The following is a 55931-nucleotide window of genomic DNA, read 5'->3' as shown; positions in this document are numbered from 1 at the left end:
CTGGGGCTGGCCGGGCTCGCGGTGCTCGTCCTGGGCATCGCCATGCTCGCCTCAGACTCAGGGACGGCCGGGCTCGCGCTGCTCGTCCTGGGCGTCCTCGCGACGCTGGCCGGGTTCTTCATGCTGTTCGGGCTCACCGCCGTGGCGCCCGGCGAGGCCAGGGTGGTGCAGCTCCTCGGCCGGTACGTCGGCACCCTGCGCACCCCCGGCTTCCAGTGGGTCAACCCGATCACCGTGCGCCGCCGGGTCTCCACCAGGATCCGCAACCACGAGACCGACGTCACCAAGGTCAACGACGCCGACGGCAACCCCATCCAGATCGCCACCGTCGTCGTCTGGCAGGTTCAGGACACCGCGCAGGCCGTGTTCGAGGTGGACGACTTCGTGGAGTTCGTCGCCATCCAGGCCGAGACGGCGGTGCGGCACATCGCCGGCACCTACCCGTACGACGCCCACGGCGAGCCGCGCCTGTCGCTGCGCGACAACGCCGACGAGATCAACGACCAGCTCTCCACGGAGATCGCCGCGCGCGTCGCCTCCGCCGGGGTGAAGGTCATCGAGTCGCGCATCATCCACCTGGCGTACGCGCCCGAGATCGCCCACGCGATGCTGCGCCGCCAGCAGGCCGGCGCGGTCGTGGCGGCCCGGCAGCGGATCGTCGAGGGCGCCGTCGGCATGGTCGAGATGGCGCTGGCCAAGCTCGCCGAGCACGACGTGGTCGAGCTGGACGAGGAGCGCAAGGCGGCCATGGTCAGCAACCTGCTCGTGGTGCTGGTGGGTGATCGCGACACCCAGCCCGTGGTGAACACGGGCACCCTCTACCAGTGATGAGCGAACGCAAGAAGATCCTGCTGCGGCTCGACCCGGTGGTCCACGACGCGCTGTCCAGATGGGCGTCCGACGAGCTGCGCAGCACCAACTCCCAGATCGAGTTCCTGCTGCGCAGGGCGCTGTCAGAGGCGGGGCGGCTGCCGGAGGGCGTGGGCCGGATCCGCCCGCGCGGCCGGCCCCGCAAGGAGTCAGAGGGGGAAGAAGCGGATGGAGACGCCGGTGAAACAGGATGAGAGCCTGCCGCGCGCGGCCTTCCTGCTGGCCTTCGACCTGCGCAAGGAGCGGCTGGCCAACCGCGGCGAGCTGGGCTACCTGCTGCGCGCCGCGGCCCTGGCCGAGCTGCTGCTGGAGGGGTGCCTGGCCGACGAGTCGGGCAAGGCGCGGGCGGTGCGGCCGCCCGCGGGCGCGCCGAAGGGCTCGCTGCGGGCGCTCGTGTGGGAGCAGGTCTCCGCCTCGCGGCCGCGTTCCTGGCGGCACTGGGTCGGCAAGGACCACGCGAAGACGGTCCGCCTCGTGCGTGACGAGCTGGCCCACGACCGGCTGATCAGGGTGGAGCGGCGCTGGGTGCTGTTCATCCCCGTGGAGCGGGTCGTGCCGCGCAAGGCGTACCTGACGCGCAGGCTCGCCGAGCGGGTCGGCCGGGCCATCCGCGGGGGCGGCTCGGCCGAGCGGCTGGAGCGGGACGTCCGCGTCCTGGCGGCGCTGGCCGCGGCGGCCCGCATGAAGGACGTCCTGGGCCGGCGCGAGGCGCACCTGCGGCGGCAGCGGATCGAGCAGCTCGCGACGCCCGTCGAGCCCGTCACCACGGCGCTGCGCAAGAGCATCGAGGCGGCCAGGAGCTCGGCCGCCGGCGGCTGACGCCCCTGTCCCGAGGAGGACACATGACCACCACGACGGTGGCGCCGGGCCCGCCGCGCGCCACCGAGGAGCGGGCCCTCGCCCCCGACCTGGCCCGCGGCGCGATGCTGCTGGCCATCGCGCTCGCGCACGCGCCCCTGTACGTGACCGACGTGCGGCGCGGCCCCGAGGCGCTCAACACGATCACCGACCTCTTCTGCTTCCTCTTCGTCAACAACCACGCGCGGCCGATGTTCGCCTTCCTGTTCGGCTACGCGCTGGTGCAGCTGCTCGGCCGCTCCGGCGCCGATGAGGTGGGCGGGCGCAGGCTGCTGCGGCGGCGCGGCCGGTGGCTCGTCGCCCTCGGCCTCGCGCACGTGGTGCTGCTGGTCCCGCTCGACATCCTCGCCGTCTACGGCCTGGCCTCCGTCGTGCTGGCCGGCCTGCCGCGACGGGGAGACCGGGCCCTGCTGTGGACGGCCGGGCTCACGCTCGTGCCCGCCACCGCCGTCGCCGGGGCCGGCCTGTGGTTCCCGATGTCGCAGGGCCTGCCCACCTACACGGCGGGCAGCGTCGCGGTCGCCGGCGAGGGCTTCTGGGCCCTGCTCGCCGACCGGCTCACGGCCTGGCCCTTCGGCCTGGTGGCCGGCGGTCTCGTGGTCGTGCCCGCCATCGTGCTGGGCATGTGGGCGGCCCGCCGCCGCTACCTGGAGGAGCCCGCCCGGCACCGCCGCCTCCTGCTGCGCGCCGCCGTCGCCACCACCGCCGTGTCCGTCGCCGGCTCCCTGCCCGCCGCCCTCGTCCAGACCGGGATGTGGGCCGAGCCGTCACCCGCGGCCCTGTCGGCGGCCGCGCTGGTCCAGCCCCTCACCGGGTACGCGGGCGGCATCGGCCTGGCGGCGCTCGTCGCCCTCGTCGCGATCCGGGCGCAGCGGCGGCGCAGCCGGCTCACCACCATGGTCGAGGCGCTCGGGCGGCGCTCGATGACCATGTACCTCTTCCAGTCCGTGGCGTTCGTCGCCGTCTTCTCCCCGTACGGGCTGGGCCTCCAGGACCACCTCGGCCTGGCCGGCGCCGCGCTGGTGGCGGCCATGACGTGGCTGGTCTCGCTGCGCCTGGCCGACCTGATGCGGCGCGTCGGCCACCGGGGCCCGGCCGAGATCCTGCTGCGGCGCCTCGCCTACCGCTCCTGAGTCGGTTCAGGGCCCAGGTAGGCCAGCACCGCCGCCACCCGCCGGTGCACGTCGCCGCTGTTCTCCAGGCCGAGCTTGGTGAAGATGGCGTTCACGTTCTTCTCCACCGAGGAGATCGACAGGTGCAGGGCCCGCGCGATGGCGGAGTTCGTCCGGCCGTGGGCCATCTCGCGCAGCACGTCCCGCTCCCGCGGGGTCAGGGCCTCCTGCTGGCCCCGCACGTCGCGCCGGGCCAGCAGGCCCTCCACCACCTTCGGGTCGATGACCGAGCCGCCCGAGGCCACCGCCCTGATCGCCCCCAGCAGCTCGTCGAGGTCGCCGACCCGGTCCTTGAGCAGGTACGCGAACCCCTCGGTGCCGTGCTTGAACAGCTCGAACGCGAACAACGCGTCCGAGAACTGCGACAGCACCACCACCCCCACCCGAGGGTGCGCGGAGCGGATGCGGTGGGCGGCGTCGATGCCCTCGAAGCCCTGCCGCCAGTCGCCCCCCGGCATCCGGATGTCGGTGATCACGACGTCGGGGCCGAGCCTGCGGACGGCGTCGAGCAGCTCGTCGGCATCGCCCACCGCGCCCACGACCGTCACCTCGCCCGACAGCTCCAGCAACTGCCGGGTGCCCTCGCGCACCAGGTAGTGGTCGTCCGCCACCACCGTACGGATCCGCTCACCCATCGACCGGCACCCACGCCTCCACTCGTGTCCCCTTCCCCGGCTCGCTGTGCACCGTCAGGCACCCGCCCAGCGCGTCCAGCCGGTCCTCCAGCGTGGCCAGCCCCCGGCGGGCCGGCGTGCGCGGGTCGAAGCCCTTGCCGTCGTCGGCCACGGTGGCGCGCAGCCGGCCGCCGTCCAGCGCCAGGCGGACCTCGACGGCGGACGCGCCCGCGTGCTTGAGCGCGTTCGCCACGGCCTCGCTCACCGTGAAGTACATCGCGCCCTCGATCTCGTCGGCGAAGCGCCTGGCCCGCAGCGACGGGGGAGAGGCCACCGTCGTCCGTACGGGCAGGCGCGAGCAGCGCTCCTCCACGGCCTCCACCAGGCCGCCCTGGCTGAGCGCGGACGGGTGGATGCCGGCGGCCAGCTCGCGCAGGTCGGCGAGGGTCTGGCGGGCCTGCTCGCGCAGGTTCGCCAGCATCTCGGGGCCCGCGCCGGTCGCCCTGGCCAGCTCCAGGCCGGCGATGAGGGCGACGAGCTGCTGCTGCACGCCGTCGTGGATGTTGCGCTCGATGCGGCGCCGCTCGGCCTCCTGGGCGTTGACCAGGCGGGTGACCAGCCCGGCGCTCTGGATGGCCAGCCCGGCGGGCACGGCCAGCGCCTCCAGGAGCCGCCGGTCCACGCGGGTCAGCGGGCCGGCGTCGCGGGGCCCGCACTCGATGCGGCCGCCGCGTACCGGCAGCTCCAGCACCGGCGGGCCCTCCTGCTCGCCGGAGACGACGCGCGTGCCGTCGGCCAGCGTCACCGCCGCCCACCGCAGGTCCAGCCCGGTCCGTACGGCCGCCGCCAGCCGGGCCAGCTGCTCGACCGGCTCGGGCGTCTGCTCCAGCGCCGTGCCGAGGTCGGACAGCACCTCGTCCACCGTGGGCCGCAGGTCGAACACCAGGTGCAGGCGCGAGCCGCGCAGCCCCACCCGGACGTCGAGCAGCCGGTGCCGCACCACCGCCACGGCGATGGCGGCCGGCAGCGAGCCCACCACGGCCAGCACCCCGACCAGCCCGACGGCCCCGTACCGCAGGCCGCCGAAGTGGAACAGCGACAGCAGCACCGCTCCGACCGCGGTCGCGGCCATGCCGCCGACCATCCAGGCGTACTGGCCGCGCTCCGCCCGTTCGCTGCGCCGCCACCGCACGACCAGGCCGCAGAGCACGACCACCGCCATGACCCACGTGGTGAGCTGCCCGGCCGCCGAGACGAGCGCGCCGGCCAGCCGCACGGGCGACAGCGGCCAGGCGGGCAGGTGGTACGGGTCGTAGCCGTAGGCCACGTTCCCGGCCGCGTGCAGGGCGATCGCGCCGCCCGAGAGCCACGCGACGGCCCGCCACCGGCGGGACGGCAGCCGCCCGTCGGGGAACAGCAGGGGCACGAAGATCCAGGTCAGCCCGTAGAACACGGCGCTGAGCGCGATGAGTGCGGTGAGCAGCACGTGCCCGTCGCCACGGGCCGACAGGCCGATGCCGAGCACGCTCAGGCCGAGCGCCAGGGCGGCGGCCAGCAGCAGCCAGCCGTAGCGCAGCTCGGGCCGCCTGACGGCCAGCAGCCAGCCCAGCGCGGGCAGCGGCAGGCAGAGCACGGCGAACACCCACTGCTGCGGCGGGGCGGGCAGCCCGCTCTCCAGCAGCGGCCCGGCCACGACTCCGGCGGCGGCGATCAACGCCAGCGGCCCGGCCACCAGCCTGGAACTCATAGGGCCCCATCGTGACGAGCTGTTCGGGGGAGCGTCTATGAGGTTATCCGCATATTTCCGGCGGCCTTCCGCACCGTCCCGAACGGCGGCTCGCACGGTGGCGGCGGGCGCGCCCGCGCGAGTTGGCTGGAGCCACGAAGCCGATCTCTGAAAGGGAGCCCTCGTCATGCACACTCCGTCGAAGCCCGTGCGGGTCCTCGCGGCGGCCGCGGCGGCGATCGCCCTGACGGCCTGCGCCGGCGGGCCCGTCCACGCCGGCACCACGGACGCGCCGATCGCCGCCACCCCCGAGATCCCCGGCACTCCGGCGGGACGCCAGCTCGGCTGGCTGCTCGACGCGGCCACCCGCGCGCCCGTCGCGGAGAGCGAGCTGTCCGGTCACTTCACCGCCGCCTTCCTCAAGAGCGTGCCGCCCGCGCAGATCAACCAGACCCTGGCCGGCCTCAAGGGCGTGCGGCTGGAGCGCGTGGTGTCCTCCAAGAACGCGTACCTGGTCGCGCAGGCCGCCGTGGGCGCCGAGTCGTTCAACATCGTGATCACCGTGGACGCCGCCGGCCTCATGGTCGGCCTGATGTTCACCCAGGCCGACCCGCGCACCTGGGCCGAGCTGGACGAGCGGCTGCGCGCCATCTCCCCGCAGGCCGGCTTCCTGGCGGCCGAGCTCGCCCCCGACGGCACCTGCCGCCCCGCCCACGCCGTCGCCGCCCGCGAGCGGCGCCCGCTCGGCTCCATGGTCAAGCTGTACGTGCTGGGCGCCGTGGCCGAACGCGTCAGAAGCGGCGCCCTCGGCTGGGACACCAAGCTCACGATCAAGCCCGAGCTGAAGAGCCTGCCGTCCGGCGAGCTGCAGAACCGCCCCGACGGCAGCCAGGTCACCGTGCTGGAGGCCGCCAAGCTGATGATCTCCATCAGCGACAACACCGCCACCGACCTGCTGATCCACAAGGTGGGCCGCAAGGCGGTCGAGCGCACCATGCGCGCGTGGGGCGTCCGCGACGAGCGCAACGTGCCGCTCCTGACCACGCGCGACATGTTCGTGCTCAAGGGCGCCGGTTACCCCGGCCACGCCAGGCGGTACCTTTCGCTCGGCGACGCGAAGCAGCGGGCCTACCTGGAGAAGGTCGTGGCCGCGGTGCCGCTGTCGAAGATCAAGATGTGGACCGAGCCGCGCGAGCTGGGCTCCCTGGAGTGGTACGCCTCCCCGGAGGAGGTCTGCCGGGCGTACGCGGGCCTGGTGAAGCTGGGCGACCGGCGGATCGGCGAGATCATGTCGATCAACGACGCCGGGGTCGGGCTGGACCCGGCGCGGTGGCCGGTCCGGTGGTTCAAGGGCGGGTCGGAGCCGGGGGTGTCGGACCTGAGCTTCCTCGCGCGTACCCCGGAGGGGAAGGCGTACGTCGTCACCACCATGGCCGCCGACCCCGGCAAGCCGCTCAAGCCGCAGACGACCGACGAGCAGCTCGGCGTGGTCCGCACCGCCTTCGGCCTGGTCAAGGGCTCATGATCACCTGGGCCTGATCACCCGCGCCTGATCACCCGCGCCTGATCACCCGGGCCTGGTCGCCTGGGCCTGGTCGCTTGGGCCTGGTCGCCTGGGGCTGATCGCCGACATTTGACCCACCGCTGGTCTGTTTCCGGGCAAAAGCCGGAAAGCAGACCAGCATGGGGGAACTCTCGCGGACATGGTGGCTGCTGCTCGTCAGGGGCCTGGCGGCCGTCATCTTCGGCATCCTGGCCCTCATCTGGCCGGGCATCACGCTGCTCGTCCTGGTGACCTTCTTCGGCGCGTACGCCCTCGTCAGCGGCATCTTCGCGCTGTTCGCCGGATTCCGGCACGGCACCCGGTCGCGCGCCTGGCTCCTCACCTCCGGCGTCCTCGGCATCCTGGCCGGCATCGTCGCGTTCGTCTGGCCCGGCATCACCTCTGTGGCCCTGCTCTACGTCGTGGCATTCTGGGCGATACTGACCGGCGTCTCCGAGATCGTGGCGGGCATCCACCTGCGCAAGCTCATCGACAACGAGTGGATGTTCATCGTCGGCGGCGCGCTATCGGTGATCTTCGGCGTGCTCCTGCTCATCTGGCCGGGCGCCGGCCTGCTCAGCCTCGTCTGGCTGATCGGCGCCTTCGCCGTCCTGTACGGCATCGCGATGATCGCGCTGTCGCTCCGGGTGAAGAACTTCACGCCGAAGGCAGGTGTGCCGTAAATTTTCTATATATAGCCGTGTTCCGCAAGAGGAATGCCAGGCTTCCACCCACTGTGGAGGTGCCATGGACGTACACGCTCGCCTTGCCCGCCACCTGCTCGTCGACGGCTACCGCCTCGTGCTCGACCTGGAGCTCAGCCACGGCTCCTGGCTGGTCGACGCCCGCGACGGCCGCCGCTACCTCGACTTCTACACCTTCTTCGCCTCGGCCCCCCTCGGGGTGAACCCGCCCTTCGACCCCGACCACGCCCGCCTGCTCGGCCAGGTGGCCCGCAACAAACCGGCCAACCCCGACATCTACACCGAGCACCTGGCGGACTTCGTCGACACCTTCGTCCGCGTCCTGGGCGACCCCGACCTGCCCCACCTGTTCTTCGTCGAGGGCGGCGCCCTGGCCGTCGAGAACGCGCTCAAGACCGCGTTCGACTGGAAGAGCCGCCGCAACGAGGCCGCCGGACGCTCCCGCGACCTCGGCACCAAGGTCATGCACCTGACCAAGGCGTTCCACGGCCGCAGCGGCTACACGCTGAGCCTCACCAACACCGAGCCGGGCAAGACCGACCGGTTCCCCAAGTTCGACTGGCCGCGCATCGACGTGCCCGCCATCCACTTCGGCGACGTCGAGGCCGCCGAGGAGCGGGCGCTGGCGCAGGCGCGCGCGGCGTTCGAACGGCATCCGCACGACATCGCCTGCTTCATCGCCGAGCCCATCCAGGGAGAGGGCGGCGACAACCACATGCGGCCCGAGTTCCTCCAGGCCATGCAGCGCCTGTGCCACGAGCACGACGCGTTGTTCGTCCTCGACGAGGTGCAGACCGGCGGCGGCACCACCGGCACGCCCTGGGCCTACCAGCAGCTCGGGCTGGCGCCCGACATCGTCGCGTTCGCCAAGAAGGTGCAGGTCGGCGGCATCATGGCCGGGCGCAGGGTGGACGAGGTGCCCGGGAACGTCTTCCAGCAGAGCGGCCGGATCAATTCCACGTGGGGCGGCGGCCTGGTCGACATGGTGCGCAGCCGCGGCCTCCTGGAGATCATCGAGCGTGACGGGCTGATCGCGCGCGCCGCCACCGTCGGCGGCGTCCTGCTCGAACGGCTGTCCAAGCTGGAGGCCGAGCGCCCGCAATCCCTGTCGAACGTGCGCGGCCGCGGCATGATGTGCGCCTTCGACCTGCCCGACCAGGCCACCCGCGACGCGCTGGTGACCCGGTTGCGGGAGGAGCACGGCGTGCTGGTGCTGCCCTGCGGCCCCACGTCCGTACGGCTGCGCCCCGCGCTCAACATCCCCGAGGCCGACCTCGACCTCGGCCTGGCCGCGCTGTCGGCCGCCCTGTAACGGTGTTTCTCACTGGGTGACGCTGGCCCGGCTGCGATGCGGGCCGGCGTACCTCCAGAAGAAGTTGAGCAGCACGCTCAGCCGGTTGCGCCCGCCCAGCAGGTACGCCACGTGAATGAAGATCCACGCCAGCCAGGCGGGCAGCCCGCGCACCGTCAGCCCGTTCTCCAGCTGCAGCACCGCCTCGGCCTTCCCGACCGTCGCCATGATCCCCGGATCCCGGTACGAGAACGGCCGCGGCTGCCCGCCCTTGGCCATCGCGGCGATCTGCTTGCCGATGTGCTTGCCCATCTGGATCGCCGGCTGCGCGAGCTGCGGCAGCGGATGCGGCGGCCCCGCCAGGTCGCCGGCCACGAAGATCTCCGGCCGCCCCGGCACGTTCAGCGCCTCGGTGACCGTGATCCGGCCGCCCTTGCCCTGCTCCAGCCCCCACGAGCCCACCTCGGGCGGCGCGGTGACGCCCAGCGCCCACACCGTCACGTCGCTGGCCAGCCGCGTGCCGTCCTCCAGCAGCACCGCGTCCGGCTCCACGCCCGCCACGGTGGAGCCCAGCCGCAGCCGCACGCCCCGCTTGCGCAGCGCCTGCGCCGCCGCGTCGCGCAGCCGCGGCTTGTACGGCGCCAGCACGTAGTCGAAGCGCTCCACCAGCGTCACGCTCGTCTGGTCCGGCCGCACCTCAGGATGCGTCAGCGGCAGCGTCTTGCGGCGCAGCTCCGCCAGCGTGCCCGCCGTCTCGACCCCGGTCGCGCCCGCCCCGACCACCACCACGTGCGTGCTCTCCCGCCGGCCCGCCGCGGTGTCCTCCAGGTAGTGCTGCAACCGCCGCCGCAGGGCCGCCGCGTCGCCGAGGGAGTAGATCGGCAGCGAGTTCTCCCGCGCGCCCGGCACGTTCAGCCAGTTCGTGGTCACGCCCGTGGCGAGCACCAGATAGTCGTAGTCGAGCGACCCGCCGTCGTCCAGCTCCACCCGCCGCTCGTCCGGCAGCAGCTTGCTCAACGCGGCCCGGCGGGCCCGCACATTCGGCCACTTCGCGGCGAACGTCCTGATCGGGTACGACACGTCGCCCGTGCCCATCCCGGCCGTCGCCACCTGGTAGAGGAGGGGTTGAAAGGTCGCATACGGGTTCCGGTCGACCAGCGTCACCAGCGCTCCCGCCCTGGCCAGCTCCCGCGTCGCGGCCAGCCCGGCGAAGCCGGCCCCCACGACGACGACCCGCGCTCTCTGCACCATGATCTCTCCTTCCCCCGCAACGGGCTCATGGATGTCAATGGCACCACCAGCTTCTCTTAAACCCGCCCAGCGCCGGAAGCGCCCGAAACGTCTGGTCCCGTAGACCGCGGGGAAAGGTGGTTACCGTGACCACGAAGGAGGAGATCGCCGCATGTCTCAGCAGGTAACCACCATCGAACGCCTCGGCCGCCGCATCGCGCGGCGACGCGACGAACTCGGCCTCACCCGCGAAGAACTCGCCGAACGCACCGGCATCGAGGCCGGCTACATCACCTACCTGGAGGACGGCCCCTCCATCCGTGAGACGCTCACCAAACTGGCCTCCGCCCTCGACACCACCGTGGAGGACCTGCTCGGCGAGGTCACCGAAACCCCGTCCGGCACCGGCCCCGCCTCCCCCCACCCCGAGCTGGTCACCCTGTCCGAATCCGAATGCCTCCACCTGCTGCGGCCCGGCGGCGTCGGCCGCATCGCCTTCGACGGCCGCTACGGCCCCACCGTCCTGCCCGTCAACTTCCGGCTGAGCGACGGCGCCATCGTCTTCCGCACCGAACCCGGCGGCACCACCGACCAAGACCTGCGCACCGGCATGCAGGACGTGGAATACAAGGTGGCCTTCGAAGTCGACCGCATCGAAGAGTTGACCCGCGGCGGCTGGAGCGTCCTCGCCCAAGGCTCCCTGCACCACGTCACGGAGGCCGACGAACGCGCCGCCGCCGTCGCCACCGGCGTGGAACCCTGGGTGGGCGGGGAGCGCCAGCAGTACCTCAAAATCATCCCCACCCGCCTCACGGGCCGCCGCATCAAACCCGGCTGACCAACGTGGGCCGATCCTGGCGCCGCGACGCACGGTGCCGCGGTCCCGACCCTGGCGCGCGGCGGCCGGGCGGGTGCTGGGCTGCACGGTACGTGTGGGTGCGGGTGCGGGGCTGCGCGGCCATTGTGACGCGGGCCCGTCCCGGTGCCGCCACGTGGGCCGGTCCGGGCGCCGCGTCGGCGGGACGGTGCGCGGTGGAGCCCGGCGCAGCGCGCACGGTGGCCAGCCCGGTGGTGGGCACGGTGGCAAGGCACCGCCAGTGCGCGCCGTGCATGGTGGCCGCGGCAAGCGGGGCCGTGCCGGGGCCATGCCGCGGTCGTGGGCGCGTGTTGGGGTGGCCTCCCGGCTAGGTTGCGGCGCGCGGGAGGTGGGCGAGAGCTGGCGCCGATCGCTACTGCCGGCGTGACCGCCAGAGCCCGATGGCGGTGACCCTCGAGTCGACCCCGAGTTTGGCGTAGATCCGGTTGACGTGGTTCTTGACCGTCTTCTCGCTGAGGAACAGTCGTTGTGCGATCTGGCCGTTGGACTGGCCTGTGGCGATCAGGTCCATGACCTCGGCCTCGCGCTTGCTCAAGGACGTGAACACGCTATCGAAAGCTGCGTCGTCGACTCTCATCCGGCCTCCGGGGGCGCGCAGACTGTCAAGATCGCCGATGGCCCCCGTGCTGCCGGCGTTAGCGTTAGACAGCGAGCATAACCCGCATTGTCATGATTTGGGGGGTTGCTCGGAAGAAAACGCGAACGGCCGGTCCTCATGGACCGGCCGTTCGGCTTGGGGTGAGTGAAGGGACTTGAACCCTCGACATCCAGGACCACAACCTGGCGCTCTGCCAACTGAGCTACACCCACCACGGCCACCCGTTGTCGTGGCGGCACAGGAAAAGTGTAGCGGGATTCGGGAGTCTTTACGCCACTGGTTTAGCCCGTGACACGCTCGGCGAGTGCTCTCGCGGTGGCCGAGTCGGGGCCGGGCTGGCCCACGAAGATGGCCGAGCGGTAGTAGCGCAGCTCCCTGATGCTCTCGGTGATATCGGCCAGAGCACGGTGTCCGCCCTGCTTTTCGGGCGCGGCGAAGTAGACCCGGGGGTACCACCGCCGGACGAGCTCCTTGATCGACGAGACGTCGACCATCCGATAGTGCAAATAGGCATCCACCCCGGGCATGTCGCGCGCGATGAACGTGCGGTCGGTGCCGATGGAGTTGCCGCACAGCGGTGCCTTCTTCGGCTCGGGCACGTGGCGGCGGATGTAGTCGAGCACCAGCGACTCCGCCTCGGACAGCGTCACGCCGCCCGCCAGCTCGGGCAGCAGCCCCGAGGCGGTGTGCATCTCGCGTACGACCTGCGACATCTGCTCCAGTGACTCCGGCGGCGGCTTGATGACCACGTCGACGCCCTCGTCCAGCTGATTGAGCTCGCTGTCGGTGATGACGCACGCCACTTCGACGAGCGCGTCGCGGCTCAGGTCGAGCCCGGTCATCTCGCAGTCGATCCAGACCAGCAAGTCACTCATTCGATCTCCTCGCCCAGCGGCTCGGAGCAATCCGCCCGCTTGTTACCCCACCAGCCTAGTGCCACCGGTCAGGCGGGCTTGAGTGAGCTGAGCACCTTGCCGACGACGTCGGTGCCGAGATTGTCGGGTACGGACACGTAGACGATCGCCGGGCTCTGGCCCTGGCCGCGATCCATCAGCACGATGGCCCCGTTCTCCTTCTTCCACTTGTAGCCCTTCTCCTCGGAGATCTTGGAGAAGTCCAGCTGGAACTGCAGCACCCACCCGTCCCGGTCGCCGATCTTCATGGCCTTGTCGGAGACGATCTGGCTCTCGTGCGCGAGCTGGTAGTACTGCGTGGAGAAGTGCACGAACACGGCCTTGGCCGTGTCGCCCATGCCGGCGACGCCGGTGTACGGGTAGAGCTCGTTCAGCACGCCGGTGTAGACGTTGCCGATCCAGTCGCCGTCGCCCTCGTAGTTCTCCTGGGAGACGGCCTTCACCCCGGCGGTGAACTGCTGGTCGGTGGGGCTGCCGCTGTTGACGTCGGCGGGGGCGGCGACCTTCCAGCCGTCGGGCACCTGGAAGGAGACGCCGGCGCGCGGGTCGGTGACGACGCCGTCGACCGGCTCGGGGAACTGGCCGCCCTGGCTGGGCAGGGGCTGCTGCTGCGACGGCGGCTCGTTGCTGGGCGGCTGCCGCGGCTCGTACGTGTCGGACTGCTCCGGCTGGGCGATGCTGCCGGAGTCGCCGCGGTTGATGAAGAAGATGCCGCCGACCACGATCAACGCGAGCACGAGCAGCGCCGCCAGGCCGCCGAACACCCACGGCAGCGGGTTGCCCTGCTTGGGCGGCGGGGGGCCGTAGCCGGGGCCGGGCAGCGGGCCGCCGGGCCACTGCGGCTGCTGCTGGGTGGGCGCCGTGGGCGCGCCGTAGGCGCCCTGCCCGTAGGTCGGCTGGCCGAACTGGGCCGTGGGGTTCGCCGGCGTCGCCGCCCAGCCGGGGCCCGTCTGGGGCTGCGGCTGGAACTGCGGTTGGGGCTGCTGGGGCCCGGAGGACGGCTGGGTCTGGGCCGGACCCGGCTCCTGGGCGTGAGTGGCGTCCGTCCACTGGTTGCCGTCCCACCAGCGGAGCCGGGGCTCTCCGTAGGGGTCCGGGTACCAGCCCGCGGGGGTCTGCGTGGTCATGCTCGCCAGATTAGTAAGAACCGCTTTGAGATGCATTGGTGGACGAGCGATCAACACTTGTACGTGAAGCTCGCCTTGTCCGTGATGACCGGCCCCGGGGTGAGGACCCGCAGCGTCGCGGTGGCCTTGACGTTGCTCTTGCCCTGCAACGTCCACCTCAGCGGCACGGTGTACGACGTCTGGCCGTCCTTCGTGCGCAGCGTTCCCTTGACGACTTCCTTGTCCAGGTTCTTACGCCATTCGTAGGTGATCTCCCCGGGCGCCCCGTTGGTCACGACGGTGCCCTTGATCACCACGGCGCTGCCGCAGCCCTGCGTCTTCTTCGGCGCCACCACGTCGATCGACTTCACCGCCAGGTCGGGCGCGTTGCCCAGCTTGAACCAGGCCAGGATCGCTCCCGCCATGATCACGGCGAGAACGGCCGTGGAGAGGACCGTCCGCCGGCGTCGCGCCCGCGACGCCTTGGGCGGGCGGCGGCCGGGGCGGTGCACGGTGTCCGCCTCGCCGCGGCCCTCCCGCCAGATGCGCTGGGCGGGCGTCTCGGGCTCCTGCGGCTGCGTGCCGACACCGGGCCCGAACTGGAGCGGCCCTGTCGAAGGTCCCGTGCCGTGATCGGGTGCGGGGTCCGTGCCGTACGGGAGTGGGCTCGCCGGCTGGCCCGGCACGTGCAGGAGCGTGACGATGTCGCCCTCGTCCCGAGGTGTCACGATCGGCGCCGCCCCGTACGAGTGCGGCTGCGCGAACGCGGACCGCCCGCGTGCCGCCCTGGCCAGCCCGTCCCTGCTGATCCGGCCGCCGGGCAGCCGCCCCCGCTCGTTGACCAGCAGGTCGCGGGCGGTGCCGAGGCCCAGGGTCTGGGCGGTGGCGGCGACGCGTTCGAACAGCTCGGCCGCCTCGGGCGCGTCGCGGCCGAAGGAGGCGGCCAGGCCGCGGGCCAGGGAGGCCCAGCCGGCGGCGTCACGCTCGCGCGGCGAGACCTGGGCGCGGATGGCGTCGGACAGGCCGCGCTCCGACAGCAGCGAGACGCCTTCCGAGGTGATCACCACCGTGCCCGGGTGCACCGAGCCGTGGGTGACCCCGGCCGCGTGCAGCGCGAGCAGCGTCTGGGCGGTCTCCACCAGCGAGGACGCCGCCCCGTTCGGGTCGACCGGCCCGGCGGCGAGCAGGTCGGCCAGCGTGGGCCGGACCGCCTGCGCGGTGAGCAGCCACACCTGGTCGCCGGCCGCCACGACGTCGGCGACGGGGATCAGCCCGGTCAGCCCGGCCAGCACGAGCCGCTGGTCGGCCATGACCGCCTGGACGACGCGCTCGCGCACGCCGGGCAGGCCGATGAGCTTGGGATCGAACAGCAGGGCGCCGGCCCTGCGGCCGTCGGGTGAGATGGCGTCGATCCAGTTGCCGAGCTCGGTCATCCAGGTGTGCTCGGTGAGCCGGAACCCGGCGATTCCGTTTCCAGGGTTGTCCATCGCCGTTGCCCCCCGGCCGTGTTCAACGCTTCCTTCTGTGGCGTCCCGCCATCCGGCGCCTCACCGCAAGTGTGACCGGTAGGCCGCCCGTCGTCACCAGGCCGAGCGCGAGCAGTGCGCCGGCGGCTTCCCTCCGTGGCGTGTCCTCGGGGGTGACGGTGGGGCTCTCTTCGCCGCCGCCGGGCTCCTCCGTCGGGGTCGTGGCGGTGGTGCGCGGAGGGGTCGGGGTCACCGGGACCGGGGTCGGGGTGGCGCTCGGCGTGGTGGGCCTGGTGGTGGGCGTGCGGTCGTCCACCTCGCCGCTCATCTCGGGCTCGGGGGTCGGTGCCGGCGTCGAGGTGGGGGTGCGGCTGGGGGTGGGCTTCCTGGTCTTGCGCGGCGTCTTGACGGGGGTGGGGGTGGCCGTCTTGGTGGGCTTGGCGGTGGCGGTCGGCTGGACGACCGGCGGCGCGGCGGTGGCCGTGTCCGTCGGGGTGGGGTCGGGGGTGGTCGGGTCGAGGGTGGGCTCGGTGCTCTCCTCGGGCGTCTCCTCGGGGACGGTCTCCTCGGGCTCGGGCGTGAGCGCCTCCGTGGTGGTGGGCGTGACGGAGCTGGTGCCCGCCTGGAGCACCGGCTCGGCGGACCCGGAGGTGAGGATGACCACGACGGCGGCGACCAGCACGCCCACGCCGACGGCGCCCAGGGCGATCTTGGCGGGCAGCTTGCTCAGGAGGCGGGTGGGCTCGGGGAAGTGCGTCTCGGCGAGCGAGGTCTGCGTCTCGGCGGGCTCCTCGAGCGCGCTGGGGAACAGGAGCACCAGCAGGCCCGCCAGGGCGGCCAGGCGGCGGCGCCCGCGCTCCTCCCAGTCGGGTCCGTACGCCTCCGCCGCGACGGCCTCCAGCTCCGTCAGGAACGCCTCCGCGGACGGCGGCCGCTCGGCCGGGTCCTTGGCCAGGCCGCGCTCGACCAGCCCTTGAAGCGGGGCGGGAACCTCCTCGACCGGCGGCGGCGCGCTCTGGTGCTGCCGGGCCAGCGCCGCCATGTTGGGCGCGCGGAAGGGGCGCATGCCCGTGAGGCATTCGAAGAAGACGACGGTGGCCGCGTACACGTCGGTGGCGGGGCCGGCCGGCGAGCCCGCCCACTGCTCGGGGGCCATGTAGGGCGGCGTGCCCGCGGCGCCGGCCTCGTCGCCGACGCGGACAGCGATGCCGAAGTCGACGAGCTTGCTGGTGCCGTCGCCGCGCACCATGACGTTCTCGGGCTTGAAGTCGCGGTGCACGACCCCGATCGCGTGCGCGGAGGCCAGGCCGAGCAGCGAGCCCTTGAGCACCGTCAGCGCCGCCTCGGGGCCGGTCGGCCCCTCGGACCTGAGGAGCTCGCGCAGCGACACGCCGTTGATCAGCTCCATGACGATGGCCGCGCCCTGCCCGGCCTCGACGTAGTCGATCAGCCGGGCGTGGTACTGGCTCTGCAGCGTGGCCAGCAACCGGGCCTCGTGCCGGAACCGGGCGACGAACCCGACGTCGGATCTCAGCTCGTCGCTGAGGTACTTGATGGCGACTTCCGCGCCGTCGTAGTCACGCCTGGCCAGGACCACCCGACCGGCCGCGCCCGAGCCGAGCTCGCGCACCTCGGTGTAGCCGGGGACCCCCCATGGCCCATCACCGTACATAACGGACTCCTCTGGAGTTCAGTGGGCCCCCACCCTCATCAAACGGACCGTAGCTTAACCAGAGGGAACCGCTTTCCCGCTACCGATATGCGACAACTGGTGAAATATCACTCAAGGGTGCCGGGCGTGTCGGGGCTCGGCTCCTCCTGGGTCGGCTTCCCGGTGGGTTCCTTGGCCGGTTCCTTCGTGGGCTCTCTCGTGGGCTCCTTGGTGGGTTCCTTGGTCGGTTCCTTGGTGGGCGGCTTGGTCGGTTCCTTGGTGGGCTCCTTGGTGGGCTCCTTGGTCGGCTCCGGCTCGGGGCACTTCGGCGTGGTGCCGCTGCGAGTGGCGCTGCCGCCGGCCGCCGCCGGGGCGGTGGAGGCCGTCACGGACCAGCTCGTGCCGCAGGGCAGCCGCGCCTCGTAGCCGAACGTCCGGCTGTAGGAGGTGTCGCCCGACAGGGTGACCGTCTGGGTGTTCGTGGCCTTGCCGGCCCTGAACCTGACCGTGAGCCGCACCGGCCCGGTGTCGCCCGTGGTGACGCTGACCGGCGCGCTGAGCCCGCCCTTGGTGCCGACCTCGCCGATCGAGACCCGCTTCACCTGGGTCGGGCAGGGCGCCGAGACGCGCGCGGTGTCGGTCATGCCGCCCGCGCTGACCAGCACCGACAGCGTCGAGCCGCAGGGGCGGGCCCGCAACACGTGCCGGAACGTCTCGTCGTAGGAGGTACGGCCCGACAACGTGGCGGAGCGGGTGGAGACCGGCTCCCCGTCCACCGCGAACCGGGCGGTGAGCGGGATCTCGCCCGTGCCGCTCGCCGTGACCCGCACCCGCGCGGTCGCCGCACGTGCAGGGGCGGCGGGCAGGCCGAGCGTGACGTTCAGCCCGGTCACCTTGGTCGCGCAGGCCGGCAGCGTCGCGGACGCCGAGCGGGGGCCGCCGGCGGGCGCGGGGGAGGTGGTGACGGTCAGCGTGACCGTCTTGCCGCACGCCCCCTCGCCCAGCGACCAGGTCAGCCGCCGGTCGTAGCTGCCGGCGCCGCTGAGGCTCAGGCGCTCGACGTGGGTCTCCTCGCCGGGCGCGGTCCAGGTCGCGGTGGCGGTGACGGCGCCGGTGCCGCTGGTCCGCACGCCGATCGTGCCCGCCGCCACGCCGTTCTCGCCGATCGTGAGCTCGCCCACGCTCACCCCGAGCACCGAGGTGACCGGGGGCGGCTGCTCGGTGGGGGGAGTGGTGGGCGGCGTCGTGGGTGGCGTCGTCGGCGGCGTGGTCGGTGGGGTGGTCGGTGGGGTGGTCGGCGGAGTCGTGGTCGGCGGAGTCGTGGTCGGCGTCGTAGGCGGGGTCGTGGTCGGCGTGGTGGGCGGGGTCGTGGCCGGTGTCGTGGGAGGCGTGGTGGCGGGGGTCGTGGGCGCGGTGGTGGTGGGCGCGGTGGTGGTGGGCCGGTTCGTCGTGGGACGGCCGCTGGTCGTCGGTGGCTGGGCGCGGAAGGTCGGCGGGCGGGGCGGGTCCGCCTCGGGGGAGGTCTGCGGGACGACCTGCGGCGTGATCTCGGGCCCTGTGACATCTTCGGGCCCGGTCTCGGGCTCCGATCGCGGCGGCGCGGACTCCTCCGTGGTCGGCGGCCCGGCGGCCGGCGCCGTCGTGACCTGGCTGGGCGGCACGACCACCGCCGCACCGACCGGGCGCTCCGGCGGCTGCCGGTTGACCAGCACGACCACCACGGCCACGGCCGCCGCCGCGCTCACGGCGCCGCCCATCGCCAGCCGCCGCCCGTTCGTCCGGACGGCACTGCGCGCGCTGCGACCGAGCCGGCCGCGCACGTTGTCGAACACGGTCCGGGCCAGCGACGTGGCCGTCTCGGGCGGCGCCGCCTGAGGCATGGGCAGCAGCAGCGCCAGCAGGGCGACGAGCGCGGCCAGCCGCCGCCTGCCGCGCTCCTCCCAGTCCTCCCCGTACGCGGCCCTGGCCACGGCCTCCAGCTCCGCCACGAACGTCAGCGCCCCGTCGGGCCGCCGCGCCGGATCCTTGGCCAGCCCGCGCCGGATCAGCTCGCGTACGGGCTCGGGCGCGTCGTGGAAGGGCACCGGGGCGTGCACGTGCTGGTAGCCCAGGACGCTGGGCTCGGTGGAGCGGTAGGGCCGGTGCCCGGTCAGGCATTCGAAGAAGACGGCGGTGGCGGCGTACACGTCGGTCGCGGGCGAGGCGGGGCGGCCCTCCCACAGCTCGGGCGCCATGTACGGGGGCGTGCCCTCGGGGTGGGCGGCGGTGCCCTGGTGCACGGCGATGCCGAAGTCGACGAGCTTGCTGGCCCCGTCGTCGCGGACGAGCACGTTCTCGGGCTTGTAGTCGCGGTGCACGAGCCCCATGGAGTGCGCCCTGGCCAGGCCCAGGAGGGAGCCCTTCAGGACGACGAGCGCGGCCTCGGGCTCGGTCGTGCCGTTCTCGCGTAACAGGGCGCGCAGCGAGACGCCGTTGACCAGCTCCATCACGATGGCGGCGCCGTCGTCGTCCTGGATGTACTCCCACAGGGTGGCGATGTGCGGGTCGCGCAGGGTGGTGAGCAGCCGGGCCTCCGACTGGAACCTGAGCAGGGCGGAGGGATTGCCCACCAGCTCCTGGGACAGGTATTTGATCGCCACCCTGACGCCGGTCTCGTCGTGCACGGCGAGGACGACGCGCCCGCTGGCACCCGCCCCGAGCTGCTTGATCTCCGTGTAACCGGGAGCGCTCCACTCCATTTTGCCTCTCCCATCAGGAGCCGGCCCACCTGATGAGACGTCGGATCAAGGAGTCAGGTTTTCCAGGTGGCTCCGGAAATATGGAACTACTCCCGATGGAGGATGTGAACCGGTGCCTCGATACCTTCTGGGAGCACCGAATCAGGTTCGGGCGTGCCCCACGACGTGACCAGGGGCAGCACGCCGGCCCACACCGGCAGGTCGTAGTCCTCGTCCTCGTCCTTGGGCCCGCCGCGCCTGATCTTGACGGACGCCTCCTCCAGCGACAGCGCCAGCACGGCCGTGGCGGCCAGCTCCTTGCGCGACGGGCGGCGCACGTAGTCCCACTGGCCCGGGGCGAGCTGCTCGGCCAGGGCGCGCAGCCCCAGCAGGCGCTCGTCGGGGTCGGTCACGAGGCGGGCCCGGCCGTAGATCATGGCCGAGCGGTAGTTGACGGAGTGGTGGAAGATCGAGCGGGCCAGCACGATGCCGTCGAGGTGGGTGACGGTGACGCAGACATCGGTGCCGGTGCCGGCGCGCAGCGAGGCGGCACCGGTGGAGCCGTGCAGGTAGAGGGTGTCGCCGACGCGGCCGTAGCCGGTGGGCACGACCATGGGGTGACCGTTCGCCACCACGCCCAGGTGGCAGATGAGGCCGGTGTCGAGCACCTCGTACAGGTCGTCCCTGTCGGTGCTGCCGCGCTCCTTGGAGCGGCCCAGTGTGGTGCGGGGAGTGGTGGAGAGCATGATTCGACCGTAACGACGAAGTGGACTTATCCTGTAGGGCCACTACCAGCACCTTTCAAGAGACCACTTTCATGCGCACCCATGTCGACCTGCCGGTCTCCCTCTCCCGTGAATCGGCCGAGCCGCTCACCGCGCAGCTCGTCGCGTGGCTGCGCGGCGCCATGCTGGACGGCACGCTCGCGTCGGGCGAGCGGCTGCCGTCCACGCGGGCGCTGGCCGCCCAGCTCGGGGTGAGCAGGACGGTGGTGACGGAGGCGTACCAGCAGCTCTACGCCGAGGGCTGGCTCGACGGGCGGCACGGCTCGGGCACGTTCGTGGCCGGCATCGAGGCCGCCGCCGGCACGGCGCGGCAGGGGCCGAGGCCGCCCGCGGAGTTCGTGCCCGCGCCGCCGCCCCCGTCCGGCCTGATCAACCTCACGTCCGGCTCCCCGTGGGTGCGCGACTACGACGAGGCGGCGTGGAAGCGGGCCTGGCGCCGGGCCGCCGACCTGCCGCCCGGCGACTCGCCCGACGCGCACGGCCTGCCGCGCCTGCGCGAGCTGCTCGCCGACCACCTCAGGCGCGCCAGAGGCATGGCCGTCGGCCCGGAGAACATCCTGGTCACCCGGGGCACCGGCAACGGCCTCGACCTCTGCGCGCTGGCCCTGCTCGGCCCGGGGGCCAGAGCCGGGGTGGAGGACCCTGGCTACCGGGTGGCGCGCACGGTTTTCGCGGCCAGGGGCGCCGAGGTGGTGCCGTGCCCGGTGGACGAGGACGGCGTGATCGTGGACGGCCTGCCGGGCGACCTGCGCGTGCTCTACACCACGCCGGCCCACCAGTTCCCGCTCGGCGGCCGGCTGCCGATCCCGCGCAGGGAGCGGCTGCTGGCCTGGGCGGCCGGCACGGGCGCGACGATCGTGGAGGACGACTACGACGCCGAGTTCCGCTACGACGTCGCCCCGCTGCCCGCGCTCTACGGCCTCGACCCGTCCCGGGTGGTGCTGCTCGGCACGCTGTCCAAGACGCTGGCCCCCGACGTTGGGGTGGGCTGGCTGGTCGGCTCGCCCGAGCTGGTCGCCAGGATCGCGCACCTGCGCGGCGAGGTGGGCGACCGCACGAGCGGGCCCGTCCAGCAGGCCGTGGCCACCCTCCTGGAGCGCGGCGACGTCGACCGGCACCTGCGCAGGATGCGCCTGGAGTACGCGCGCCGCCGCGCCGCCGTCGTCGAGCTCCTCGGCCCCGCCTGCCGGCTGCGCGGCGACACGGCCGGGCTGCACGTCCTGGCCGAGCTGCCCGCCGCCCTGGTGCCCGGCGTGGTGGAGGGGGCCAGGCGGCGCGGTGTCCTGCTCGACTCCACCGAGCGGCACCACCACGGCCGCACCCGGCTGCACGGGCTGGTGATCGGTTACGGCTCGGCGTCGCTGCCGGACGTGCGGCGGGGGTGCGAGATCGTGGCGGCGCTCATCCGCGAGGCCCAGGAAGGGGATCGGTGATGGGGCCGGCCGTAGGCGGCTCCAGGCGGCGCAGGACCGGGAGCGAGCGGGCGGTGTACATCGGGTCCACCGGCAGCACGTGCCGGGCCCACCAGCGGGCCGGGGCGGGGTCGGGGGAGTGCTCGGTGAACGCGGGGGCGTAGTCGTCGTAGGCGGGGTCGTACAGGTAGCCGGTGGAGACCCCGTGCCGCTCCAGCTCCTCGATGGCCGCGTCCCTGTCGCGCACCAGCAGCGGCACCCGGAACAGCGGCCGCGACAGGTCGTCGAGCACGGCGGGCGCGACCGTGGGCAGCTCGGCCAGGCGCTGCACGCCGGCCACCCGGCGGGCCCGGTCGCGGGGCACCCTGGCCACGCGCCGCCGCTGGTACCAGCGGACCAGGGCGCCACGGTGGGCGCGGTAGTCGTGCAGGTCGGCGCGTACCCAGGGGTCGAAGGGCGGCAGCGAGGGCACCTGCTTGAGCGCGAGTTCCAGCTCGTCGGCGCGCAACGCGATGCGGTAGCCCTCGCGCTCCTCCTGCATGCCGAGGCGGCGCATGAGCCTGAGCGCGGGGCGGACGAGGTCGAGCCTGAGCGCGGCCTGGCGGGCCATGGAGGTGGCCACGCTCCACAGGTCGGCCCGCAGGGAGCCGCGGGTCAGCAGGTCGTCGCGGGCGCGGGTCAGGGCGCGCAGGTCGGACTCGTGCTCGACGGCGAGCACGCCGCCGGAGCCCGCGCCGGGGTGCTTGGACAGGCTGAAGACCGACGCGTGCCCGAACGTGCCGAGCGGCCGCCCGTCGAGGTCGCTCTCCATGGCGTGCGCGACGTCCTCGATGAGGATCTTCCCGGCGAAGGCGGGGGCGTCGTCGGGCAGGCCGTACAGGTTGGTGGTCAGGACCGCGTCGACCGTGTCGAGGTCCACCCGGGAGACGTCGATGTTGCCGTTCCTGGGGGACAGCGGCGCGATCACCGGGCGCAGCCCGGCCGCCAGCACGAGGAAGAGGATCTCGTCGGCGGAGATCGGCGACATCAGCAGCCGCTGCCCGGGCAGGCACCAGTGGCGTAAGGCCAGATACAGCCCCAGCCGGTTGGACGGTAGCGACAGGCAGTGACGGCCCGTTCGCTCCTCGATGTGTTTCACCGTTGTAGGACGGTACGCAGTCTTCCGTACGTTTTCAAGGTTTTGTCCGCCGTTTTAAGGAGCAGCGGGTTGGCCATGACGGTGGCGCGGGTCTTGCGCACCGGCACGCGCATCACCCAGTGGACGCCCGCCGCCGGGCCGATCCGGGCCACGCGGCCCTCGGCCACCTCCAGCTCGCCGGTCTTGAGCTTGTCCTTGTACTCCTTCTGGCCCCGCCCCATGTCGATGATCTCGATGCCGGCCTCGGAGGCCCGCTCGGCCATCGCCAGGTGGTGGATGAGGCCGGGGGAGTACTTGGCGAAATGGGTGTCGTAGGCGGGGAACCAGCCGGCCAGCGTCGTGCGGGTGCGCAGCCCGAAGTGGCCGGCCACCGGCCGGTCGTCCACGTAGATCATGTCGAGCACCCCGGCGAACGAGTCGGACTGCGTGGCCAGCAGCCGCTCGACCAGCTCGACGATCCACGGGTGCGCGAACCGGTCGGCGCGGCCCGTGCGGCGGTACTGGTCGGTCTTCCAGCCGAGCAGCGTGCGCAGGGGCTCGAGGTCGGTGGTGGCGTAGTCGTGGCGCAGCGGGCCCGCGTCGCGCTGGAGCTTGCGCGACTTGGCCAGAGTGGTCTTGTATGTCTTGCCGGAGTTGCGGCGAAGTGACTCGGTGTAGTGGTGCCAGCCGTTGCGAAGATCGATGATGGGCGACGGGTGCCGCTCGTGGCGGGCGTGCAGGAGCGGCTGCCCGGACACGAGATGGTCGAACTCGTACACCGCCAGGCCGCACTCCTTGAGCAGCCACAGCGGGTCGATGTGCACGTCCTTCAGGTGCACGAGCCCCTGAGCGTCGGTCAGCCCGGCGGCGACCGGCTTGCCGATGCCGAGGGGATGTCGCTCGAAGGGGAAGAAGCCCACGATGTCGGGCCCGTCGTGGATGACGGCGACACGTACGAGATCGCGCAGTTCGCCTACCGTAAGGGTGAACTCGGGGGACAAGAAGGGGTTGTCGAAGGCAGTGTCCGCTTCCTGAAGGGCACGCCAGCGGCTCACTTCGGCTTCGCCCAGCTCACGGGGGAGGGCAAGGGTGACGTGCATGGGCTCCTACTGTCAGCGCACACTCTCTGGACATGCTGAGGGCCAGGGTGTACTGCCACATTAAAGGATCTCGCCCGGTGCCATAGCCCCAGGTGCGGAACGTTACATAACTCCCAGTATGTCTTCAGGACCGAGCAACGTTCTAATGTGGGGGCCATGACCGTACCTGGCATCGACCACCCCCGGCTGGTCGCGTGGATGGGCCGCCACGTGCCCGACGCCGGCGAGCCCCAGTCCGTCTCGCTGATCTCCGGCGGCCGGTCGAACCTCACCTACCTGGTCGAGGGCGGGGAACGCCGGCTGGTGCTGCGCCGCCCGCCCCTGGGCCACGTGCTGCCCACCGCCCACGACATGCGGCGCGAGTGGCGGGTCATCTCGGCGCTCGCGCCGACGCCCGTGCCGGTGCCGGAACCGGTCGCCTTCTGCGCCGACGAGGACGTGATCGGGGCGCCGTTCTACCTCATGGGGTACGTCGAGGGCGCGGCCGTGCGGAGCAGGGAGCAGCTCGGCGACCGCACGCCCGAGCAGACGCGGCGGCTGTCGGAGCGGCTGGCCGAGGTGCTGGCCGCCATCCACGCCGTGGACTACCGCGAGGTGGGGCTCGGCGACTTCGGCCGACCGGAAGGGTACATGACCAGGCAGCTCGACCGGTGGTGCCAGCAGTGGGAGCGGTCGAAGACGGCCGACCTGCCCGAGTACGACCGGCTCGTGACCCGCCTGCGGGAGCGGCTGCCCGCCGAGGCGGCCGGCACGCTGGTGCACGGCGACTACCGGCTGGACAACACGCTGCTGCGGCTCGGCGACCTGGAGATCACGGCCGTGGTCGACTGGGAGATGTCCACGCTCGGCGACCCGCTCGCCGACCTGGGGCTGACGCTGACGTACTGGCACGATCGCGGCGACGAGGAGCGGGCGCGGATCCCCGTGGCGGGGGACGTGACGGTGGCGCCCGGGTTCATGAACGCCGCCGAGTTCGCCGCCCACTACACCAAGGTCTCCGGCCGGGACATCTCGGACCTCGGGTTCTACGTGGCCTTCGGGAACTTCAAGCTCGCCGTCATCGTGGAGGGTATCCACGCCAGGTTCCGCCAGGGTAAGACCGTGGGGGAGGGCTTCGACCGCATCGGCGCGGCCGTGCCCACCCTGATCGCCCGCGCGCACCGCATGCTCGACCAGCACTGAGCCATCCCGACCAGCACTGAGCACCCAGATCGGCACCGAGCACCCAGACCAGCACTGAACACCCCGACCTTCGACCGATCCCCCCGCAAGGAGCGTCATGAGCACTGTTGCACTGATCACCGGAGCCGCGAGCGGCATCGGGGCCGCCGTGGCCCGGCGACTGTCGACGGGCGGAGTCAAGTGCGTCCTCGTCGACATGGACGGCGAGGGGGTCGAGCGGCTGGCGAAGGAGCTGGACGGCGCGTGGCTGGCCGCCGACGTCAGCACCGAGGAGGCCTCGCTGGAGGCCGTCGCGCTGGCCGAGCAGCGTTACGGGCGGCTCGACCTCGTCCATCTCAACGCCGGCATCTCCGGCAGGGTGGACCTGGCCGACTTCGACCTCGCCCGCTACCGCAAGGTCGTCGGGGTCAACATGGACGGCGTCGTCTTCGGCGTGCGCGCCAGTATGCCGCTGCTGCTGCGCTCCGGCGGCGGCGCGATCGTCGTCACCTCGTCGCTGGCCGGGCTCACCGCCTTCTCCGGCGACCCCATCTACACGATGACCAAGCACGCCGTCGTCGGCCTGGTCAGGGCGCTGGCCGAGCCGCTGGCCGCCCAGAACGTACGCATCGGCGCGGTCTGCCCCGGCTTCACCGACACGCCGCTGGTGGCCGACGCCCGGGAGATGTTCGTCAACGCCGGCTTCCCGCTGCTCACCGCCGAGGACGTGGCCGCCGCCGTCGAGTCCGCCTTCTACTCCGAGACCCCGGGCACGCTCCTCATCGTGCAGCCCGGCCGGCAGCCCGTCCCGTACCGCTACGCCGGCGTGCCCGGCCCGGCGGGCGGGCAGCGCCCGCCGAGCAGCGACTGAAGGCAAGCGGCTTGCAAGCGGGACGATTAGCGTAATAAGGGCTGGACTGCTGTCCAGCCCTTGTACGTTTGCGAATCTTGTAGGTTCGTGAATCCCCCAGACGTCTCGCGAGGATGAGGAGCGTTCAGTGATTCCGACCGACGGCCGACACGCGCGCCGACGATCGCCATGGCCGATCGCACTTGGAGCCGGCATACTCGCGGTCGTCCTGGTGGCCGGCATCATGGTCTACGCCTCGATGCGCACGAAGGAACGCGGGGTGTTCAAGGGCAGCGAGGTGGCCACGAAGGCGCCCACCCAGCCCGCGCCCCAGCTCTCCGAGCCGCCGGCACTGGACAACTGGCCCCGCTGGGGCGTCACCCACACCCAGTACAGCGCCGACAACGAGCCGCAGGACGTCGCCGAGCAGGCCAGGGGCGTGCTCGGCCGGGTCCCGATGCTGCAGAACCAGCACATCATGGGCTGGGGCGTCGGCAACCCCGAGCCCAGCCCCGGGCAGTACAACTTCGTCGACCTCGACCGGCGGCTGACGTTCATGGCGTCCTCGCGGGCGGTGCCGGTCATCACGCTGTGCTGCGCGCCCGACTGGATGAAGGGCGGGCAGGCCGGGCGTACGGACTGGAGCAAGAACCACACGGTCGCCCCCGAGAGGGAGCACTTCGACGACTTCGCCGCGCTCGCCGCCCGGGTCGCCAAGCAGTACCCGACGGTCAAGCACTACATGGTGTGGAACGAGTTCAAGGGCTTCTGGGACCCGGCCACCAACCGGTGGGACGCCGAGGCGTACACCGAGATGTACAACAAGGTCTACACGGCGCTGAAGAAGGTCAACAAGGACATCCAGGTCGGCGGCCCGTACGTGTCGATCGGGAGCAGCGTGCGCACCCAGGGCCCGCCGTCCGAGCTGAGCGGCCCCTGGGGGACGGTCGACCAGCGGGCGCTCGACGCCGTCAAGTACTGGATCCAGCACAAGAAGGGCGCCGACTTCATCGTCGTGGACGGCGCCTCGATGACGAACGACCGGGGCAACGTCCCCGACGACTTCGCCGCGCAGGGCAAGTTCAGCGCGATCACCACGTGGCTGCGGCAGGAGAGTGACGACCTGCCCGTGTGGTGGGCCGAGTGGTACGTCGAGCCGGACAACTCGCAGTGGAGCGAGGACAAGCGAACCGCCGTGCAGGCCACCGCGCTCATGGAGTTCGCCAAGAGCGGCGTCACCACCGCCCTGTACTGGAACCCGCAGATGAAGGGCGAAGGCGAGTGCGCCGGGTGCCTGTGGGCGCCCAAGGTGGGCGGGGAGATGCCCATGGCCGGGCTGCTCAGCGGGTTCACCAAGTGGTTCCCCGCCGGGGTCGAGGTGCAGGACGTGCGCAGCTCCGACCCCAAGGTGAAGGCGATGGGGCAGGCGAGCCAGGTCGTCATGGTCAACACCTCCGACCAGGACGTCACCGCCACCGTCGACGGGCGGCAGGTCACGCTGAAGCCCTACGAGATCAAGTGGTCGGGGCGCGGCGGCGCCTGAGCCCGTGAGCGCTCGTACCCGTGGAAGGCCGCCCAGCACGCCGCCAGCGCCACGGCGAACACCGGCAGCCACGCCAGCCTGGCCGCCACCCACGCGGGTGAGTCCGGGACGGTGTGCAGGCCGGGCAGGGCACGGCCGGAGAGCAGGCCGAGAGCGGTGACGGCGATCATGGCGGTCTGGTGCCACAGGAAGATCGTGATCGCGGAGAGGTTCGCCAGCGCGACGGCGGCCCAGGCGGCCGGCCGGCGCAGCGCCTTGCGCAGCGGTCCGAGCAGGAGCACGGCCGCCCCGCACTGGGCCAGGCCGAAGGTGACGGCGGCGAGCGTGGGCGGGTCGAGGTTCGAGATCCTCGCGCCCGGCACGCCCACCATGGCCGCCGGGTAACCCGCCCACAGCACGAGCCCGGCCGTGGCCGCCGCCCCACCGGCCAGCAACGCCCACCCGGACCGCCGCCCCGGCACCCCACCCCGTCCCCAGGACGCGCCCAGGCAGTACGGCACCGCCCAGCCCGCCACCACGTTCACCCAGCCGAGCGCCCCGTCGAGCCACGCGGGGCCGTCCAGGCCGTACCGGACGAGGTCGGCCAGCGCGACGGCGGCGAGCGGCCACGCCGGGTGCAGCCGGGCGGCCAGCGGGGTCGCCGCCGTCAGCACCGCGAAGACCAGCAGGAACCACAGCGGCGACCACACCAGCTTGGCCAGCGAGGCCACGGTCGCCGTGCCCACGCCGGCGGCCAGCATCGCGACCGCGATCACTCCCCACACCAGCACCACGACGGCGACGGGCCGGAACAACCGCACCATCCGCCGCCCCACCCAGACGCGATAGGCCCGCACGGAGGCGAGCCCCCGCACCGCCCCCGAGCCGCGCACCGCCTCCGAGCCGCGCACCGCCTCCGAGCCGCGTGCCGAGTCCAGGCCGCGTGCCGCCACGAAGCCCCCCACCAGGAAGAACACCGCCATCGTCTGGAACAGCCACGACGCGGGCGTGAGTTGCGGCAGCTCCCGCAGCGGGCTGGCGGCACGCACGCTGCCGCTGTCGATCACCAGGGCCGTCACCAGCCAGTGCCCGAGCACCACCCCGAGGATGGCCAGCGCGCGCAGCCCGTCCAGCCCGCGGTCACGGCCGGCGGGGGTGCCGGCTTCGAGGCGTTCGAGCAGGTCACGCATCCGGAGCCGCCCCTGTCACGATCCTGGCGACGTTGCGCAGGAAGGGCGAGCCCGGCCGCAGGTAGTCGCTGTGCCCGCCGCCGCCGGCCGGGACGACGCGGGCGCCGGACGACGGCGCGACGGGGTCCGGGCCCAGGCCCAGGGTGAGGAAGAGCAGCCGGAGCCGGACGTGCGGCACGTTCGCGACCCAGTCGCGGGTGCCGCGCGCCGCCCAGACGGGCGCGGGCGTGCGCAGCGGGCCGTCCGTGCCGGTGCCGGGGGCGCCGTACAGGACGATGTTGGCCACGGGCCCGAGCCCGGCGGCCGCCCGGCCGCACACGACGGCGCCGTAGGAGTGGCACAGCAGCGAGACTCTGGCCGGTCCCAGCTCGCGCACGAACGACCGGAGCGCCGGCACGGCGTCGTCGGCGCGGCCGGTGGTGAGGACGGCGGCGCCGAGCGTGCCCGGGGTCCGGTAGCCGAGCCAGGCGACGACCGCGGCCCGGCCGCCCAGCTCCTCCTGGAGTGCGCGCGCGCCGGCCCGCAGCCGCTCGTAGGTGTCGAGGCCGGTGTCGGAGCCGGGCACCAGCACGGCCACCCGGGAGGCCCCGGCCAGGTCGCCGAAGACCTCCGCCGCCCGCCCGCCGTCGCGGCCGTCGAAGAACAGGAAGCTCCGCCCCGGCTCCGCCATCGCGCGCAGCGCCGCCGCCCGGCGGGCCTGGCCGTGCGCGGCGGCCGTCCGCCCGGCCGCGAGGATGTCCTGGCGGACCGCTTCGTACCGGGCCTGGGTCAGACCTTGGGGCGGCCGTCGCGGCGCGGGAGCGGGCACCTCGGAGCCCGACAGGGGCACCACCACGGAGGCGGCCAGGGCGGCGGCGAGTGCCTGCCCGCGCAGCCGGGCGAGCATGGAGGGACGCGAACCGGTGAACATGCCGCGAACCTACGGATCACGGCACGTCACCGGCGTCGTCCCCGGGAGTGGATCTGTGGCGTAGCTCTGGAGTACTACGGGGTCGCCCCGATCACGCCAGCCCGAAGTGCGGCAGGCAGGGCTCCAGCCCGTGGATCTCCACCGGCACCGGGCAGTCGAAGTCGTCGCGGTCGAGCCGCAGGACGGCGGCGCGCATCTCGGTGCCGAACCCCTTGCCCTGGTGGGCGCGGCCCAGCCACGAGCCCGTGCGCACCTCGCGGGTGACCGCGAAGCCGGTGCCCTTGACGTCCTGGCTGCCGATCACCCGTCCCTCGTGGACGACGACGAAGTCGCAGCACCAGGCGTCGGGCCGCCACCGGGACATGACGCCGAGGTGGTAGAGCGCGACGTTCGTGGGCAGCTCCGCGGCGGGCGCGTCGGTCCACGGCACGCCGAACGGCATGCTGCCGGGGTCGTGCACGCCCGCCCGTCTCACCTGATCATTTGGGCTGGGACGGCCGTCGCCAGTACGTCAGGTACCGCAGCAGCCACTCCACCGGCCCGTACCGGTGGTTCCTGAGCCACCAGCGGCTGTAGACGACCTGGAGGGCGAAGATGCCGAGCGCGATCAGCACCTCCAGCGGCGGGCTGACGCGGTCCACGAGCGCGAGGCCGTACCCGGTGAAGATCAGCGAGCAGATGAGCGACTGCGCGAGGTAGTTCGACAGCGCCATCCGGCCGGGCGCCGTCAGCAGCCGCCCCAGCCGCGGCAGGTACGGCAGCACCCGCAGGAACGTGGCCGCGTACGCCGCCGCCAGCAGCGGCGCCGTCACCAGGTCGACCGCCTCGCCCCAGAACTTGTGCACGGTGCCGTTCCAGGCGCACATCGTGTAGAACAGGGCGCCGCCCAGCCCGATCGTGAACCCGATCCACTGCAGGTTGCGCAGCGCCCTCGTGTGCGCGCCCACGTCGCGCAGCACGCCCAGCCGGCCGACCGCGAGCCCGATCAGGCACGCCGACAGCACGGCGGGGCCCTGGAAGAACACCCGCGCCACGATGATGAACGACAGCTTCCTGAGGTGCTCGGAGATGATCTGCCAGAACATGCCGCCGAGCGCCGAGTTCGAGGCGGCGGCCTGCGCCGACCCGTCGGCGACCCGGCCCGACATGTCCAGGCCCATCGTCGCCAGCATCGCCAGCAGCATGAACGCGGCCGCCAGCAGCAGCGTGAGCGTGATCGCCAGCGCGACCGCCGTCTTCGGCCGGACCCCGCGGAAGATCAGCAGGGCCAGCCCCACGGCGGCGTACGTGGTCAGGATGTCGCCCGGGAACAGCAGCACGGCGTGCGCCAGCCCGAGCAGGAACAATCCCGCCAGCCGGCGCAGGAACATCGGCACGAACGGCCGCCCCTGCCGCCGGGCCGAGTCGACCTGCAGCGTGAAGCTGTAGCCGAACAGGAACGAGAACAGCAGGTAGAACTTGTTCTCCAGGAACAGCGTCACGAACCAGCGCACGCCCCAGTCGAGCGACGAGTTGAACGCGGGCTCCGCCAGCCCGGCCATCCGGTAGCCGGAGGCCAGGAAGGCGATGTTCACGACGAGGATGCCCAGCAGCGAGAAACCCCGCAGGGCATCGACGGACGTGATCCTCGCTGCGGCGAGGCGTACGTCCGGCCTGGCGGGATGTGTCTCCTGTGTCCTCATCGGAGAACATCATCCCGCACAACCTGAGTGTTTCCTGTGAATTCAGTTATTTTGCGCGATATAGATGAATCTCTCGATGATCACTGCTAGCGCCACCGCGAAGGCCGGAACCGCCAGGAACAACAGGCGTTTGCGGGCCTTCGGCGCCCGGTTCGGGCCGTTGAGACGGATGATCTCGTACCCGAAGAGTGCGACCCATGTCACAGCCAGCGCCCCGATGCCCACCGGCGTCCACGGCGACGTGGGGTCGCCGCGGCCCTTGTAGGGGTTCGGTTCGGGGATCTCCGTGCCACGCACGAACGTCTTCCACGTGTAGAGCGCCGCGTCGTCGTTGGAGAAGACCCGCTTCAGATCCGGCGACTTGTCCAGCGCCGCACGGAACTTCTCCCCCCAGTCCGCCGGATACCCCTCGTTGAGCTGCAGATAGCTGACCTGGCCGCGGCTCACGATCAGGTACGAGTTCCGCGACGCCTCCTTCAACGCCTGCACCGCGTCGGAGATCTTCGTCGGATCCTTGTACACCAGCGCCTGAAGGTTGAAGCTCACCTTCTCGACGTCCCGCTCACCCCACGGCAGCGTCGGCGTGACCTCCTGACCCAGCTTCGGCGTCAGGTAGAGCACGCGGGCGCTCGGCTTGTCGTGCGCGTAGACGTACTGCAGCGCCGCCACCTCGCCCGTGGTGACCCGCTCGAACTTCTCGTTGCCGTATCGGGCCAGCAGGAACGCGAACGCGAACATGACCGCGAAGCACGCCGCCAGCACGATCGAGATCCGCTTGGTCAGCTCCGGGTTGAAGCGCACGTTCCGCTTGCGCAGCGGCACCGTCTCCTCGCGCACGTCCGCGCTGTCGGCCGGCAGGTTCGGGAAGAACGCGTACGCCGCCAGCAGGCAGGCGCCCGGCAGCGCGAACATGTAGATCCGCAGCCCGATCTCGCCGCCGTAGCTCTGCAGCCCCAGCGCCAGCACCGGCACGCACAGCAGGATCAGCGCCGACCGGTCGAACACCCCCCGGCGGAAGCGCCGGAACAGCCCCACGGCCGCGCACCCCAGGATCACCGCGAGGATGCCCAGGCGGGCCTGCAGCACCATCGCGTGCGCGGGGTCGCTGCCCTCGATGCGGTCGCCGGTGTTGCTGCGCAGGTTCTGCAGGATGTTGCCCAGGCCGCCGAAGATCGTGTCGATCTGGCTGGCCCAGAACCCCACCGTCATGTAGCTGATCCAGGCCAGCACGATCAACCCGAGGAAGAACGGCAGCGCCCACGTCAGCGTCGTCCGCTTGAAGATCAGGAACGCCGTCACCACGCCGAGCATCATGAACGGCGTGATCTGGTGCGAGGCCACCGACGCCAGGAACAACGCCACCAGCATCATCAGCATCAGCAGCTTGTCGGCCCGGAACGTGCCGGTGTTGGCCAGCTCGCCCGCCGTCATCGCATCCAGCTTGCCGATCAGCTTGCGCAGCCCCTTGGGCGGGATCGGCTTCGTGCGCGGCTCCACCCGTCCGAACCAGCGCAACAGGATCGCCACGAACGCCAGATACAGCGCGAATGTGAACCCCTGCGGCGAGAAGTAGTCCTGGCCGATCCACTGCACCAGGATGAACAGCAGCGCCGCGAACCACCGCGCCCGCGTCGTCGCCACCACCTGGCGCAGGATCAGCACGAACGGGAGCAGGTAGAGCAGGTTCGACAGCAGCGGCGTCCACTGCAGGATCGGCGTCAGATCCGAGATGCCCGCGGCCTTCGTCACGAACGCGAACAACGCGAAGAAACCCGGCCAGCCCATGCGGGCGTCGATGTTGATCGCCGTCTCGCCGGTCCTGCCGATGAACTCCACGAAACCCGCGTGAATGTACGCCGTCGGGAACCGCGGCTCCTCCGCCACCAGCGCGCCCGCCCCGTGCAGGGCGAACGTGATCGCGGCGATCTGGAACAGCAGCAGGAACTTGCGGTCGGTGCTCTGGGTGACCGTGATGAAGAACGACACGATCATGATCAGGATCGCGATGAACGCCGTGGTCGGCAGCGCCGAGATCAGGCCCAGGCCGTCGATGTCCGCCGGATCCACGCCCCGCAGCGGGCCCGGGGGCACCTTGAGGGCCAGGATGTACATGACCAGGCCCTCGACGACCAGCAGCACGGGCAGCCACTTGGGCGCACTCGCCACCAACGCCGAAGCCCTGGCCCTGAGCGACCGCGGCCTCCCCGCCGCCTTCTGCTGCGCCTGCTGCGCCGGCGGCCCGCCCACCTGCTGCGGCGCCGCCTGCTGCGCGCCCTGCGGCGGGCTCTGCTGCGACGGGCTCTGCTGGAACGCGACCTGCTGCGCACCCGCCTGCGGACCCTGGTGAGGGCTCCGCTGCGGGGCCTGCTGCGGCCCTTGCGGTGGCCCTTGCTCCGGTACGGCCTGCGGCCCGGACGGCCCCTGCGGCCGCACACCGGCTCCGGCCGGAGACGCCTGCACGAGGTCGGCCAGCCCCTTGGACCCGCCTACGGGCCTCCCGCCGGCGGAACCTGCGGCGGGAGCACCAGCGGCCCCCGAGGCGGGAGCGCCGGTCCCGGATGCCGAGGCATCGGTGCCGGACGCCGAGGCGCCGGCGCCGGGCGCGGCGGAGGTGCCCGTGCCGGGCGCCGAGGCGGGCTGCGTGCTCATGGGCTGCGTCCCGGCGCCGGCCGTGCTCGCTGCCGAGGGCGCACCCTTGCCACCCGCGCCAGGCTTCGCACCGGCACCGGGCTTCGCGCCCGCAGCGCCAGGCGTGGCGGCGGTCGCACCAGGCTTACCGCCGGCAGCCTCCTGCTCCGGGGCCGGCTGCGGCCCGCTGGGCGGCTGCGCGCCCGTGGCCGGCTTGGCGTCGCCGGTGGGCTTCGCGCCGGTGGCCGGCTTGGCGCCGCTCGAAGGCTGGGGGCCGCTCGGTGGTTGCGGGCGGAGGCTCGGGGCGGTGGTGGAGTCGTCGGAGGGCGGCGCGTCGGGGCCGGGGGCCGGTTGCACGGGCATCGCGACCGTGCCGGCCGCCGAGAGGTCGGCGGCCTCCTCGGGCGTGGGCGGGCGCCCGACGTGGACGGGCCCCGGCAGCCGGATGGCCGTCGTCCTGTCCGCGTCCGGCGCGGCCTGCTCCGAATCCGCTTCGGGGCCCGCCTTCGGGTCGGCCTGCGCGTCGCGCGCCGCGCCCTTCGCGTCGGGCTGCCGGGCACCGCCCGAGCCGGCCTTGCCGCCCTTGGGTGTGGCCGTTCCCTCGCCGCCGGAGCTCTCAGGTGAGTCCTCGGCCGAGCCGGCCTCCTCGCCCGCGGGCGGGAACGTCAGCTTGGGGATGACTCCCGTAGCTTCCGGATCGAAGGGCACGTCTGACTCCTCCTTGTCCCCACGCACGTCCGGGGAGCCGGTGCGCCCCGTTTGCATGCCATCGCCGTCCCGTTGCCTCACGTTGACCATCATGAAGCCCCGGACGACCCCTGGGTGACAGCCGACCTACCGCTTTCGTCGAATTTGAGAATTTTACGTAGATTTCCAAAGATCAAAAGTGCGACAAGTGCCTCGCTGAGGAGCAATCCGTATCCCACCGCGTTCACCCCGAAGTGAGGGAACAGCGTCACGGTGGACACGAGCACGAGCGCCGCCAGCCCGATCTGGACGATGGCGAGCGTGCGCGCCTGGCTCTGGGCCCGCAGCGCGCTCAGGTACACCTCGATCAGCACCCGGGGCAGCACCGCCAGCGACATGAGCCGCAGCAGCGTGGTGCCCTCCTCGGCGAAGGCCGAGCCGAAGATGCGCAGGATCAGCGGCGCCCCGAGGATGGCCACCACGATGATCGGGGTGACGATCATGAAGGCGCGCCGCAGCGCCCGCCGGCAGTTCGCGGCGAGCTGGGCGCGGTCGAAGGAGTTCTCGACGGTCAGCGACACCGCCATGTTCATGGCGAGCAGCTCGATCATGCTGGCCAGCGTGTGCGCCATCGAGAACCGCCCGAACGTGGCCTCGCCCACCTGCGTGGCGATCACCACGGGCACGAGGTAGACGATCGCCAGGATCGACAGCGTGCCGGGGAAGTCGCCGGCCAGGAACCGGCCGACCTCGCGCATCCGGGGCGGCTCCTGGACGGGGTCGGCCCGCTTGATGTGCCGGGGCACGACGACGCCGAAGATCAGCCAGTTGACCGGGATGAGGGCCAGCGCGGTCGGGATCACCCAGGAGACGAAGATCCCGCCGGCGGGCAGCGCCCCGGCCAGCGCGACCAGGAGCCCCATCTTGACGACGCCGAAGACCAGGTTGTTCAGCGGCACGAACGTGGCCCTGCGCAAGCCCGTCAGCACGACGTCCTGGAGCGTGAAGACCGCCCACACCACCACGGACGCCAGGAAGAACAGTCCGGGCCCGAACCCGGCCAGCACCGAGTACGTCTTGCCCCACAGGGGCAGCGTCAGCAGGAAGCCGAGGGCCGCGACCCCGCCGGTGGCGGCGGCCAGGCCGTACCCGCGCAGGATGAGCTCGGGCGTGCGGCGGCCGGCCACCGGCAGGAACCGGGCCAGCGCGCCCACGAAGCCGAGCGCGGTCAGCGACGCGAACAGCCGCATCGCGGTGATCACGGCCTGGCCGCGGCCGAACTCCTCGGGCGAGTAGAAGTGCGCGGCCAGCAGCCAGTAGCCCATGCCGAGCACGCCGGTGACGACGGTGTTCGCCATGAGCGCGTAACCCTGGAGGAACAGCGGGTTACGCAGGTCACGCAGGACCTTTCCCCACAGGTTAGACATTGCCGCGCACCCGCTGCAGCCCGTACCTCGTCCTGCGGACGACCGCGTACCCCTTGGTGAGGATGCGCTCGCGCATGTAGATGAGAGGGACGGAGTTGCCTTCGACGGCGCGCTTGAACATGCTGATGGTCGTGTTCTTGCCGACCGTCAGCCGGGGGATGGCGAGCATGTCGTGACGATCGGCGGCGATCGTGTTGCTCACGGCGCAAGCAGCGAAATAGCCGGCCTTGCGCACTTCGCGGCGCACGCGGGCGCTGGAGTACCCGTACGGGTAGGCCATGGTGGCGACCGGCATGCCGATCTTCTCCTCCAGCAGGCCCTTGTTCCTGCGCAGCTCCTGCCGCAGGTCCTCGGTGCGGAGCTGGTCGAGCTGCGGGTGGCTGTGGCTGTGGCCGCCGATCTCGACGCCCGTCTGGGCGGCCTCGCGGGCCTGGCCCCACGACAGCATGTCGTCGAGGGGCCGGCCCGCGGCGTCCTTGCCAGCGTCGGACACCCAGCCGCTGGTCAGGAAGACCGTGGCCGGAAAGTTGTGGCGTTCCAGCAGCGGCAGCGCGCGGCTGTGGAAGTCGGCGTAGCCGTCGTCGAAGGTGATCACGATCGGCTTGTCCGGCAACGACAGCCCGTTGTTCTTGTTGAAGCGCGCGACCAGGTCGCCCAGCGTGAGCGGGGTGAAGCCGCTCTCCGCCAGGTAGGCGAGCTGGTCGGCCAGATCGGACGGCCGCACCGCGTGCGGCTTGGTCTCGTCGTTGGGCGCGTCGGTGACCGAGTGGTACATCAGGATCGGTACGCGGATCATGACCGGGCCGCCTTCAGCCGTACGGAACCCACGACGTAACCCCAGGTCGTCCAGGCCAGCCCGACCACGATCGCGGCGGCCCTGCCGAGCCCGCCCAGGTCGCCGCGCAGGGCCTCACCGACCCCGCGCAGCGCGCCGAGCGGCAGCGTCTTCAGCGCGTGCGCGCGCTCGCTGGACAGCCCGTCCTGGGTGCCGACCTCCCGCGTCACCAGCGCCTTCGACAGCCCCTCGGCGTAGCACCTGGACCTGAAGTAGGCGAACCGCTCGCGCTGCTTCGACACCTTGTGCCCGATGACCGCGCGCGGCTCGAACAGCATGACCGAGCCCGGCTTGCGCTGGCTGAGCCTGATGCAGAACTCGGTCTCCTCGCACCCGAGCGGGCGCGACTTGCGTCCTTGCACGCTGCGGCCGATGCCGCTGTGGAAGCCGCCCACCTCGGAGACGGCGTCACGCAGGAAGGCGGCGTTGCCGCCCATGACGTTGCGGATCGGCGCCCTGACCGCGGGCATGCCGCGGTAGGTGCAGCCGACCGTCCAGTCGAACTCGTACGGGAACCAGCGCGGCCGCTCGCCCGACGCCCAGATGGGGTCGGTACGGCCGCCCACGCCGACGACACCGGCCTCCTGGAAGCCCTCCTCCAAAGCCTCCAGCCAGCCGGGATCGGCGACCGCGTCGTCGTCGAGAAAGGCGACGATCTCACCGTTGGCCGTGGCCACGCCGGTGTTCTTGCCACCGGACAACCCCTGCTCGTGCGTGTTCTCCACGACGATGGCCTGCGGGTACTCGTGCTTGAGCTTGAGGTGCAGGTCGGGGTTGTGGTCGACCACCAGGATCAGCTCGTGTGCCGGGCGCGTCTGGTTCTCGACCGACTCGACTGCCTGCCTGATGTCCTCCCACCGTTCCTCGGTGTAGACGCAGATGACAACAGACGTGTTCACAACGATCCTTTTTTAAGCGACGCCTCGGTCAGCGGCGGGAGTGGCGGCAGGCTCAGGCTGAGGCGGAGTGGGCTGGCGACGCCACTCCTTCAGGATGGTCTTGAGCACGCGGAAGCCATCTCGTACGACGTGCAGGTTGCTTTCGCCGTGGATGCGGTTGCGCTCGTGGCTGGGGACCTCGTGCACCTTCAGCCCGGCCTTGGCCGCGCGCACGTTCATCAGCGTCTCGACCTCGAAGCCGTCGCAGTCAAGGTTGAGGACATCAAGATGACGCGCCCAGAAGGCGTTGTAGCCGTAGCAGAGGTCGGTGTACTGGGTCTTGTACATCACGTTGACGATGCCGGTGAGCACCTTGTTGCCAAGTCGCCGGTTGAGCGTCAGGTCGTCGCTGCCGCCCCCGGCGGCGTAGCGCGAGCCCTTCACGAAGTCGGCACCGGTCACCAGCGCGCCCACAAAGTTGATGATCTCGCGGCCGTCGGTGGACCCGTCGGCGTCGATCATCACGATGATGTCGCTGGTGCAGGCGGCGAAACCGGCGGCGAGGGCGTCACCCTTGCCCTTGCCCTTCTGCGTCACCACTTTGACGTTGGGGCGCAGCCGCTTGGCCACGGCCACCGTGTCGTCGACGGAGTTGCCGTCGACGAGCACGATCTCGTCAACCCACTGCGGGATGGTGGCGAAGACGTGCGGCAGGTTCTCCGCCTCGTTCATCGCCGGCACGACCACGCTGACCGTCGGGGAGATGGCCAGGTGCGGGGTGACCGGCGTGAAACTCGAGGGCGGCGGCATCGACCGCAGGGGCGAGGAGTGAACCTTGCCGTTGTGCTTGGTTATCTCGGGACTCATGGCGAGGGAAATCCTTCCGGGACCCCGCGCTGCGGGCCGGACGGAACCACCCCCGGGTGCTGCGGGAACGGCGAAGCCGGCAAACGGTGCATCGAAGGGTCCTGTGTGGAGTGTGAGGGTGTTGTGGTGCTGGTGCCGGGGGGTGTTCCGGGATCGCTCAGCGCGCTCCCGTGGGTTCCTGCGTTACTGCGTTGGATGGCTCCTGACGTTGCATCGAGGTGCGCACCCGACCGAAGCCCTTCAGGACACGGTCGGCCGCCTTATAAAGAGACGGTCGGTCCATGACAATTGTTCGGGCTTTGTTGAAAGGAGTTCGGCCCATCCAGTGAACGGCCGCCGAGGCGGACGGACGCGAGACACGGCCTTCGGCGACGTACAGGACCCCGCTCTTCAGCCAGTCCTTGTACTCCTTGCCGCCCTTGCCCATGTCCACCATGTGCAGCCCCGCGTTCGCCGCGGCCTCGGCCATCTGCAGGTGGTGGACGATGCCCGGCGAGTAGCGGGCGTACTCGGTGTCGTAGGCGGGGAACCACCCTACAAGCGTGGTCGCCGTACGGAGGCCGAAATGCCCCGCGACCGGTACGTCTCCGGCATAGAGCATGGTCAGGACGCCCGCGAAGTCCGATGAGTTCTCGGCATGCATCATGTCGGTCAGCTCGACGATCCACGGCTGCGCGAACCTGTCGACCCGGCCGGTCCGCTGGTACTGGTCGGACTTCCAGGCGAGCAGGGTGCGCAGCACCTCGGGGTCGGGCGAGGCCCATTCGAGACGCAGCTCGCCCTGCTCCCGCCCCATCTTGCGTTCCTTGTAGCGGACGGTCTTGAGGTTCTTCGGCGAGTTGGCCTTGACCTGCTCGATCCAGGCCTCGAAGCCGGAGGTGAAGTCCATCACAGGTGCGGGGCGCACGTCCGACTCGTACTCGGCGAACGTCGGCTGCCCGGCCACCAGGTGGTCGAAGTCGAAGACGCTCAGTCTGCAGGCGCGCAGCAGCGCCTTGGCGTCGAGCTTGAGGTCGGGGGCGGCGATCAGGCCGTGGCACGTGGTCAGGAAGCCGCCGAGCGGCTTGCCGATGCCGAAGCTGTGCCGCTCGTACGGGAAGAACCCCCGGATGCCGCCGCTGTCGGAGATGACCGCCACCCTCACGTAGTCGCGCAAGCGGTCCATCGCCACGGCGAACTCGACGGACAGGAACGGGTTGTCCAGACTGCGGTCGGCCTTCTGCAGCTCCCGCCATCGGGCCCGCTCGGAGTCTCCGAGCTCTCTCGGCCGAACTACCTGGATGTTCACCTTGCCCTGGCCCCCTGTTCGGTTTGCATGCTCTTCCCCCGGTACAACACGCGAAGCACGTACATGAACCCGCCGAGCACGGCGACCGTCGCGACACCGGCTCGGGGCGACCAAGCGTTGAAGAGCAGCATGGCCTCGGCGAGGAGCACGTTGAGTACGAGACTCGCCGCGGCCCCTACGGATAGGGCGGCGAGGGGGTCACGATCGCGCAACAGTCCCACCACTGCCGCTCCTGGTACGACCAGAAGGAACAAGGAGATGAGGAACGGGCGCAGCGGTGTCTCGATATCGAACAGCGCAATGACCGCTCCCGCTATGCAGGCGAGCGCGACCAGCCAGGCCAGCGCTCTGCGGTGCTGCTTGAGCATCTCCTGATCTCTCTCCTGCCTTGCTGGTTGAAGCGCGGTTGATCGCAGTTCATGGGACCAATCCACGCTACGACACGTCAATGCCGACGCTTGGCCACGCGCTCCGGTTTACAGGCATGCCGAAGTTTCTCATGTGACCTTCGACACACGGTCAAAAGATTGCCTTGCCCCGGTGCGGTTCCCAAGCACACCAGAATGCCCTATGTAGCCTAGGGTTCACGAGTCAGGGTCCGATTTATATACGTTTGTCGTGTTAAATGTGTGAAGTCACTGTGAGTTCGGGCTCGGCTCCCGCACGGGAGCGCCGCCCGGCGTGGTGGCCACGCCGGGGCCCGGTGCCCCGGTCGGCTCCTCGGTGGCCGTCGGGCCGTCGGTCGGGGGCTCGGGGCCCTCGTCGCCCTCCCAGGACAGCGCGCACGTGGCGGTGCCGCCGTTCGAGGTGAAGGTGACGCGGCCGCTGCCGGAGACGTCCGGCTCGGCGACCGCCACCGTCACCCATACCGACCCGCCCGCCCTGATCGAGCCGCTCGCCGGGCGCACGTCGAGGCCCTGCGAGGCCGTCGCCACCCAGGACACGGCCGCGTGGCGGGCACCGAGCCCGATCCGGGCGACGCCGTCGACCGCGCCCGGGCACGAAAGCGCCAGCCGGGCGCCGGGCACGGGCCTGCGCCGCGTGACCGCCGGAGCGGGGGCCCGCCTGGCGCTCCTGCGCGGGGCCGCCGCCGTCGGCGTGACCCGGGGGGACGGGGTGCGGCTGGGGCTCGCGCTCGGCGTCGGGCTGGGCTCGTCCTCCGGCGTGGGGCTCTCCTCCTCCACGGAGAGCGTGGGCGCGGGGGAGTGGACCGGCCGCAGGGCGGTCGTCCCCGACGTGCCGCTCCCGTTGACCATCACCACCGCGCCCGTCGCCGCAAGCAGGCACGCGCCCGCCAGCACGAGCGGCGCCAGCCGCCGCGACCGGCGCCGCCGCGAGCGGCGATCGGCCGGCACCGGGAACCCCGACCGGTCGAAGCTGTCACCCCGATCCGTGATCAGGACCCGCGTCTGGTCCAGCTCCGGCCGCACGCACGTGTCGATCACCCGGCGGCGCAGCGAGATCGGCGGGTACGCGACCGGCGCCAGGTCCAGCAGCCGCGCCGCCGAGACCTGCCGGTGCCGCCCCTCGGTGCACACCTCGCACCCGCCGATGTGCCCGGACAACCTGCGGCGCAGCAACGGGGTGAGCGGGCCCTCCCAGGAGTCGAGCAGCGCCGACAGGTCGGGGCAGTGCGCCCGGCCGTTCCTGGCCAGGAGCACGGCCGCGGCGGCGTTCTCCAGATGGTCGCGGCCCCGGCCCAGCCGGGCGGCCGACTGGCGAGAGGTCAGGCCGAGCACCGCCCCCACCTCCGCCGGGCTCAGCCCATGACGCAGCGACAGCCTCAGCACCTCGCGCTGACCCCTGCTCAGCTCGCCCAGCGCCTCCCGGACCAGGCTCGCCAGCTCGGGATCCGCGGGCTCGTCGAGCTCGGGCAGCGGCATGCCGCCGGACGGGGTGCCGGGGCGGCGCGCCATCCTGGCCCGTACCTGGAACCTGGTCAGCGCGTACAACCAGGGCCGCAGCCGGGCGGGCTCCCTGAGCCTGGCCACGCACCCCTGCGCGGTGACCAGCGCGTCGTGCACGGAGTCGGCCGCCACGTCGCCGTCCCCGCACAGGGAGAAGGCGTAGTCGTACAGCCGTTCGCCGTAGGAGTCGTAGAGCGTGGCGGGAGCGGCGGTCTCCGCGCGACGCAGAGCCTCGACCAGCTCCTGATCGCCCGCGCGATCGACGGTCGGCCATCCAGGCACGGATTTCCCTCCCCGCAGGTCGGACGCTCACTCGAGCCCCACGCGGAGAGGACGCCGCCTCGATCGTCCGGGTTTTCCCGCCATGCCCAACGAGCATGGCGGGCCCGATGGATCAGCCGTCGCAGTTCGGCATGCAGAGGCGGCGTTCCATGCCCTGGAGGAAGAAGTCGCGGACCTGGAGGATGTTCTCGGCGATGTACGCCTCGCCGCCCGTGGCCTTGGCCACCGCCTCCATCTGCGCCTTGCCCTTCTTGGCGTCCGGGCCGAACGCGATGAGCAGGATGGTGAGCGGCCGCTTCGGGTTGTAGGTCTTCTTGAGGAACTGCAGGAGCTCGGCGTTCTTGACGCCGCCGTCCGGGTCGTCGTTGCCCGCGCCGTCGGTCAGGATCAGGAGGGTGTTGACCTTGTCCTCCTGGAACGTCTTGGTCAGCTCGGTGTAGGCCGCCTTGATCGTGTCGTTCAGGCCGGTGTCGCCGGTGGCCTTGGCCTGGAGCTGGGCGAACGTCCCGACGAGCTGCTCCTTGCGGGTCGCCCCGTTGATCGACTCGCTCAGCGGGCCGACCGACACGAGCTCCTTCCAGTCCTTGCCCCGCCCGTCCATGTGGGTGGAGAACGACCACAGGCCCATCTCGGAGCCGGCGGGGAACAGCGCCAGGCCCTCGGTGGCGATCCGGTTGATGGCCTGCATGCGGGTCATGTTCGTGCCGGGGACCGGCAGCGCCATCGTGCCGGAGACGTCGAGCAGGGTGAGCAGGCGGGTGCCGAGGTTCAGCCGGGTCCAGGTCTGCACCATGCGGGCCACGGTCGCGCCGTCCGGCGGGTCCAGCGCCGCCGGGGTCTCCGGGGTGAAGCCCTTGTCCTCCGACAGCGCGTCGCCGGCCTTGCCGTCGGTGCCGCGGAAGCCGGCGTCACGCAGGACCTTCTTGGCCGACTCGGCGGTCAGCGCCTGCTTGAAGTCCGTCGCGGCCTTCAGCACCTGCGGGTCCTTGGTCAGGATCGTGACCGGGTAGTCCAGGCTGAGCGTGCCCTCCTTGGGATAGAGGGCGACCACCGGCGCCTCGGGCTTCTTCGTGTTGTGCGCGTAGATGGCCTGCTCGGAGGTGACGCCCACCGGCACCCGGCTGCCCGACTTGACGGTGAGGCTGGCCAGCAGCGCGGTCGAGTCGGAGGCGAGCTGGCCCGACAGCTCCTTCAGCGCGCCCACCAGCGCCTTGTCCTGCTTGGCCGCCTTGGCCGTGCCCGCCGCGGCCAGCAGCGCCGCCAGGCCCGCCGAGTTCTTCTGCGGGTCGAGGGCGAGCACCCGCACCTTCCTGCCGGGGCCGTCCACGTTGGCCACGTTCGCCGCCGAGATCATGGACACCCAGCTCGGCTGGAGCGAGCCGGACAGCTTCGACGCGGCCGACTTCGCCGCCGCCAGCACCACGGGGGAGGTCGCGATCGACCCCTCCACCTGCGGCAGCGCGGCGCCGCCCTCGGTGGCGCGCATGCTCTCCATGAGCAGGCTGGAGTCGGCCACCCAGAAGTCGGCGCTGACCTTGCCCGCCGCCAGCGCGTTCGCCGTCCTGGCCGCGGCCTCCTTGGCCACCGTCACCTCGACGCACTTGCTGTCGATCGAGTGCAGGGCCTTGTTGTAGGTGCCGGCGATCTTGTTCAGCGCCGGCTGGATGTCGGGGGTGGCGACCACGCGCAGCGCCAGCTTGCCGCCTGAGCAGTCATGGTCACGGTTGAAGATCACGAACGCGGCGACGCCGAGGAGCACGGCCAGGGCGACGGCCCCCGCCAGCGGTACGAGCACCCTCCCCCGGCCGCGCCTGGCTCTCCTGCGCGGTGGTGGTTCGCTGGCTCTGTATCCGCCGTCGAGATCGTCTGTCCGGTGTCGCCCCACGATGTCCTCTTAGGTGTTCTCGTGACCTTCCGGAGACCCTAGCGGGAGATGCTCCGCAATACTTCGGAGACGATACTCGGTGCGGTGGATGCGGCAAAACAGCCCTTTTGATGCGACGATTACCCTCCGCAGTGGCCAATCGCCACGAGCGTGACGATTGTCACCATGGGCATCAGTGGCAGCAGGCGTGGCCGTGCCAGGCCCGCCGGCCCTCCCGTACGGCGACGGCCGCCAGCAGCACCGCCACCATCGGATCCACCCACCACCAGCCCACCGTGGTCAGCCACAACCCCGCCAGCACCCCCGCCGCCATGACCGCGCACAGCAGGTTCTGGGTGCCCTCGCCCGACGTGGCCGCCGACGCCAGCCGCACCCCGAGCCGCCGCTTGACCACCCCCAGCACCGGCATGCTGACCAGGCTGACCGTCGTCACCACGATCCCCAGCACGCTCGGCAGCGCCCGGTGCCCCGCGTCCAGATCGTGCGCGACGTGAAGGACGAGATACGGGGCCAGGAGCCAGAAGCTCACCGCCACCGCCCGCCTGGCGGTGCTCTCCGCGCTCGGCGACAACGTGCGCGCCCCCGTGAACCGCCACACCACGATCAGGCTCGCCGCCGCCTCCACGAAAGCCGACAACCCCCACCCGATCAGCGCCACCGAGTGCGCCGCCAGCCCCGCGGCCAGGCCGAGCGTGCTCTCCACGCCCAGCCAGGCCAGCGTCGCCACGGAGAGTGAGCGTGCCGCGCGCGCGGCACGCAACCATTCGGCTGACGCGGCCGGAAGCTCCTGAATCCGCTGATCAGGCACCATGAACCCCCGAACTCCCGGCTGTCCGGCCGTCGACAGCGATGAGTACCGTACCCACTACCGCCCGTGACCTGGGCAAACGCCGGCAAAGCAAGGTCAAGATTCGGCCCGCATAATGATCGCTGGGGGATGTCAACGAGGGGGAGACGACACCGTGCCGTTCACGCCCAGCCATGTCGCCGCCGTGCTGCCGCTGATCGGCTCCCGGCGCATCCGCAGGTACGTCGACCCGTGGGCGCTGGCCATGGGCGCCATGGTGCCCGACCTGCCGGTCTTCCTGCCGTTCATGCCCGACTACACCGACACGCACTCCTGGCTCGGCGTCGTCACCATCGACCCGCTCGCGGTCCTCGTCCTGCTCCCGCTTTTCCACGCCGTCCTGCGCGACCCGCTCATCGCCCTGCTCCCGCCCGGCCTCGCCGGGCGGGCCGCGCTCCTCGTGCCCGACCGGCTGCGCCTGCTCCCCATGGCGGCCGGCGCCGTCATCGGCGCCGCCACCCACGTCTTGTGGGACTCCTTCACCCACTCCACCGGCCCCGCCGAGTGGGGCGCCTGGCTGGGCGTCTCCGTCCTCGGCGTGATCAGGCTCTTCCGCCTCCTCCAGTACGCCTCCTCCGCGATCGGCCTGGCCGTGGTCGTGTGGTGGGGGTGGCGCGGGCTGTCCCGCATGGCGGCGGCACCCGTACCGGAGCGGCTGCGCCTGCCCGCCCGCGCCCGCTGGACCGTGCTGGCCGCCTCCGCCGCCGGCATCCTCGCCGGCGCCCTCCTGTGGCCCCTGATCGACGAGCCGAACCCGAAGTTCGGCATCGCGTCCGTCATCACCAAGACGGGCGCCGGCACCGTGATCGGCCTGGCCGCGGTGCTGCTCTGCTACGCCGTGGTCTGGCAGGTCAGGCGGCGCGTGGCAGTATCGGAAGGTGCTTGAGTACGTCACCGACGCCGCCGACCCCCGCCTGTCCGACTACACCCGGCTGCGGGACGTCGAGCTGCGCAAGAGCCTGGAGGCCGAGCGCGGCCTGTTCCTCGCCGAAGGGGAGAAGGTGATCAGGCGGGCCATCGGCGCCGGCTACCCGATCCGCTCGGTCCTGACCACCCGCCGCTGGCTCGCCTCTCTGGAGGACGTCCTCGGCGACGCCACCGTCTACGTCGTCAGCGACGAGATCATGTCCGGCATCGCCGGCTTCCAGGTCCACAGGGGCGCCCTCGCCTCGATGGAGCGCCTCCCCCTGCCTGCCCTCGACTCCCTCCTCAAGAGCGGCGCCCGCCGCCTCCTCGTCCTGGAGGACCTCGTCGACCACAGCAACGTGGGCGCGATCTTCCGCTCCGCCGCGGCGCTGGGCGTGGACGCCGTCATCCTGTCGCCCCGCTGCGCCGACCCCCTCTACCGGCGCGCGGTGAAGGTCTCGATGGGCGCGGTCTTCTCCATCCCGTACGCCCGCATGGACGACTGGTTCACCGGCCTGGCCCAGCTCCGCGCCGCCGGCTACCGGACCCTCGCCCTGACCCCCGACCAGAGCGCCGCCCCCATCGACTCGGTCGAGCCGGCCGACCGCGTGGCCCTCCTGCTCGGCGCCGAGGGCGACGGCCTGTCGTCGCACTGGCTGGAGGAGGCGGACCAGGCGGTCTGCATCCCGATGAGCGCCGCCGCCCTGTCCAACGGCGTCGACTCCCTCAACGTGGTGGCCGCCGCCGCCATCGCCTGCCACGGGCTCATGCGCGCCGAGAGGTGATCCATCCGGGGGTTTAAGCGGCTGGCACGGGGCACGGGCAGACACCACGTCAACGTAAGGAGATGCCATGCAACCGGTAGAGAAGGTCACGTCGCTGGGGATGGGTCTGCTGGGTGGTGCGCTGGCGTCGGCGCTGTTCAAGCGGGCCTGGAAGCTGGCGTCCGGTCAGGACGACGCGCCGGACGCCGACGACCTCGAACGCGGCTGGACCGAGGTCCTCGTCGCCGCCGCCCTGCAAGGGGCGATCTTCGGGCTGGTCAAGGCCGCCGTGCACCGGGCCGGGGCGCAGACGTTCCACCAGCGGGGCCACTGAGGGGGCGTGCCTACGACTGGCCGTCCATGAGCCAGTCGGGGTAGCCCTCGAAGTCCTGGATCACCGGGCGGCAGTCGAGGGGGGCGGTGGCGCCGGTGCTCCTGAGGTGCCCCTCCAGGGCGGGGACCTGCTCGTTCGTCGTGATGAGAGTGAGCTGCCAGGTGGGCGTGTCGCGGTGGACGGGCTGGTGCGGGGCTTCCGCGATGTCGATCGACGTGGCCAGGCCCGCGAGCAGGATGCCGTGCGCGAGCTCGGCCGCCCTCTCGTGACTCTCGATCGTCATGCGGATCTCGACGAATTCCGCCATGAGGGTTCCTTTGTGGAGAGGTGTGCACCTCACCCTACGTGGGCGGCGCGGTATTCGCGGGCATTTCCGGCGGTGTCCGGGGCGCGGGCGTCAGGGGCGGGGCGGGGCGGTGGAGGTGCGCACCACCAGCTCGTACGGGAACAGCAGCCGCTCCGGCGCGGCCGTGCCGCCCGACAGGAGCAGCCGGCCCGCCGCCGCGCCCATCTCCTGCTTGGCCTGGCGGATCGTGGTGAGCCCCGCGTCCTCGGCCGCGCTGTCGGAGAAGCCCACCACCGACAGCTCCTCGGGCACCTTGAGCCCCAGGTCGGCGGCGGCGTCGAGGACGCCGAGCGCCAGCACGTCGGTGTTCGTGAGTATCGCGGTGGGGCGGGGGTCGCGGGCGAGCAGGGCGTGGCCCGCCCGCCGCCCGGCCTCGCGCGAGTTGCGCGCCACTTCGTAGAACGGCACCTGCCGCCAGTCGAGGCCGGCCTCCTCGCAGGCCCGCTGGTAGCCCTCGCGGCGGGCCCGCATGGCCGCGAACGTCGCCGCCCGCTGCCGCTCGGGGCCGGCCCAGCCGGTGTGCCCGTCTTCGTGCAGCCCGACCATGGCCACCCCCAGGCGGCGGTGGCCGAGCTCCAGCACGTGCCGCGCCGCCGTGGCGCCCGCCGCCGGCTCGTCGATGCCGAGGAACGGGTGCCCCGGCACGTACGGCTCGTCCACCACCACGACGGGCAGCCTCCTGGCCAGCACCTCCGCCAGCGCGGGGTGCCCGTCGGGCAGCGACATCACGCAGAACGCGTCGACCACGGCGTCTCTGACCGTGTCGCTGCGCCGGTCGCCGTGCGGCAGGGGCAGGATGAGCAGGCCCACGCCCGCGTCCTCGGCGGCGGTGGCCAGGCCCTGGAAGAAGCCGATCGCGTACGGGTCGGCGAACGCGTAGGCCAGGGTCTCGCTGAAGATCAGCCCGAGGGCGCCGGCGCGGCCGAGCCTGAGTGAGCGGGCGGTGGGGTTGGGGCCGGCGTAGCCGAGCTCGTCGGCCACTTCCAGGATGCGCCGGCGCAGGCCGTCGCTGAGCTGGTCGGGGCGGGAGAAGGCGTAGGAGACGGTGGCCCGGGACACGCCGAGGCGGTCGGCGATCGTCTGCAGGGTGACCTTGGCCATGGTGCAACGGTAGCGAAGAGCTTGCCCGGCCATTCTTAATCAATTAAGCTCTTAATGGATTAAGGAGGATCGGATGGATGCCATGCAAGTCCTCGCCCACCAGACCGCGATGGGATACGAAGGGTCGCTCGGAGCGGCCCTGCCAGGAGCGCCGCGGCGTCCCGAACGGCCACGGGCCAAGGTGCGGGTGCGGCTGGCGTACTCGCTCAGGTGGACCGCCGACCGGCTCGATCCCGCGTGCCGCGCCGCCTGATGGTGCACAATGTGATCGATCGGACACGGTGAGTGCGCGTGGGAGGGGCTCTGTGAACGTGGCCTGGGTGATCGCGTTGGCGGTTGCGGCGGGGACGCCGGGTTCGGCGGCGTTCTGGCCCGGGGCGGGGACGCCGGGCTCGGGGGCGTTCTGGCCCGGGGCGGGGACGCCGGGCTCGGGGGCGTTCTGGCCCGGGGCGGCGGAGGCCGTCGCGCTGAGCTGTGCCGCCGCCACGCCCGCCGGGCGGCCGCTGGTGTTCCAGCCCAAGGTCGGGCTCACCCCCCGGCGGGTCGAGGCGCGCGGGCACCTGGAGCTGACCGGGTGCACCTCGCCCGACGGCTCGGCCACCGCCCTGCGCTCGGGGTGGGCGAGCGTCAAGGCCACCGCCCAGGCGTCCTGCGCCAGCGCCCGCCAGGTGCGCGGCAGCGCCGTCATCACCTGGTTCGGCACGAACGGGCGGCCCGTCGGCACCTCGCGGCTGAGCGTCCGGGCCGACCGGCTCGTGGCCCAGCGCCCCGCCGACACGCTCCTCACCGGCAGCGTCACGGCGGGCCGGATGGCGGGGGAGCGGGTCAAGGGCGGCATCAGCCCCGCCACGGCCCTCCTCGACTGCGCCACCCGGGGCATGGCCGCCCTCCCTGGGAGCGGCCGCATCGTCTTCGGCTGAAGGGCCGGCGGGCGCACGCGAGCCCCCGGGTGGCAGGGGTCCTCAGCCGAGGGTGATCTGCTCCTCGGCGTAGTTCAGCAGCTTCTTCGCCGCCGTGAAGCGGCTCGGGTCCTTGCCGTCGCCGAGCAGCGCCCCCACCACCTGGAGGCCGCCCCGTTCGGCGGCGAACAGCAGGCAGTGGCCGGCCGCGTTCGTGTAGCCGGTCTTCACGCCCAGCACCCCGTCGGCCTGCGCGAGCAGCTTGTTCGTGTTCTTCCAGGTGTGCGCCCGGTGCACGCCCGTCTTGGCGACCTTGTGCGAGGTGGTGCCGACCACCGTCGTGAAGACGCTGCTCCGCAGCGCGAGCCGGGCCAGCTTGACCTGGTCGACGGCCGTGGAGTAGCCGCCGTTGGCGGGGGTGGGCATGCCGTCGGGGTTGGTGTAGCGGGTGTCGGTGAGGCCGAGTGCGCGGGCCGTGCTGTTCATCTTGGCGACGAAGGCCGTCTTGCCGGGCCCGTAGTGGCGGGCCAGGGCGTTGGCGGCGTCGGCGCCGGAGGGCAGCATGAGCGCGTACAGCAGGTCCCGGGTCGTGAAGCGCTCGCCCTTGCGCAGCCCGGCGGTGGCGGCGCCGTTCTTGGCGGCGTACTTGACGTCGGTCGCGGAGATCGTGATCGTGTCGCTCAGCCTGCCCTCGCGGAGCACCACGTACGCGGTCATGATCTTGACGAGGCTGGCCACCGGCATCCGCTTCGTCTCCCGCTTGCCGAAGTGGACCGTTCCTGCCGAGTCGATGACGTACGCCGCCTTGGCCCCCACGGTCGGCTCGTCGGCGGCCATGGCGGGGGAGGAGACCCCCACGACCAAGGCGATCACGACAGAGCTCATCAAACGCCCAATACGCATGCCCATCATGTTGACAGAGCCAGAGCCGCCGTTTGCCGGACTTCGCCGCGCGTCGGCCTCAGATGGGGGTAAATCATTGATAGATCCGATATGGCGGGGGGCGGCGGCCATGGCAGGAAGATTCATCATCAGCGAGGACGGTCAGGGCGGGTACCGGTTCGCGCTCGTCGCGAGCAACGGGCAGACGCTGGCGGTCGGCGAGGGCTATCCGAACAAGGTGGCGTGCGTGAACGGCATCGAGACCGTGCGCAGGAACGCCCCCGACGCGCCGATCGACGACCGCAGCGGGGAGCCGGAGGGCGGCTGACCCGGCCGCGCCAACCGATCAGGAATCGAGAAGCGCCGGCCGTCGAAGCCCACCTAACCTGCAGATACACCGCCATCCGGGCGGTGCGCGCCGATCCGCGACTGCAGGAGGAACCATGGCCGACTCGTCCACCCAGGGCATCAAGACCGTGCTGCACCCCGTCTCCGACCTCGACGCCGCCAAGGCGGTCTACACGGCCCTGCTCGGCTTCCCGCCCCAGACCGATGAGCCGTACTATGTCGGGTTCGAGGCCGAGGGCCAGCACATCGGGCTGGTCCCGGGCGGCGCCGCTCAGGGCATGACGGGGCCGGTGGCGTACTGGCAGGTGGCGGACATCGAGGCGAAGCTGGCCGAGGTGACCGCCGCCGGCGCCACGGTCAAGGACAAGCCGCGGGAGGTGGGCGGCGGCCGCGTGGTGGCCACGTTCACCGACCCCGACGGCAACGTCCTCGGCGTGCTCCAGGACCGCTGACGCGCCGACGGGGACCGTGAGAGCCGGGTCTTGAGGAAGAAGGAGACACGATGAGCATGGAGACGACCACGGACACGCAGCCGGCCGCGCCGCACGTTGCCGACAGTCACGGCTTGATCCGCGTGCACGGCGCGCGCGAGAACAACCTCAAAGACGTCAGCATCGAGATCCCCAAGCGCAGGCTGACCGTGTTCACCGGCGTGTCCGGCTCGGGCAAGAGCTCGCTGGTGTTCAACACGATCGCCGCGGAGTCGCAGCGGATGATCAACGAGACCTACAGCGCCTTCGTGCAGGGTTTCATGCCGACGCTGGCCAGGCCCGAGGTCGACGTGCTCGACGGGCTGACCACGGCGATCATCGTCGACCAGCAGCGGATGGGCTCGGACCCCCGCTCCACGGTCGGCACCGCGACCGACGCCAACGCGATGCTGCGCATCCTGTTCAGCCGGCTCGGGCAGCCGCACATCGGCTCGCCCAACGCGTTCTCCTTCAACGTCCCCACCGTGCGGGCGAGCGGCGCGATCACCGTCGAGCGCGGCAACAAGAAGGCCGAACGGGCGACGTACACCCGCCTGGGCGGCATGTGCCCGCGCTGCGAGGGCCGCGGCACGGTCTCCGACATCGACCTCACCCAGCTCTACGACGACTCCAAGTCGATCGCCGAGGGCGCGTTCACCATCCCGGGCTGGAAGTCGGACAGCTGGTGGACGGTGCGGACCTACGCCGCATCCGGCTTCCTCGACCCGAACAAGCCCATCCGGGACTTCACGAAGCAGGAGATGCAGGACTTCCTCTACAGGGAGGCCACGAAGGTGAAGGTCGAGGGATCGACGCTCACCTACGAGGGGCTGATCCCGAGGATCCAGAAGTCGTTCCTGTCGAAGGACCGGGAGGCGATGCAGCCGCACATCCGGGAGTTCGTGGACCGGGCGGTGACCTTCACCACCTGCCCGGAGTGCGACGGCACCCGGCTGAGCGAGGCGGCCAGGTCGTCGCGCATCGCCGGGATCAACATCGCCGACGCCTGCGCCATGCAGATCAGCGACCTCGTCGCGTGGGTGCGGAGCCTCGATGAGCCGTCGGTGAAGCCGCTGCTCACGGCGCTGCTGCGGACGCTGGAGTCGTTCGTGGAGATCGGGCTGGGCTACCTGTCGCTCGACCGGCCCGCCGGCACGCTGTCCGGCGGCGAGGCGCAGCGCACGAAGATGATCCGGCACCTGGGCTCCTCGCTGACCGACGTCACGTACGTCTTCGACGAGCCCACCGCCGGCCTGCACCCGCACGACATCCAGCGCATGAACACGCTGCTGCTGCGGCTGCGCGACAAGGGGAACACGGTGCTCGTCGTGGAGCACAAGCCGGAGGTGATCGCGATCGCCGACCACGTCGTGGACCTCGGCCCCGGCGCCGGTACGGCGGGCGGCACCGTCTGCTACGAGGGCACCGTCGAGGGCCTGCGGGCCTCCGGCACGATCACCGGCCGCCACCTCGACGACCGGGCCGCGCTCAAGCCGGCGGTGCGCCCGCACACCGGCAAGCTGGAGATCCGCGGCGCCACCACCCACAACCTGCAGAACGTGGACGTGGACCTGCCGCTCGGGGTGCTGACCGTCATCACCGGCGTGGCCGGCTCGGGCAAGAGCTCGCTCGTGCACGGCTCCATCCCCAAGGGGGCGGGCGTGGTGTCGGTCGACCAGAGCCCGATCAAGGGCTCGCGGCGCAGCAACCCGGCGACGTACACGGGGCTGCTGGAGCCGATCCGCAAGGCGTTCGCGAAGGCGAACGGCGTGAAGCCGGCGCTGTTCAGCGCCAACTCCGAGGGCGCCTGCCCCGGCTGCAACGGCGCCGGCGTCGTCTACACCGACCTGGGGATCATGGCCAGCGTGTCCAGCACGTGCGAGGAGTGCGGGGGCAAGCGGTTCCAGGCGTCCGTGCTGGACTACCGGCTCGGCGGGCGCGACATCAGCGAGGTGCTGGCGATGTCGGTGACGGAGGCGGAGGAGTTCTTCGGTACGGGCGAGGCGCGCACCCCGGCCGCCCACGTCATCCTCGAACGGCTCGCCGACGTCGGGCTCGGCTACCTGACCATCGGCCAGCCGCTCACCACGCTGTCCGGCGGCGAGCGGCAGCGGCTCAAGCTCGCCACGCACATGGCGGACAAGGGCGGCATCTACGTCCTGGACGAGCCGACGAACGGCCTGCACCTCGCCGACGTCGAGCAGCTGCTCGGGCTGCTCGACCGGCTGGTGGACGCCGGCAAGTCGGTGATCGTCATCGAGCACCACCAGGCGGTGATGGCGCACGCCGACTGGATCATCGACCTGGGGCCGGGCGCGGGGCACGACGGCGGCCGGGTCGTCTTCGAGGGCACGCCCGCCGAGCTGGTCGCGGCCCGCTCCACGCTCACGGGGCAGCACCTGGCCGACTACGTCGGCGCGTAGACCCTGCCGACCACGTCGGCGCGTGAATCAGGACGCCAGGGCCTCGTCCTCGGAAGCGGCGGCGGCGCGCCGCCGCTTCCGCCGCCGCCGGATCACCAGCCAGGCGACCAGGGCGACCACGGCCACGGCGACGACCGCGGCCGTGGCGGGCGAGCGCCTGGCCAGCTCCAGCCAGCCGAACACGGCCGCGGTGCCGCCGAACCACCACAGCGGCGCCCACGTCAGGCAGCCCAGCGCGCTGGCGACGACGTACCAGGGGTAGGACACGCGCAGCGCCCCCGCCACCCACGGCAGCGTGTGCCGCAGCATGGGCACCCAGAAGCAGCCGTAGACGGCCAGCGCGCCCCACCGCTCGACGACGCGCTCGACCTTCTGGATGCGCTCGCGGCCGAACCTGACGCCGACGCGGGAGTCGTACAGCCGCTCGCCGAGCCTGCGCCCGACCCAGTAGTAGACCTGGAACGCGCCGAACAGCGCCAGGATCAGGATGGCTCCCACCAGCCAGTAGGGCAGGTTCAGCCAGTACGGTTCGGTGGGCGCGGGGACGGCGATCAAGGCGTGCCACATGTCCGACCCACCATCCCTCCACAAACCTTAGGTCAGCCTTACCTTACCCCTCAGGTGTCGGCGAAGGCCACACCGCCCTGCAAGCCCCCCGCAAAGGGGTGCAACCCGCCGACAACCAGCACTCAACCACCCGGCCGCACCCTGAGCGTGAGCCAAAAGGGGTGTGGAGAATGCCGACCAGAAGCGCAGCCGTCCTGACCAGCGGGACCGCCAGCGCCGCCCGGATCTTCGTGGCGGCCCTCGCGTTCACCAGCGCGTACGTCGGCTTCTCCGCCTACAGTAACGCCAGCTCCGCCCCGGAGCCCCCCGCCGCCCGGGTCACGCTGTCGGCCCGCGAGCTGCCCGTCACCGCCCCGGCCCAGCAGGCCGCCACGCCGGGCCAGGTGACCGTGAGCGTGCTGACCGGCGCCGGAGCCGGCTGCGCCAAGTCGTACGTGGCCCGCAGCCTCGTGGTCAACGCCGACCCGGCCGAGCCCGTCTCCTACCACTGGCGGCTGGCCCGCTGGAGCCCGTCGGCCAGGACGTGGCGCACGTACCTGGCCGACCATGACGGCTTCGCCGCCCCCGAGCGGACGGTCGAGTGGCTGCCCCAGGTCTCGGGGAACCCCGGGTGGTACCGCGTCGAGCTCGAGATCGACGGCGGGAAGACCCTCAGGAGTGACCGTTTCCAGGTGAGCTGCTGACCGACTGCCTGGCCGCCTCCACCCAGCGCGGCACGCCCACCCGCTCGGCCACCTCCAGAGCCTTCTGGTAGTGCTCGCGCGCGGCGTCGGGCTGCCCCAGGCGGATGGCCAGGTCGCCGAGCGTCAGCGCCACGGGCCACAGCGCCACCACGCCGGTGCCCGCGCCCGCCACCCGGTCGGAGAACGGCTTCAGCTTGTCGTAGCAGTCGACCATCCGCTCGCGGTCGTCGAGCAGCATGCCGGCCAGCGCCCGCCAGGTCATCGCCAGCTCGTACAGGAAGTCGGGGCGCACCGGCGGCCGGGTGGCGGCCACGGCCTTGGCGTCGTTGCGGTGCCCGGCCGAGGCCAGGGCCAGCGCGTACGCGTCGAGTGTCCACTTGGCGCCGCGCAGGTGCGCCTCGGCGAGCGGGTCGACCATCTCGGCGGCCCGCCCCGCCACCAGGTGCAGGCAGAACGTGGTGATCAGCGGCAGGTCTTGGCGGCCCTCCAGCATGCCCGCCCGCGCGGACACCCTGGCCGCCTCCCGGTAGGCCCGCTCGGCCCCCTCGTAGTCGCCGGCGATCATCAGCCGCTGCCCGGAGTACCAGACGACGACGGCGGCGGGCGCCGACAGGTCGTACTGCTTGGCCAGGCGGTCGGCCGCGGCCGCGTGCTCGTCGGCCACGGCGAAGTCGCCCCTGGCCGCCGCGCACTCCAGCAGCACCAGATGGGCCAGCGCCTGCGTGGCCATCTGCCCGGAGCGCTGCGCGACCTCCAGCAGCTCCCTGCCGATGCTCTCGCGGGTGTCGACGGCCGGGATGTCGTAGGACTGCCGCAGCCGCCCGCTCAGCGCCGCCGCGATCAGGGTGGGGTCGCCGCTCTGCCGGGCCAGCTCCAGCGCCTCCAGCGACGCCTGGCGGCCCCGCTCGGGCGAGGAGGAGCCCTCCAGTTCCAGGGCCAGCGTGGTCAGCAGGCTGGCGCGCAGCCGCTGCTCGCCGGCGGGCAGCTCGATGAGCGCCTTCTCGGTGACGTCGACGATCTCCCACGCGGTGCGGGTGAAGTCGCGCGTCATGCCCTTGTGCGGCACGGCCAGCGACGCCGCCACCTTCGCGGTGATCTCCAGGTCGCCCAGGGGGAGTGCGGCGTCCATGGCCTGGCGGCGCAGCAGCCGGGCCGCCGTCATGTCGCCGCACAGGGCCAGGGCCCTGATCTGGCGCAGCATGAGCCGCAGGCGCTCCTTGGCCCGCTCGGGCCGCTGCTCGCCGCTCTGCTGGGCGGCGGGGGAGCGGTCGAAGGCGGCGATGGCCTGCTCCCACAGCGTGGCCGCCTCGCGGTGCGCGAAGCGCCGCTCGGCCTGCTCGGCCGCCAGCCCCGCGTAGTGGACCGCCTTGTCGGCGGCGTCGGCCAGGTAGTAGTGGTGCGCCAGCGCCGCCACGTCGGACGGCGCGCGCTGCTCGATGACCGCGGCCACGGCGGCGTGCAGGCGGGTGCGGCGCAGCCGGGAGGCGTCGGAGTAGATCGTGTCGCGGACGAGGTCGTGATCGAAGCGCAGCAGCCCGGGGCCCGGCTCGGTGACGAGCCCGGCCAGCAGCGCCGCCTCGACGGCCTCGATCACGGCGTCCTCGTCGCCGG

The 55931-nt window shown here is 72.0% G+C and carries 52 protein-coding genes and 1 tRNA gene (2 of these 53 running past the window's edge); 21 read left to right on the top strand and 32 right to left on the bottom strand.

What is annotated here, in order from left to right:
• The 4 genes in view from HCN51_RS13945 to HCN51_RS13930 are tightly spaced (at most 23 nt apart) and all read left to right on the top strand, a layout consistent with a single transcriptional unit that may run on beyond the window.
• On the top strand, positions 1 to 828 hold the 3' portion of the coding sequence (locus HCN51_RS13945) for an SPFH domain-containing protein (RefSeq protein WP_168010069.1). The gene continues 108 nt to the left of window position 1, outside the view; 828 of the gene's 936 nt are visible here — the last part of the coding sequence; its start codon lies off the left edge, out of view; it ends in the stop codon at positions 826 to 828.
• Positions 828 to 1064, top strand: a complete 237-nt coding sequence (locus HCN51_RS13940; protein WP_080047564.1) for a type II toxin-antitoxin system antitoxin — start codon at positions 828 to 830, stop codon at positions 1062 to 1064. Before HCN51_RS13945 ends, HCN51_RS13940 begins: the two co-directional genes overlap by 1 nt.
• The gene (locus HCN51_RS13935) at positions 1051 to 1689 is read left to right on the top strand and encodes a GPP34 family phosphoprotein (RefSeq protein ID WP_168010068.1); all 639 of its coding nucleotides are present in this window, start codon (positions 1051 to 1053) and stop codon (positions 1687 to 1689) included. Before HCN51_RS13940 ends, HCN51_RS13935 begins: the two co-directional genes overlap by 14 nt.
• A 23-nt stretch (positions 1690 to 1712) precedes the next feature.
• Positions 1713 to 2861: a DUF418 domain-containing protein gene (locus HCN51_RS13930; protein WP_168010067.1), complete on the top strand. Its 1149-nt coding sequence runs from the start codon at positions 1713 to 1715 to the stop codon at positions 2859 to 2861.
• Here HCN51_RS13930 and HCN51_RS13925 read toward each other — a convergent pair.
• Both HCN51_RS13925 and HCN51_RS13920 read right to left on the bottom strand, forming a co-directional pair.
• Positions 2849 to 3535, bottom strand: coding sequence for a response regulator transcription factor (locus HCN51_RS13925; protein ID WP_080045725.1), 687 nt, complete (start codon positions 3533 to 3535; stop codon positions 2849 to 2851). The two genes, HCN51_RS13930 and HCN51_RS13925, sit on opposite strands and share 13 nt — an antisense overlap.
• The gene (locus tag HCN51_RS13920) at positions 3528 to 5261 is read right to left on the bottom strand and encodes a sensor histidine kinase (RefSeq protein WP_168010066.1); all 1734 of its coding nucleotides are present in this window, start codon (positions 5259 to 5261) and stop codon (positions 3528 to 3530) included. The genes HCN51_RS13925 and HCN51_RS13920 overlap by 8 nt, the downstream gene beginning before the upstream one ends.
• 166 nt (positions 5262 to 5427) lie before the next feature.
• On the opposite strand from HCN51_RS13920, the gene HCN51_RS13915 reads away from it, so the two are divergent.
• The 3 genes from HCN51_RS13915 to lat all read left to right on the top strand — a co-directional run bounded on the left by HCN51_RS13915 (position 5428) and on the right by lat (position 8799).
• Positions 5428 to 6765, top strand: coding sequence for a serine hydrolase (locus tag HCN51_RS13915; RefSeq protein ID WP_168010065.1), 1338 nt, complete (start codon positions 5428 to 5430; stop codon positions 6763 to 6765).
• A 158-nt stretch (positions 6766 to 6923) separates the two neighbouring features.
• Positions 6924 to 7466 (top strand): HdeD family acid-resistance protein, encoded by a 543-nt coding sequence (locus tag HCN51_RS13910; protein ID WP_168010064.1) that lies wholly within the window; start codon positions 6924 to 6926, stop codon positions 7464 to 7466.
• A 64-nt stretch (positions 7467 to 7530) separates the two neighbouring features.
• Positions 7531 to 8799 (top strand): L-lysine 6-transaminase, encoded by a 1269-nt coding sequence (lat, locus tag HCN51_RS13905; RefSeq protein ID WP_168010063.1) that lies wholly within the window; start codon positions 7531 to 7533, stop codon positions 8797 to 8799.
• A 9-nt stretch (positions 8800 to 8808) separates the two neighbouring features.
• Here the strand turns inward: lat and HCN51_RS13900 are convergent, their stop codons facing one another.
• Complete coding sequence (locus HCN51_RS13900; RefSeq protein WP_080045730.1) at positions 8809 to 10029, bottom strand: NAD(P)/FAD-dependent oxidoreductase; 1221 nt, start codon at positions 10027 to 10029, stop codon at positions 8809 to 8811.
• Positions 10030 to 10180: 151 nt separating this feature from the next.
• Here HCN51_RS13900 and HCN51_RS13895 point away from each other — a divergent pair, with 151 nt between their 5' ends.
• A complete protein-coding gene (locus HCN51_RS13895; RefSeq protein ID WP_168010062.1) occupies positions 10181 to 10846 on the top strand; it encodes a helix-turn-helix domain-containing protein in 666 nt (221 codons plus the stop codon).
• A 391-nt stretch (positions 10847 to 11237) separates the two neighbouring features.
• Here HCN51_RS13895 and HCN51_RS13890 read toward each other — a convergent pair whose 3' ends face one another.
• From HCN51_RS13890 to HCN51_RS13855, 8 genes are all read right to left on the bottom strand, one after another.
• Positions 11238 to 11420, bottom strand: coding sequence for a LuxR C-terminal-related transcriptional regulator (locus HCN51_RS13890; protein WP_240972793.1), 183 nt, complete (start codon positions 11418 to 11420; stop codon positions 11238 to 11240).
• 199 nt (positions 11421 to 11619) lie between these two features.
• Positions 11620 to 11695: transfer RNA gene (locus tag HCN51_RS13885), tRNA-His, on the bottom strand.
• Positions 11696 to 11764: 69 nt separating this feature from the next.
• Positions 11765 to 12358, bottom strand: coding sequence for an oligoribonuclease (gene orn / locus HCN51_RS13880; protein ID WP_080045734.1), 594 nt, complete (start codon positions 12356 to 12358; stop codon positions 11765 to 11767).
• 68 nt (positions 12359 to 12426) lie between these two features.
• Positions 12427 to 13524 (bottom strand): DUF2510 domain-containing protein, encoded by a 1098-nt coding sequence (locus HCN51_RS13875; protein WP_168010061.1) that lies wholly within the window; start codon positions 13522 to 13524, stop codon positions 12427 to 12429.
• Positions 13525 to 13574: 50 nt separating this feature from the next.
• Positions 13575 to 14990, bottom strand: coding sequence for a protein kinase family protein (locus tag HCN51_RS13870; RefSeq protein ID WP_168010060.1), 1416 nt, complete (start codon positions 14988 to 14990; stop codon positions 13575 to 13577).
• Between the two features lie 22 nt (positions 14991 to 15012).
• Positions 15013 to 16641 carry a serine/threonine-protein kinase gene (locus HCN51_RS13865; RefSeq protein ID WP_168010059.1) on the bottom strand — a complete coding sequence of 543 codons (1629 nt, stop codon included), beginning with the start codon at positions 16639 to 16641 and terminating at the stop codon, positions 15013 to 15015.
• Positions 16642 to 16748: 107 nt separating this feature from the next.
• Positions 16749 to 19358, bottom strand: a complete 2610-nt coding sequence (locus HCN51_RS58095) for a serine/threonine-protein kinase (protein WP_206066980.1) — start codon at positions 19356 to 19358, stop codon at positions 16749 to 16751.
• Between the two features lie 86 nt (positions 19359 to 19444).
• A complete protein-coding gene (locus HCN51_RS13855; RefSeq protein WP_168010058.1) occupies positions 19445 to 20083 on the bottom strand; it encodes a pyridoxamine 5'-phosphate oxidase family protein in 639 nt (212 codons plus the stop codon).
• A 71-nt stretch (positions 20084 to 20154) separates the two neighbouring features.
• On the opposite strand from HCN51_RS13855, the gene pdxR reads away from it, so the two are divergent.
• A complete protein-coding gene (gene pdxR, locus HCN51_RS13850; protein ID WP_168010057.1) occupies positions 20155 to 21555 on the top strand; it encodes a MocR-like pyridoxine biosynthesis transcription factor PdxR in 1401 nt (466 codons plus the stop codon).
• On the opposite strand, the gene HCN51_RS13845 is transcribed toward pdxR, so the two are convergent.
• Positions 21524 to 22672: a DegT/DnrJ/EryC1/StrS family aminotransferase gene (locus HCN51_RS13845; RefSeq protein ID WP_168010056.1), complete on the bottom strand. Its 1149-nt coding sequence runs from the start codon at positions 22670 to 22672 to the stop codon at positions 21524 to 21526. The two genes, pdxR and HCN51_RS13845, sit on opposite strands and share 32 nt — an antisense overlap.
• Positions 22669 to 23751, bottom strand: coding sequence for a GNAT family N-acetyltransferase (locus tag HCN51_RS13840; RefSeq protein WP_168010055.1), 1083 nt, complete (start codon positions 23749 to 23751; stop codon positions 22669 to 22671). Before HCN51_RS13840 ends, HCN51_RS13845 begins: the two co-directional genes overlap by 4 nt.
• A gap of 156 nt (positions 23752 to 23907) precedes the next feature.
• On the opposite strand from HCN51_RS13840, the gene HCN51_RS13835 reads away from it, so the two are divergent.
• The 3 genes from HCN51_RS13835 (at position 23908) to HCN51_RS13825 (ending at position 27305) form a co-directional block, all read left to right on the top strand.
• Positions 23908 to 24933, top strand: a complete 1026-nt coding sequence (locus HCN51_RS13835) for a phosphotransferase family protein (RefSeq protein WP_168010054.1) — start codon at positions 23908 to 23910, stop codon at positions 24931 to 24933.
• Positions 24934 to 25030: 97 nt separating this feature from the next.
• Complete coding sequence (locus HCN51_RS13830) at positions 25031 to 25783, top strand: SDR family oxidoreductase (protein WP_080045741.1); 753 nt, start codon at positions 25031 to 25033, stop codon at positions 25781 to 25783.
• A gap of 211 nt (positions 25784 to 25994) precedes the next feature.
• On the top strand, positions 25995 to 27305 hold the full coding sequence (locus tag HCN51_RS13825) for a GH39 family glycosyl hydrolase (protein ID WP_346433635.1): 1311 nt from the start codon (positions 25995 to 25997) through the stop codon (positions 27303 to 27305).
• Here the strand turns inward: HCN51_RS13825 and HCN51_RS13820 are convergent.
• The 14 genes from HCN51_RS13820 to HCN51_RS13755 form a co-directional block, all read right to left on the bottom strand.
• Complete coding sequence (locus tag HCN51_RS13820) at positions 27269 to 28474, bottom strand: acyltransferase family protein (protein WP_168010053.1); 1206 nt, start codon at positions 28472 to 28474, stop codon at positions 27269 to 27271. The genes HCN51_RS13825 and HCN51_RS13820 overlap by 37 nt on opposite strands.
• Entirely contained in the window at positions 28467 to 29384 is a 918-nt protein-coding gene (locus tag HCN51_RS13815) for an alpha/beta hydrolase (RefSeq protein ID WP_240972791.1), read from the bottom strand. Before HCN51_RS13815 ends, HCN51_RS13820 begins: the two co-directional genes overlap by 8 nt.
• Before the next feature lie 91 nt (positions 29385 to 29475).
• Entirely contained in the window at positions 29476 to 29859 is a 384-nt protein-coding gene (locus tag HCN51_RS13810; protein WP_346433634.1) for a GNAT family N-acetyltransferase, read from the bottom strand.
• Between the two features lie 4 nt (positions 29860 to 29863).
• The gene (locus HCN51_RS13805) at positions 29864 to 31066 is read right to left on the bottom strand and encodes a DUF418 domain-containing protein (RefSeq protein ID WP_168010052.1); all 1203 of its coding nucleotides are present in this window, start codon (positions 31064 to 31066) and stop codon (positions 29864 to 29866) included.
• A gap of 42 nt (positions 31067 to 31108) precedes the next feature.
• Positions 31109 to 34402 carry a hypothetical protein gene (locus tag HCN51_RS13800; RefSeq protein ID WP_168010051.1) on the bottom strand — a complete coding sequence of 1098 codons (3294 nt, stop codon included), beginning with the start codon at positions 34400 to 34402 and terminating at the stop codon, positions 31109 to 31111.
• A gap of 89 nt (positions 34403 to 34491) precedes the next feature.
• Positions 34492 to 35808, bottom strand: a complete 1317-nt coding sequence (locus tag HCN51_RS13795; protein ID WP_168010050.1) for a lipopolysaccharide biosynthesis protein — start codon at positions 35806 to 35808, stop codon at positions 34492 to 34494.
• Positions 35801 to 36604, bottom strand: a complete 804-nt coding sequence (locus HCN51_RS13790; RefSeq protein ID WP_080045749.1) for a polysaccharide deacetylase family protein — start codon at positions 36602 to 36604, stop codon at positions 35801 to 35803. Before HCN51_RS13790 ends, HCN51_RS13795 begins: the two co-directional genes overlap by 8 nt.
• A complete protein-coding gene (locus tag HCN51_RS13785) occupies positions 36601 to 37542 on the bottom strand; it encodes a glycosyltransferase family 2 protein (protein ID WP_080045750.1) in 942 nt (313 codons plus the stop codon). The genes HCN51_RS13790 and HCN51_RS13785 overlap by 4 nt, the downstream gene beginning before the upstream one ends.
• Positions 37543 to 37554: 12 nt before the next feature.
• On the bottom strand, positions 37555 to 38331 hold the full coding sequence (locus HCN51_RS13780; protein WP_277349983.1) for a glycosyltransferase family 2 protein: 777 nt from the start codon (positions 38329 to 38331) through the stop codon (positions 37555 to 37557).
• A 214-nt stretch (positions 38332 to 38545) separates the two neighbouring features.
• Complete coding sequence (locus HCN51_RS13775; RefSeq protein ID WP_168010049.1) at positions 38546 to 39676, bottom strand: GNAT family N-acetyltransferase; 1131 nt, start codon at positions 39674 to 39676, stop codon at positions 38546 to 38548.
• Positions 39673 to 40044, bottom strand: coding sequence for a hypothetical protein (locus tag HCN51_RS13770; protein ID WP_080045753.1), 372 nt, complete (start codon positions 40042 to 40044; stop codon positions 39673 to 39675). Before HCN51_RS13770 ends, HCN51_RS13775 begins: the two co-directional genes overlap by 4 nt.
• Before the next feature lie 267 nt (positions 40045 to 40311).
• The gene (locus HCN51_RS13765; RefSeq protein ID WP_168010048.1) at positions 40312 to 41865 is read right to left on the bottom strand and encodes a sigma factor-like helix-turn-helix DNA-binding protein; all 1554 of its coding nucleotides are present in this window, start codon (positions 41863 to 41865) and stop codon (positions 40312 to 40314) included.
• A gap of 112 nt (positions 41866 to 41977) precedes the next feature.
• Positions 41978 to 43660, bottom strand: a complete 1683-nt coding sequence (locus HCN51_RS13760) for a substrate-binding domain-containing protein (RefSeq protein WP_168010047.1) — start codon at positions 43658 to 43660, stop codon at positions 41978 to 41980.
• Positions 43661 to 43922: 262 nt separating this feature from the next.
• Positions 43923 to 44477, bottom strand: coding sequence for a cation diffusion facilitator family transporter (locus HCN51_RS13755; RefSeq protein WP_346433633.1), 555 nt, complete (start codon positions 44475 to 44477; stop codon positions 43923 to 43925).
• 235 nt (positions 44478 to 44712) lie between these two features.
• Between HCN51_RS13755 and HCN51_RS13750 the strand changes: the two genes are divergently transcribed.
• The 3 genes from HCN51_RS13750 to HCN51_RS13740 all read left to right on the top strand — a co-directional run bounded on the left by HCN51_RS13750 (position 44713) and on the right by HCN51_RS13740 (position 46601).
• The gene (locus HCN51_RS13750; protein WP_168010045.1) at positions 44713 to 45483 is read left to right on the top strand and encodes a DUF4184 family protein; all 771 of its coding nucleotides are present in this window, start codon (positions 44713 to 44715) and stop codon (positions 45481 to 45483) included.
• Entirely contained in the window at positions 45476 to 46288 is an 813-nt protein-coding gene (locus tag HCN51_RS13745; protein ID WP_168010044.1) for a TrmH family RNA methyltransferase, read from the top strand. Before HCN51_RS13750 ends, HCN51_RS13745 begins: the two co-directional genes overlap by 8 nt.
• Positions 46289 to 46355: 67 nt before the next feature.
• On the top strand, positions 46356 to 46601 hold the full coding sequence (locus HCN51_RS13740; RefSeq protein ID WP_080045759.1) for a DUF4235 domain-containing protein: 246 nt from the start codon (positions 46356 to 46358) through the stop codon (positions 46599 to 46601).
• A gap of 10 nt (positions 46602 to 46611) precedes the next feature.
• Here HCN51_RS13740 and HCN51_RS13735 read toward each other — a convergent pair whose 3' ends face one another.
• Together HCN51_RS13735 and HCN51_RS13730 are read right to left on the bottom strand one after the other, a co-directional pair.
• Positions 46612 to 46908 (bottom strand): hypothetical protein, encoded by a 297-nt coding sequence (locus HCN51_RS13735; protein ID WP_080045760.1) that lies wholly within the window; start codon positions 46906 to 46908, stop codon positions 46612 to 46614.
• 90 nt (positions 46909 to 46998) lie between these two features.
• A complete protein-coding gene (locus HCN51_RS13730; RefSeq protein WP_168010043.1) occupies positions 46999 to 48048 on the bottom strand; it encodes a LacI family DNA-binding transcriptional regulator in 1050 nt (349 codons plus the stop codon).
• A gap of 73 nt (positions 48049 to 48121) precedes the next feature.
• Between HCN51_RS13730 and HCN51_RS13725 the strand changes: the two genes are divergently transcribed.
• Positions 48122 to 48301 (top strand): hypothetical protein, encoded by a 180-nt coding sequence (locus HCN51_RS13725; RefSeq protein ID WP_168010042.1) that lies wholly within the window; start codon positions 48122 to 48124, stop codon positions 48299 to 48301.
• Between the two features lie 52 nt (positions 48302 to 48353).
• Positions 48354 to 48968, top strand: coding sequence for a hypothetical protein (locus HCN51_RS13720; RefSeq protein ID WP_168010041.1), 615 nt, complete (start codon positions 48354 to 48356; stop codon positions 48966 to 48968).
• A 42-nt stretch (positions 48969 to 49010) separates the two neighbouring features.
• Here HCN51_RS13720 and HCN51_RS13715 read toward each other — a convergent pair whose 3' ends face one another.
• Positions 49011 to 49832 carry a D-alanyl-D-alanine carboxypeptidase family protein gene (locus HCN51_RS13715; RefSeq protein ID WP_168010040.1) on the bottom strand — a complete coding sequence of 274 codons (822 nt, stop codon included), beginning with the start codon at positions 49830 to 49832 and terminating at the stop codon, positions 49011 to 49013.
• 127 nt (positions 49833 to 49959) lie between these two features.
• On the opposite strand from HCN51_RS13715, the gene HCN51_RS13710 reads away from it, so the two are divergent.
• From HCN51_RS13710 to HCN51_RS13700, 3 genes are all read left to right on the top strand, one after another.
• Positions 49960 to 50157 (top strand): YegP family protein, encoded by a 198-nt coding sequence (locus tag HCN51_RS13710; protein ID WP_168010039.1) that lies wholly within the window; start codon positions 49960 to 49962, stop codon positions 50155 to 50157.
• Between the two features lie 115 nt (positions 50158 to 50272).
• Positions 50273 to 50629: a VOC family protein gene (locus HCN51_RS13705; protein WP_168010038.1), complete on the top strand. Its 357-nt coding sequence runs from the start codon at positions 50273 to 50275 to the stop codon at positions 50627 to 50629.
• Between the two features lie 56 nt (positions 50630 to 50685).
• The gene (locus HCN51_RS13700) at positions 50686 to 53070 is read left to right on the top strand and encodes an ATP-binding cassette domain-containing protein (RefSeq protein ID WP_206067009.1); all 2385 of its coding nucleotides are present in this window, start codon (positions 50686 to 50688) and stop codon (positions 53068 to 53070) included.
• Positions 53071 to 53097: 27 nt separating this feature from the next.
• Here HCN51_RS13700 and HCN51_RS13695 read toward each other — a convergent pair whose 3' ends face one another.
• Positions 53098 to 53637 (bottom strand): DedA family protein, encoded by a 540-nt coding sequence (locus HCN51_RS13695; protein WP_168010036.1) that lies wholly within the window; start codon positions 53635 to 53637, stop codon positions 53098 to 53100.
• 170 nt (positions 53638 to 53807) lie between these two features.
• Here HCN51_RS13695 and HCN51_RS13690 point away from each other — a divergent pair, with 170 nt between their 5' ends.
• Entirely contained in the window at positions 53808 to 54320 is a 513-nt protein-coding gene (locus HCN51_RS13690) for a hypothetical protein (protein WP_168010035.1), read from the top strand.
• Here the strand turns inward: HCN51_RS13690 and HCN51_RS13685 are convergent.
• On the bottom strand, positions 54289 to 55931 hold the end of the coding sequence (locus tag HCN51_RS13685) for an ATP-binding protein (protein ID WP_168010034.1). It continues 1759 nt past the right edge of the window; only the last 1643 of its 3402 coding nucleotides appear in the window; its start codon lies beyond the right edge, outside the window — the gene reads right to left on this strand; the stop codon is at positions 54289 to 54291. The two genes, HCN51_RS13690 and HCN51_RS13685, sit on opposite strands and share 32 nt — an antisense overlap.

Origin of the sequence: Nonomuraea composti, assembly GCF_012034275.1 — a bacterium.
Classification (GTDB): Bacteria; Actinomycetota; Actinomycetes; order Streptosporangiales; family Streptosporangiaceae; genus Nonomuraea; species Nonomuraea composti.
Note: the sequence above shows the minus strand (reverse complement) of the source record. Positions and strands in the feature narration are given on the sequence as shown.

Coding starts and splice junctions, on each gene's coding strand:
- orn (WP_080045734.1), bottom strand. CDS start 12,358: ATGAGTGACTTGCTGGTCTGGATCGACTGCGAGATGACCGGGCTCGAC.
- HCN51_RS13930 (WP_168010067.1), top strand. CDS start 1,713: ATGACCACCACGACGGTGGCGCCGGGCCCGCCGCGCGCCACCGAGGAG.
- HCN51_RS13700 (WP_206067009.1), top strand. CDS start 50,686: ATGGAGACGACCACGGACACGCAGCCGGCCGCGCCGCACGTTGCCGAC.
- HCN51_RS13925 (WP_080045725.1), bottom strand. CDS start 3,535: ATGGGTGAGCGGATCCGTACGGTGGTGGCGGACGACCACTACCTGGTG.
- HCN51_RS13865 (WP_168010059.1), bottom strand. CDS start 16,641: ATGTACGGTGATGGGCCATGGGGGGTCCCCGGCTACACCGAGGTGCGC.
- pdxR (WP_168010057.1), top strand. CDS start 20,155: ATGCGCACCCATGTCGACCTGCCGGTCTCCCTCTCCCGTGAATCGGCC.
- HCN51_RS13710 (WP_168010039.1), top strand. CDS start 49,960: ATGGCAGGAAGATTCATCATCAGCGAGGACGGTCAGGGCGGGTACCGG.
- lat (WP_168010063.1), top strand. CDS start 7,531: ATGGACGTACACGCTCGCCTTGCCCGCCACCTGCTCGTCGACGGCTAC.
- HCN51_RS58095 (WP_206066980.1), bottom strand. CDS start 19,358: ATGGAGTGGAGCGCTCCCGGTTACACGGAGATCAAGCAGCTCGGGGCG.
- HCN51_RS13840 (WP_168010055.1), bottom strand. CDS start 23,751: ATGCACGTCACCCTTGCCCTCCCCCGTGAGCTGGGCGAAGCCGAAGTG.
- HCN51_RS13920 (WP_168010066.1), bottom strand. CDS start 5,261: ATGAGTTCCAGGCTGGTGGCCGGGCCGCTGGCGTTGATCGCCGCCGCC.
- HCN51_RS13835 (WP_168010054.1), top strand. CDS start 23,908: ATGACCGTACCTGGCATCGACCACCCCCGGCTGGTCGCGTGGATGGGC.
- HCN51_RS13815 (WP_240972791.1), bottom strand. CDS start 29,384: ATGTTCACCGGTTCGCGTCCCTCCATGCTCGCCCGGCTGCGCGGGCAG.
- HCN51_RS13740 (WP_080045759.1), top strand. CDS start 46,356: ATGCAACCGGTAGAGAAGGTCACGTCGCTGGGGATGGGTCTGCTGGGT.
- HCN51_RS13940 (WP_080047564.1), top strand. CDS start 828: ATGAGCGAACGCAAGAAGATCCTGCTGCGGCTCGACCCGGTGGTCCAC.
- HCN51_RS13770 (WP_080045753.1), bottom strand. CDS start 40,044: ATGCTCAAGCAGCACCGCAGAGCGCTGGCCTGGCTGGTCGCGCTCGCC.
- HCN51_RS13795 (WP_168010050.1), bottom strand. CDS start 35,808: ATGTCTAACCTGTGGGGAAAGGTCCTGCGTGACCTGCGTAACCCGCTG.
- HCN51_RS13830 (WP_080045741.1), top strand. CDS start 25,031: ATGAGCACTGTTGCACTGATCACCGGAGCCGCGAGCGGCATCGGGGCC.
- HCN51_RS13715 (WP_168010040.1), bottom strand. CDS start 49,832: ATGAGCTCTGTCGTGATCGCCTTGGTCGTGGGGGTCTCCTCCCCCGCC.
- HCN51_RS13735 (WP_080045760.1), bottom strand. CDS start 46,908: ATGGCGGAATTCGTCGAGATCCGCATGACGATCGAGAGTCACGAGAGG.
- HCN51_RS13730 (WP_168010043.1), bottom strand. CDS start 48,048: ATGGCCAAGGTCACCCTGCAGACGATCGCCGACCGCCTCGGCGTGTCC.
- HCN51_RS13705 (WP_168010038.1), top strand. CDS start 50,273: ATGGCCGACTCGTCCACCCAGGGCATCAAGACCGTGCTGCACCCCGTC.
- HCN51_RS13870 (WP_168010060.1), bottom strand. CDS start 14,990: ATGGACAACCCTGGAAACGGAATCGCCGGGTTCCGGCTCACCGAGCAC.
- HCN51_RS13855 (WP_168010058.1), bottom strand. CDS start 20,083: ATGCTCTCCACCACTCCCCGCACCACACTGGGCCGCTCCAAGGAGCGC.
- HCN51_RS13900 (WP_080045730.1), bottom strand. CDS start 10,029: ATGGTGCAGAGAGCGCGGGTCGTCGTCGTGGGGGCCGGCTTCGCCGGG.
- HCN51_RS13910 (WP_168010064.1), top strand. CDS start 6,924: ATGGGGGAACTCTCGCGGACATGGTGGCTGCTGCTCGTCAGGGGCCTG.
- HCN51_RS13805 (WP_168010052.1), bottom strand. CDS start 31,066: ATGAGGACACAGGAGACACATCCCGCCAGGCCGGACGTACGCCTCGCC.
- HCN51_RS13695 (WP_168010036.1), bottom strand. CDS start 53,637: ATGTGGCACGCCTTGATCGCCGTCCCCGCGCCCACCGAACCGTACTGG.
- HCN51_RS13725 (WP_168010042.1), top strand. CDS start 48,122: ATGGATGCCATGCAAGTCCTCGCCCACCAGACCGCGATGGGATACGAA.
- HCN51_RS13780 (WP_277349983.1), bottom strand. CDS start 38,331: ATGCCGCCGCCCTCGAGTTTCACGCCGGTCACCCCGCACCTGGCCATC.
- HCN51_RS13895 (WP_168010062.1), top strand. CDS start 10,181: ATGTCTCAGCAGGTAACCACCATCGAACGCCTCGGCCGCCGCATCGCG.
- HCN51_RS13790 (WP_080045749.1), bottom strand. CDS start 36,604: ATGATCCGCGTACCGATCCTGATGTACCACTCGGTCACCGACGCGCCC.
- HCN51_RS13820 (WP_168010053.1), bottom strand. CDS start 28,474: ATGCGTGACCTGCTCGAACGCCTCGAAGCCGGCACCCCCGCCGGCCGT.
- HCN51_RS13690 (WP_168010035.1), top strand. CDS start 53,808: ATGCCGACCAGAAGCGCAGCCGTCCTGACCAGCGGGACCGCCAGCGCC.
- HCN51_RS13875 (WP_168010061.1), bottom strand. CDS start 13,524: ATGACCACGCAGACCCCCGCGGGCTGGTACCCGGACCCCTACGGAGAG.
- HCN51_RS13915 (WP_168010065.1), top strand. CDS start 5,428: ATGCACACTCCGTCGAAGCCCGTGCGGGTCCTCGCGGCGGCCGCGGCG.